Origin of the sequence: Brachybacterium ginsengisoli (assembly GCF_002407065.1) — a bacterium.
Lineage (GTDB): Bacteria > Actinomycetota > Actinomycetes > Actinomycetales > Dermabacteraceae > Brachybacterium > Brachybacterium ginsengisoli.
In genome coordinates, this window is the sequence record NZ_CP023564.1 from 165769 (window position 1) to 223059 (window position 57291).

General features: G+C 72.7%; 44 protein-coding genes and 1 pseudogene (1 of these 45 only partly in view). 26 read left to right on the forward strand and 19 right to left on the reverse strand.

What is annotated here, in order from left to right:
- The 3 genes from CFK41_RS00810 to CFK41_RS00820 all read left to right on the forward strand — a co-directional run.
- On the forward strand, nucleotides 1–1369 hold the 3' portion of the coding sequence (locus CFK41_RS00810) for an APC family permease (RefSeq protein ID WP_096797957.1). The gene continues 86 nt to the left of window position 1, outside the view; only the last 1369 of its 1455 coding nucleotides appear in the window; its start codon lies beyond the left edge, outside the window; it ends in the stop codon at nucleotides 1367–1369.
- Nucleotides 1370–1408: 39 nt separating this feature from the next.
- A complete protein-coding gene (locus CFK41_RS00815) occupies nucleotides 1409–1822 on the forward strand; it encodes a universal stress protein (RefSeq protein ID WP_096797958.1) in 414 nt (137 codons plus the stop codon).
- A gap of 340 nt (nucleotides 1823–2162) precedes the next feature.
- Nucleotides 2163–4208: a PhoX family protein gene (locus tag CFK41_RS00820; RefSeq protein ID WP_096797959.1), complete on the forward strand. Its 2046-nt coding sequence runs from the start codon at nucleotides 2163–2165 to the stop codon at nucleotides 4206–4208.
- A 63-nt stretch (nucleotides 4209–4271) separates the two neighbouring features.
- Here CFK41_RS00820 and nhaA read toward each other — a convergent pair whose 3' ends face one another.
- Both nhaA and CFK41_RS00830 read right to left on the reverse strand, forming a co-directional pair.
- On the reverse strand, nucleotides 4272–5594 hold the full coding sequence (gene nhaA, locus CFK41_RS00825; protein WP_096797960.1) for a Na+/H+ antiporter NhaA: 1323 nt from the start codon (nucleotides 5592–5594) through the stop codon (nucleotides 4272–4274).
- Nucleotides 5595–5652: 58 nt separating this feature from the next.
- Nucleotides 5653–7086 carry a sodium:proton antiporter gene (locus CFK41_RS00830; RefSeq protein ID WP_096797961.1) on the reverse strand — a complete coding sequence of 478 codons (1434 nt, stop codon included), beginning with the start codon at nucleotides 7084–7086 and terminating at the stop codon, nucleotides 5653–5655.
- Between the two features lie 551 nt (nucleotides 7087–7637).
- Here CFK41_RS00830 and CFK41_RS00835 point away from each other — a divergent pair.
- Complete coding sequence (locus CFK41_RS00835) at nucleotides 7638–9077, forward strand: MFS transporter (protein WP_227873151.1); 1440 nt, start codon at nucleotides 7638–7640, stop codon at nucleotides 9075–9077.
- Nucleotides 9078–9197: 120 nt separating this feature from the next.
- On the opposite strand, the gene lysX is transcribed toward CFK41_RS00835, so the two are convergent.
- A complete protein-coding gene (gene lysX, locus CFK41_RS00840) occupies nucleotides 9198–12635 on the reverse strand; it encodes a bifunctional lysylphosphatidylglycerol synthetase/lysine--tRNA ligase LysX (protein ID WP_169928763.1) in 3438 nt (1145 codons plus the stop codon).
- A gap of 92 nt (nucleotides 12636–12727) precedes the next feature.
- Here lysX and CFK41_RS00845 point away from each other — a divergent pair, with 92 nt between their 5' ends.
- From CFK41_RS00845 to CFK41_RS00860, 4 genes are all read left to right on the forward strand, one after another.
- The gene (locus tag CFK41_RS00845) at nucleotides 12728–13405 is read left to right on the forward strand and encodes a DUF998 domain-containing protein (protein ID WP_096797963.1); all 678 of its coding nucleotides are present in this window, start codon (nucleotides 12728–12730) and stop codon (nucleotides 13403–13405) included.
- On the forward strand, nucleotides 13402–14283 hold the full coding sequence (locus CFK41_RS00850; RefSeq protein WP_227873152.1) for a PhzF family phenazine biosynthesis protein: 882 nt from the start codon (nucleotides 13402–13404) through the stop codon (nucleotides 14281–14283). Before CFK41_RS00845 ends, CFK41_RS00850 begins: the two co-directional genes overlap by 4 nt.
- A 57-nt stretch (nucleotides 14284–14340) precedes the next feature.
- Nucleotides 14341–16482 (forward strand): prolyl oligopeptidase family serine peptidase, encoded by a 2142-nt coding sequence (locus tag CFK41_RS00855; protein ID WP_096797965.1) that lies wholly within the window; start codon nucleotides 14341–14343, stop codon nucleotides 16480–16482.
- 217 nt (nucleotides 16483–16699) lie between these two features.
- On the forward strand, nucleotides 16700–18529 hold the full coding sequence (locus CFK41_RS00860; protein WP_096797966.1) for a serine hydrolase: 1830 nt from the start codon (nucleotides 16700–16702) through the stop codon (nucleotides 18527–18529).
- A gap of 88 nt (nucleotides 18530–18617) precedes the next feature.
- Here the strand turns inward: CFK41_RS00860 and CFK41_RS00865 are convergent, their stop codons facing one another.
- Nucleotides 18618–19109, reverse strand: a complete 492-nt coding sequence (locus CFK41_RS00865; RefSeq protein ID WP_151904624.1) for a glutathione peroxidase — start codon at nucleotides 19107–19109, stop codon at nucleotides 18618–18620.
- A gap of 352 nt (nucleotides 19110–19461) precedes the next feature.
- On the opposite strand from CFK41_RS00865, the pseudogene CFK41_RS00870 reads away from it, so the two are divergent.
- Nucleotides 19462–20559, forward strand: a pseudogene (locus CFK41_RS00870) (DUF222 domain-containing protein); the annotation flags it as partial.
- A gap of 205 nt (nucleotides 20560–20764) precedes the next feature.
- Here the strand turns inward: CFK41_RS00870 and CFK41_RS00875 are convergent.
- Both CFK41_RS00875 and CFK41_RS00880 read right to left on the reverse strand, forming a co-directional pair.
- Nucleotides 20765–21733 carry an aminoglycoside phosphotransferase family protein gene (locus tag CFK41_RS00875; protein ID WP_096797968.1) on the reverse strand — a complete coding sequence of 323 codons (969 nt, stop codon included), beginning with the start codon at nucleotides 21731–21733 and terminating at the stop codon, nucleotides 20765–20767.
- Entirely contained in the window at nucleotides 21730–23331 is a 1602-nt protein-coding gene (locus CFK41_RS00880) for a serine hydrolase domain-containing protein (protein WP_096797969.1), read from the reverse strand. The genes CFK41_RS00875 and CFK41_RS00880 overlap by 4 nt, the downstream gene beginning before the upstream one ends.
- A 93-nt stretch (nucleotides 23332–23424) precedes the next feature.
- Here CFK41_RS00880 and CFK41_RS00885 point away from each other — a divergent pair, with 93 nt between their 5' ends.
- The 3 genes from CFK41_RS00885 to aqpZ all read left to right on the forward strand — a co-directional run bounded on the left by CFK41_RS00885 (nucleotide 23425) and on the right by aqpZ (nucleotide 26296).
- Nucleotides 23425–24162, forward strand: coding sequence for a glutamine amidotransferase (locus CFK41_RS00885; protein ID WP_096797970.1), 738 nt, complete (start codon nucleotides 23425–23427; stop codon nucleotides 24160–24162).
- A 115-nt stretch (nucleotides 24163–24277) separates the two neighbouring features.
- Nucleotides 24278–25177 carry a GH25 family lysozyme gene (locus tag CFK41_RS00890; RefSeq protein WP_096797971.1) on the forward strand — a complete coding sequence of 300 codons (900 nt, stop codon included), beginning with the start codon at nucleotides 24278–24280 and terminating at the stop codon, nucleotides 25175–25177.
- 318 nt (nucleotides 25178–25495) lie between these two features.
- Nucleotides 25496–26296 (forward strand): aquaporin Z, encoded by an 801-nt coding sequence (gene aqpZ / locus CFK41_RS00895; protein WP_096797972.1) that lies wholly within the window; start codon nucleotides 25496–25498, stop codon nucleotides 26294–26296.
- Nucleotides 26297–26413: 117 nt separating this feature from the next.
- On the opposite strand, the gene CFK41_RS00900 is transcribed toward aqpZ, so the two are convergent.
- The 3 genes from CFK41_RS00900 to CFK41_RS00915 all read right to left on the reverse strand — a co-directional run bounded on the left by CFK41_RS00900 (nucleotide 26414) and on the right by CFK41_RS00915 (nucleotide 28406).
- On the reverse strand, nucleotides 26414–26875 hold the full coding sequence (locus CFK41_RS00900) for an SRPBCC family protein (RefSeq protein WP_096797973.1): 462 nt from the start codon (nucleotides 26873–26875) through the stop codon (nucleotides 26414–26416).
- Nucleotides 26876–27383: 508 nt separating this feature from the next.
- A complete protein-coding gene (gene pdxH / locus CFK41_RS00910; protein ID WP_096797974.1) occupies nucleotides 27384–28067 on the reverse strand; it encodes a pyridoxamine 5'-phosphate oxidase in 684 nt (227 codons plus the stop codon).
- Between the two features lie 39 nt (nucleotides 28068–28106).
- Nucleotides 28107–28406: a hypothetical protein gene (locus tag CFK41_RS00915; protein ID WP_151904625.1), complete on the reverse strand. Its 300-nt coding sequence runs from the start codon at nucleotides 28404–28406 to the stop codon at nucleotides 28107–28109.
- 271 nt (nucleotides 28407–28677) lie between these two features.
- Between CFK41_RS00915 and CFK41_RS00920 the strand changes: the two genes are divergently transcribed.
- The 6 genes from CFK41_RS00920 (at nucleotide 28678) to CFK41_RS00945 (ending at nucleotide 39915) form a co-directional block, all read left to right on the forward strand.
- On the forward strand, nucleotides 28678–33207 hold the full coding sequence (locus CFK41_RS00920) for a lamin tail domain-containing protein (RefSeq protein WP_227873153.1): 4530 nt from the start codon (nucleotides 28678–28680) through the stop codon (nucleotides 33205–33207).
- A gap of 269 nt (nucleotides 33208–33476) precedes the next feature.
- Nucleotides 33477–35618, forward strand: coding sequence for a glucose PTS transporter subunit IIA (locus CFK41_RS00925; RefSeq protein ID WP_096797975.1), 2142 nt, complete (start codon nucleotides 33477–33479; stop codon nucleotides 35616–35618).
- A gap of 102 nt (nucleotides 35619–35720) precedes the next feature.
- Nucleotides 35721–36599 carry a PRD domain-containing protein gene (locus CFK41_RS00930; RefSeq protein ID WP_096797976.1) on the forward strand — a complete coding sequence of 293 codons (879 nt, stop codon included), beginning with the start codon at nucleotides 35721–35723 and terminating at the stop codon, nucleotides 36597–36599.
- A gap of 57 nt (nucleotides 36600–36656) precedes the next feature.
- Nucleotides 36657–37220 (forward strand): GNAT family N-acetyltransferase, encoded by a 564-nt coding sequence (locus CFK41_RS00935; RefSeq protein ID WP_096800873.1) that lies wholly within the window; start codon nucleotides 36657–36659, stop codon nucleotides 37218–37220.
- Between the two features lie 134 nt (nucleotides 37221–37354).
- Nucleotides 37355–38572 (forward strand): acetyl-CoA C-acetyltransferase, encoded by a 1218-nt coding sequence (locus CFK41_RS00940; protein ID WP_096797977.1) that lies wholly within the window; start codon nucleotides 37355–37357, stop codon nucleotides 38570–38572.
- Nucleotides 38572–39915, forward strand: coding sequence for an acyl-CoA dehydrogenase family protein (locus tag CFK41_RS00945; protein ID WP_227873154.1), 1344 nt, complete (start codon nucleotides 38572–38574; stop codon nucleotides 39913–39915). Before CFK41_RS00940 ends, CFK41_RS00945 begins: the two co-directional genes overlap by 1 nt.
- A 47-nt stretch (nucleotides 39916–39962) precedes the next feature.
- On the opposite strand, the gene CFK41_RS00950 is transcribed toward CFK41_RS00945, so the two are convergent.
- Entirely contained in the window at nucleotides 39963–40727 is a 765-nt protein-coding gene (locus CFK41_RS00950; protein WP_151904626.1) for a CDP-alcohol phosphatidyltransferase family protein, read from the reverse strand.
- A gap of 194 nt (nucleotides 40728–40921) precedes the next feature.
- On the opposite strand from CFK41_RS00950, the gene CFK41_RS00955 reads away from it, so the two are divergent.
- The gene (locus CFK41_RS00955; RefSeq protein WP_096797979.1) at nucleotides 40922–41587 is read left to right on the forward strand and encodes a hypothetical protein; all 666 of its coding nucleotides are present in this window, start codon (nucleotides 40922–40924) and stop codon (nucleotides 41585–41587) included.
- Nucleotides 41588–41641: 54 nt separating this feature from the next.
- On the opposite strand, the gene CFK41_RS00960 is transcribed toward CFK41_RS00955, so the two are convergent.
- A complete protein-coding gene (locus CFK41_RS00960; RefSeq protein ID WP_096797980.1) occupies nucleotides 41642–42757 on the reverse strand; it encodes a PLP-dependent cysteine synthase family protein in 1116 nt (371 codons plus the stop codon).
- A 198-nt stretch (nucleotides 42758–42955) separates the two neighbouring features.
- Here CFK41_RS00960 and CFK41_RS00965 point away from each other — a divergent pair, with 198 nt between their 5' ends.
- A complete protein-coding gene (locus CFK41_RS00965) occupies nucleotides 42956–43939 on the forward strand; it encodes a hypothetical protein (protein WP_096797981.1) in 984 nt (327 codons plus the stop codon).
- Nucleotides 43940–43998: 59 nt separating this feature from the next.
- On the opposite strand, the gene CFK41_RS00970 is transcribed toward CFK41_RS00965, so the two are convergent.
- Both CFK41_RS00970 and CFK41_RS00975 read right to left on the reverse strand, forming a co-directional pair.
- Nucleotides 43999–44322, reverse strand: coding sequence for a hypothetical protein (locus tag CFK41_RS00970; RefSeq protein ID WP_096797982.1), 324 nt, complete (start codon nucleotides 44320–44322; stop codon nucleotides 43999–44001).
- A complete protein-coding gene (locus tag CFK41_RS00975; protein WP_096797983.1) occupies nucleotides 44319–45485 on the reverse strand; it encodes a C2 family cysteine protease in 1167 nt (388 codons plus the stop codon). Before CFK41_RS00975 ends, CFK41_RS00970 begins: the two co-directional genes overlap by 4 nt.
- Nucleotides 45486–45599: 114 nt before the next feature.
- Between CFK41_RS00975 and CFK41_RS00980 the strand changes: the two genes are divergently transcribed.
- The gene (locus CFK41_RS00980; protein ID WP_096797984.1) at nucleotides 45600–46088 is read left to right on the forward strand and encodes a hypothetical protein; all 489 of its coding nucleotides are present in this window, start codon (nucleotides 45600–45602) and stop codon (nucleotides 46086–46088) included.
- Between the two features lie 24 nt (nucleotides 46089–46112).
- Here the strand turns inward: CFK41_RS00980 and CFK41_RS00985 are convergent, their stop codons facing one another.
- The gene (locus CFK41_RS00985) at nucleotides 46113–46967 is read right to left on the reverse strand and encodes a GNAT family N-acetyltransferase (RefSeq protein ID WP_321169382.1); all 855 of its coding nucleotides are present in this window, start codon (nucleotides 46965–46967) and stop codon (nucleotides 46113–46115) included.
- Between the two features lie 185 nt (nucleotides 46968–47152).
- Here CFK41_RS00985 and CFK41_RS17660 point away from each other — a divergent pair, with 185 nt between their 5' ends.
- Entirely contained in the window at nucleotides 47153–47440 is a 288-nt protein-coding gene (locus CFK41_RS17660) for a hypothetical protein (protein ID WP_151904627.1), read from the forward strand.
- 50 nt (nucleotides 47441–47490) lie between these two features.
- Here the strand turns inward: CFK41_RS17660 and CFK41_RS00990 are convergent, their stop codons facing one another.
- Nucleotides 47491–47973, reverse strand: coding sequence for an SRPBCC family protein (locus CFK41_RS00990; protein WP_096797986.1), 483 nt, complete (start codon nucleotides 47971–47973; stop codon nucleotides 47491–47493).
- A gap of 52 nt (nucleotides 47974–48025) precedes the next feature.
- Nucleotides 48026–48358, reverse strand: coding sequence for an ArsR/SmtB family transcription factor (locus tag CFK41_RS00995; protein ID WP_096797987.1), 333 nt, complete (start codon nucleotides 48356–48358; stop codon nucleotides 48026–48028).
- 218 nt (nucleotides 48359–48576) lie between these two features.
- Between CFK41_RS00995 and CFK41_RS01000 the strand changes: the two genes are divergently transcribed.
- Nucleotides 48577–48984, forward strand: coding sequence for a hypothetical protein (locus CFK41_RS01000; RefSeq protein ID WP_151904628.1), 408 nt, complete (start codon nucleotides 48577–48579; stop codon nucleotides 48982–48984).
- Nucleotides 48985–49008: 24 nt separating this feature from the next.
- Here the strand turns inward: CFK41_RS01000 and CFK41_RS01005 are convergent, their stop codons facing one another.
- Entirely contained in the window at nucleotides 49009–50487 is a 1479-nt protein-coding gene (locus CFK41_RS01005) for a hypothetical protein (protein ID WP_096797989.1), read from the reverse strand.
- Nucleotides 50484–51248, reverse strand: coding sequence for a hypothetical protein (locus tag CFK41_RS01010; RefSeq protein ID WP_096797990.1), 765 nt, complete (start codon nucleotides 51246–51248; stop codon nucleotides 50484–50486). Before CFK41_RS01010 ends, CFK41_RS01005 begins: the two co-directional genes overlap by 4 nt.
- Before the next feature lie 195 nt (nucleotides 51249–51443).
- Here CFK41_RS01010 and CFK41_RS01015 point away from each other — a divergent pair, with 195 nt between their 5' ends.
- The 3 genes from CFK41_RS01015 (at nucleotide 51444) to CFK41_RS01025 (ending at nucleotide 55887) form a co-directional block, all read left to right on the forward strand.
- Entirely contained in the window at nucleotides 51444–52334 is an 891-nt protein-coding gene (locus CFK41_RS01015) for a hypothetical protein (protein WP_096797991.1), read from the forward strand.
- Between the two features lie 130 nt (nucleotides 52335–52464).
- Nucleotides 52465–54669: a 3-hydroxyacyl-CoA dehydrogenase NAD-binding domain-containing protein gene (locus CFK41_RS01020; protein WP_096797992.1), complete on the forward strand. Its 2205-nt coding sequence runs from the start codon at nucleotides 52465–52467 to the stop codon at nucleotides 54667–54669.
- Between the two features lie 222 nt (nucleotides 54670–54891).
- A complete protein-coding gene (locus CFK41_RS01025; RefSeq protein WP_096797993.1) occupies nucleotides 54892–55887 on the forward strand; it encodes a hypothetical protein in 996 nt (331 codons plus the stop codon).
- Nucleotides 55888–55996: 109 nt separating this feature from the next.
- Here the strand turns inward: CFK41_RS01025 and CFK41_RS01030 are convergent, their stop codons facing one another.
- Nucleotides 55997–57223, reverse strand: coding sequence for an aminotransferase class I/II-fold pyridoxal phosphate-dependent enzyme (locus CFK41_RS01030; protein WP_096797994.1), 1227 nt, complete (start codon nucleotides 57221–57223; stop codon nucleotides 55997–55999).
- Between the last annotated feature and the right edge of the window lie 68 nt (nucleotides 57224–57291).

A 57291-nucleotide genomic window follows, 5' to 3' on the forward strand; every position in this document is an offset into this window, starting at 1 on the left:
CACGCCCAAGCTCCTGCTGCTGTTCATCGTCGGCGACATCCTCGGCACCGGCGTCTACTCCCTGACCGGCAAGGTCGCCGGAGAGGTGGGCGGCGCCGGCTGGATCCCGATCCTCATCGCCTTCGCCGTCGCGATGGTCTCGGCGCTGTCCTATGTCGAGATGGTTACCAAGTACCCGCAGGCCGCGGGTGCGGCGCTGTACGTCCACAAGGCGTTCGGCATCCACTTCCTGACCTTCATGGTCACCTTCGCGGTGCTCTCCTCAGGCATCACCTCGGCCTCCACCAGCGCGATCTTCCTCTCGGAGAACGTGCTGAAGGCCTTCGGCCTCGAGGAGTCCCTGGGTGATGCCGCCGGCGGCGTGGCGACCACGATCGCGCTGGTCTTCCTGGTGCTGGTGGCTCTCATCAACCTGCGCGGCGTCGCCGAGTCGGTCAAGGCGAACGTGGTGCTCACGTTCATCGAGCTGACCGGCCTCTCGCTCGTGATCGTCGTGGGCTTCATCGCGCTGGGCCGCGGCGAGGCGGACCTCGCCCGCGTGGTCCTCTTCGAGACCCAGGGCGACAAGAGCTTCTTCATGGCGATCATCGGCGCGACCGCGCTGGCGTTCTTCTCCATGGTGGGCTTCGAGGACTCGGTCAACATGGCCGAGGAGACCGTCGACCCGGTGAAGAACTTCCCGAGGGCCCTCATCGCGGGCCTGTCGATCACCGGCGTGATCTACGTGCTGATCTCGATCCTCGCCGTGGCGGTGGTGCCGATCGGCCAGCTCACCGAGTCCACCACCCCGCTGCTCGAGGTGGTCAAGGTCGGGGCGCCGAGCATCCCGATCGACACGATCTTCGCGTTCATCTCGATCTTCGCCGTGGCCAACACGGTGCTGATCAACATGATGATGGCCTCCCGCCTGCTGTACGGCATGGCCAAGCAGGGCGTGCTGCCCGGCTTCCTCAAGGGCGTGCTGCGCAGCCGCCGCACCCCGTGGGCCGGCATCGTCTTCTCCACCGGCCTGGGCATCGCCCTGGTCCTCACGGTGCGCTACGTGCTCGCCGAGCAGACCATCGCCGCGCTCGGCGGCACCACGGCGCTGCTGCTGCTGGCCGTGTTCGGCCTGGTCAACATCTCGGTGCTGGTGCTGCGCAAGGACAAGGTGGGCAACCGCCACTTCCGCACCCCGACCGCTCTGCCGGTGATCGGTGCGATCACGTCCTTCGCGCTGATCACCCCGATCGCGCAGCCCGTGCAGAACTACGTCATCGCCGGCGGTCTGCTGGTGGTGGGCCTGATCCTGTACGTGATCACCTGGTTCTACAACAGCGCGGTCAAGGCTCGCCGCACCCGGTTCCGCCACCCCGACGAGCTGGGCTGACACCGGCCGGTCCCCGCCCCACCACGAGAGGGAGTTTCCATGACCACGATCCTGCTGGCCTATGTCCCCAGCGCCACGAGCGAGGCGGCCTTCGAGTTCGCCGTCCAGGAGGCGACACGGCGCGAGGCCGCGCTGCTGGTGCTCGCCTCCGAGCGCGCCCCCGACCCGCGCAAGGCGCGCGGCGTCACCGACAAGCGTCCGCTCGAGGAGCGCCTGGCCGAGACCGGGCTCGAGTTCGAGCTGCGCACGGTCCCCAAGCGCGATGACCCGGCCGACGACATCCTCGACGCCGTCGAGCACGACGACATCGGCCTGGTGGTCCTCGGCATCCGCAAGCGCACCCCGATCGGGAAGATCCTGCTGGGCTCGACCTCGCAGCGGGTCGCGATCGAGTCGCCGGTGCCGGTGGTGCTGGTCAAGCCCGAGGACTTCGTGGCGCCCTCGCGCTTCTGATCCTCGCGCCGCTGCGACGGCGACGGCCTCCACGGCCTCGGAGGGCCCGACTCCCCACCACGGGGGTCGGCCCCTCGTCGCGTCCGACGGGGGCGAGGCGACCCGACGGCCCGCTCGATCCGCCCGCCCGCTCGATCCTCCTGCCCACTCGATACACCTGCCTGCTCGATCCTCCTACCTGTCCGTCGGCCCCGCGACCTGCGGATCCATCCCTTTGCTCCCGAGTGTTCATCCGCTGGACGCTCGGTGGTGGGCGGGACCTCATCTTTCTGGCGCACCGTCATCACGGTCCTGCGCCGAGCGAGTGCGGGAACTCGACCGACTGCGAAGGAACTCCGCCATGGCACTGATCGACCTCCCCCTGCTCATGAAGGACGCGGCCCGGGGCAAGCGCTCCGCCGTGACCTGCGCCCTCAAGTGCGGCAACCAGTGCGCCTTCGGCCCCTGCAACCACTCCGACAACGCCACCTTCCGTGACATCGCCTCGGCCGCGCTGTCGCGTCGTGCGGTGATCGGCGGGACCACCGGCGCGCTCGCGATCGCCCTGGGCGGCACGCAGGGCGCCCTCGCCGACCCCGGCACGGGGCAGGGCAAGGGCAAGGGCAACGGGAAGTCCGGCGCCCTGGCACCGAACGGCAGCAAGCTCCGCTTCGAGGCGATCGCCCCCGTGGACTACATGGTCGACGAGTTCACCGTCCCCGAGGGCTTCGGCTGGCACCCGATCATCCGCTGGGGCGACCCGCTGTTCGAGGACGCCCCCGACTTCGACTGGAACGCCCAGAGCGCCGAGGCCCAGGCCCTCCAGTTCGGCTACAACAACGACTACACCGAGATCCAGGAGATCCCGGGCAGCAACGGCAAGCGCGCCGTCATGTTCGTCAACCATGAGTACACGAACGAGAACATCATGTTCCCGGCCGAGACCGACCAGGACGACGTCATCGAGATCGGCATGGCCGCCCACGGCCTGACCGTCGTGGAGCTGGAGCGGAAGAACAAGAACTTCCCCTACTCCTACGTGCGCGGCGCCGAGCTGAACCGCCGCATCCTGCTCACCGAGGAGTTCGCCCTCACCGGCGCCGCCGCCGGGGGCGAGCTGCTCCGGACCGTCGAGGACCCCGAGGGCCGCACCGTGCTGGGCACCCTGGGCAACTGCTCCGGCGGACTCACCCCCTGGGGCACGCTGCTCTCCGGCGAGGAGAACTTCAACGGCTACTTCCGCACCCCGGGCACCTCCGCGGAGGATGCGCGCTACGGCCTCGCCGATCGGGCGACGGCCCGCGGCTGGGAGGCCACGCACGAGCGCTTCGACTCCCGCACCGAGGGCTACGAGAACGAGCCGAACCGCTTCGGCTACATCGTCGAGGTCGATCCCTTCGATCCCACCTCCACCCCGCGCAAGCACACGGCGCTGGGCCGCTTCAAGCACGAGGGCGCCAACGTCATCGTCGCCGAGAACGGCAAGGTCGTGGCCTACTCCGGGGACGACGAGAAGTTCGACTACCTGTACAAGTTCGTCTCCCGCGACTCCTACGTCGAGGGCGACCGCGCGCACAACCTGACCCTGCTGGAGAACGGCGACCTGTTCGTCGCGAAGTTCGCCGGCAACTCCCCGGCCTCCGAGATCGACGGCTCCGGCGAGGTCCCGGCCGACGGCTCCTTCGACGGCACCGGCGAGTGGCTGCCGCTGGTCGTGGACGGCGAGTCCGCCGTCCCCGGCTTCACCCTCGAGCAGGTGCTGGTCCACACCCGCCTCGCGGCCGACGCCGTGGGCCCCACCAAGATGGACCGCTGCGAGGACGTCGAGCCCTCGTTGCACTCACGTCGCGTCTACGTGGCCTGCACCAACAACTCCGACCGCGGGACGACGGGCAAGGCCGCGGCCGACGAGGCCAACCCCCGCTCCGAGAACCGCGACGGCCACATCGTCGAGATCGACGAGCAGGGCGATCAGACCTCGACCACCTTCGCCTGGAACCTGCTGATGGTGTGCGGCGACCCGGCGCAGGGCGATCAGACCTACTTCTCCGGCTTCCCGGTGGAGCAGGTCTCGCCGATCTCCTGCCCGGACAACCTGGCCTTCGACGCGGTGGGCAACCTGTGGATCTCCACCGACGGCGCCCCCTCCGGCATCGGCTTTAACGACGGCCTGTTCCGCGTCACCCTGGACGGCGAGGACCGCGGCCGGGTCGAGCAGTTCCTGTCCGTCCCGCGCGACGGCGAGACCTGCGGCCCGATCATCCGCGACACGGACCGCAGCGCCTTCGTCTCCGTCCAGCACCCGGGGGAGGACGGCGCCTGGGGCGAGCAGGTCTCCTTCTTCCCGGACTACGACGGCCAGGGCCCCAAGCCCTCCGTCATCCAGGTCCTGCCGCAGCGCGGCTGACCGAGGATCCTCCGCGGGGTCGGGTCCGGCAGCTCAGCTGCCGGACCCGACCCCGCCGGCGGTTCAGCCGTCGGCGCCCCAGTCGGCCCCGCGGTCGTACGCATCGGGCTCCGCTCCCGCCTCGCGGCGCCGGCGCGCATACATCCGGTTGCGCGGGATGAGGATCGCGGCGGCCACCAGCGCGGCCAGGGCGGACGCGGTGAGCACGCCCACCTTGGCCCAGTCGTGCATCGGGTCGGAGGGGTCGAAGCTCAGCTCCGAGACCAGCAGGGAGACGGTGAAGCCGATCCCGGCCACCGCCGCCATGCCGATCATGTCCGGCCACCGCAGGGCGGGATCGAGCCGGGCGCTGGTGAGCTTCGTGAGCAGGAACGAGGTGCCCACGATGCCCACGATCTTGCCCAGGACGAGACCCACGATGACGCCGAGTGCGACCGTGGACTGCCAGGCGTCCAGCAGTCCGGAGACGCCGCCCACGGCGACGCCTGCGCTGAAGAAGGCGAAGACCGGCACTGCCACGGCGCTCGAGAAGGGGCGCAGGCGGTGCTCGAGGGTGTGGGAGAGCGAGTGCTGCCGGCCGTACTCGGAGAGGCCGCGGACCGGCACCAGGAAGGCCAGCACCACGCCGGCGATTGTGGCGTGCACGCCGGAGTTCAGGAAGAGCACCCAGGTGATCAGGGCGATCGGGGCCAGCAGCGCCCACGCCGTCCAGTAGTGCTTCTTGAACCAGGCCTCGCGCCGGTTGGTCAGCCACCAGAACGCCGCGAGCGGCACGAGCGCGAGGGCGAGGAACCCCAGTCGCAGATCCGCGGTGTAGAAGATCGCGATGATGGTGATCGCGATGAGGTCGTCCACGATCGCGAGGGTCAGCAGGAAGGTGCGCAGCGCGGGCGGCAGGCTCGAGCCGAGCAGGGCCAGGATCGCGACCGCGAAGGCGATGTCGGTCGCCGCCGGGATCGCCCAGCCGACGCCGGACCCGGCCGGACCGCCGAGGTTCACCATCACGTAGATCAGTGCGGGGACGGCCACGCCGCCGACGGCGGCGGCGATCGGCACCAGGGCCTTCGAGGGGGAGCGCAGGTCTCCCACCACGAACTCCTGCTTGAGCTCCAGTCCGGCGAGGAAGAAGAAGATCGCGAGCAGGCCGTCGGCCGCCCAGTGCCCGATCGAGAGGTCCAGATCGATCGGGCCGAGCGTCCCGCCGAGGTGCGCATCGCGCACCGAGAAGTACGTCTCCGAGAGCGAGGTGTTCGCGAAGAGCAGCGCCAGCACGGTGGCCAGCAGCAGCAGGGCACCTCCGGGCACGGCGCGGGTGACCCACTCCTCCAGCGGATGCCGGCGGCGGAAGGTGCCGTGCTCGAGGACGGCGGGCGAGGGGGTGGTCACGAGGGGTTCTCCTGGAGGTCTTGGGCGGTGGATCGGTCGATGGCCCCATGCCCGCAGGTCACTCCTGCGCCGGGGCCTCCGGCTCCGCACGGCGGGCGCCACGTCCCAGCACCTGCGGCGGCGGCGCGGTGGCGAGCCGCACCACGCGCACCAGCAGCAGCACCACGACCAGGGCGCCGAGCACCTTCGCCCACCACGGGTCGGCGATGAACAGGAGCAGCATGGCCAGCAGCACCGGGGCGAGGTACACGAACGCGGAGCGCACGTAGCCCAGGAACGCCGGCATCTTCACGCCGCCGTCCTCCGCCACGGACTTCACCATGAAGTTCGGGCCGTTGCCGATGTAGGTCATGGCCCCGCACAGCACCGCACCCAGCGAGATCGACACCAGCAGGGCCTCGGGAACGTCTCCCACACGGGGCTCGCCGGGCAGCTGGGTGGCCATCTCGAAGAAGGTCACGTAGGTGGGCGCGTTGTCCAGCACGGAGGAGAGCCCGCCGGTGAACAAGAACAGCGTGATCTCGTTCAGGGGCAGGTTCGGGGCGGCGGCGCGCAGCACCTGCAGCGCCGGGACCATGGTGAGGAAGATGCCGATGAACAGCGCACCCACCTCCTTGATGGGCTCCCAGCTGAACTCGTTCTCCTCGAAGCGGATCGCCTTCGAGCCGAGCAGTAAGGAGCCGGCCGCGGCCGCGAGCATCACCAGCTCGCGCCAGGGCACCCAGTTCAGGCCCTCGACGTGGCCGTGCGCCACGGCGTCGATGTCGAGCGAGGGGACCTTGGCCACGGCCAGGACGATCACCGCGAACCACAGCAGGTTCGCGGCCCCCGCGAGGCGCAGCGGCTGGCGCTGGGCGGCGTCGGTCGCGAGCGCCTCGGGCTTCTCGCGGGCGTGGAAGCGACGATCCAGCGCCCAGTAGGTCAGCAGCAGCAGCGCGTTGACGAACAGCCACTCCGGGAGCAGCGAGAAGGTCCAGGTGAAGGGCACCCCGCGCAGCAACCCCAGGAACAGCGGCGGGTCGCCGAGCGGGGTCAGCAGCCCGCCGCAGTTGGCGACCACGAAGATCGTGAACACCACGGTGTGCGCCCGGTAGCGGCGCTGGGCGTTGGTGGCGAGGATCGGCCGGATCAGCAGCATCGCCGCGCCGGTGGTGCCGATGAAGCTGGCCAGCAGCCCGCCGACGGCGAGGAAGGCCGTGTTCGTGCGCGGCGTGGCCGCCAGGTCCCCCCGCAGCGCGATCCCACCGGAGACGGTGAACAGCGCCAGCAGCAGCACGATGAACTGCCCGTACTCGATCAGCGCATGCGCGACGAGCTCGGGATGTGCGGCCAGCAGCAGGCCGATCGCCACCGGCACGCCCAGCACGAGGGCGTAGACGAGCTGGTTGCGGGGACGCTCCCAGAGGTGGGCGAGCTGCGGGACCAGCGGGAAGACCGCGATGCCCAGCAGCATCAGCACGAACGGGATCAGGGTCCAGACGGGGAAGTCCATCGCGGATGACATCACCTTCGGAGCCGGGCCGGTGAGGATCAGTCACGCACCGGCACCGGGGCCGCCGGGGGGAGGGGCCGACCCGCACACCGACGGAGGGGGTGGGGAAGCGGAGAACCATGCTGGTCCCTTCTCGGCATCGCTGACGGGTCAACGGGGGTGTTCACCCGCCGTGCCGACCAGACTTCCCGGCTCTCCGCGGTCAGTGTCTCACGACCCCCGCCCCGTCGCGTCGGCCTGTCCGTGAACAGGCTCGGCGAGCGCGGATCGACCATGCGCTCGGTCGATGTCGAGAATCAGTTTTTCTTCGCGATCACCTGTACGGACAATCCGACGGTGGGGTTCACTGGGTGGCGAGCGGCGTGCTGGCTGTATACCGTGGCGCCGTTTGTCGACGGGATCTGCCGGCCGAGCACCGGGTCCCCGTCCCGTCGGCAGTCCGGTGGCGTCCTGCCATCGGCCGCTTCCCGCAGCTCGGGCGTCCGTCCGAGCAGTCGGGGAGTGCCGACCAGCGTGCTGCGGCACGTGCGCGAAGAACGGACGAGACGTCTGTGACGACATCGACCCCTTCCCCTGATCCGCGACCCTCCGAATCCACCACGACCCCGGCCGAGGGCACCGCGTTCGAGGATCTCCCTCCCCGCCGGACGATCCGCCAGGCCGTCGCGGCCTCGGCGATGGGCAACGCCACCGAGTGGTACGACTACGGCGCCTACGCCGTGGTGGCCACCTACATCGCGGCCCACTTCTTCCCGGCCGGATCCGAGGGCCTCTTCTGGACCTACGCCTTCCTGGCGATCTCCTTCATCGCCCGCCCCTTCGGCGGCTTCGTGTGGGGTCCGCTCGGCGACCGTCTGGGCCGCAAGCACGTCCTCGCCCTGACGATCATCCTGATGTCGGCCGCGACCTTCCTCATCGGCGTGCTGCCGACCTACGAGAAGGTGGGCGTCCTCGCCCCGATCCTGCTCGCCCTGCTGCGCATGATCCAGGGCTTCTCCACCGGCGGCGAGTACGGCGGCGCGGCCACGTTCATGGCCGAGTACGCCCCGGACAAGCGACGCGGCCTCTACGGCAGCTTCCTCGAGTTCGGCACCCTGGGCGGCTTCGCGCTGGGCACCGTGGTGGTGCTGATCCTGCAGCTGATCATCGGCGAGGACGCCATGGCGGCCTGGGGCTGGCGCGTGCCGTTCTTCGTCGCGGGCCCGCTCGGCATCATCGGCCTGTACCTGCGGTCCCGTCTCGACGAGACCCCGGTCTTCCAGGACCTCGAGGAGGCCGGCGAGTCCGAGGAGAGCGCGACGAAGGGTCTGCGCGACCTGATCGTCGAGTACTGGAAGCCGATCCTGGTGATGGCCGGCCTCGTGATCCCGCTGAACATCGCGAACTACACGCTGCTGACCTACATGCCCGGCTATCTCGAGACCAAGATCCACCTGACCGGCAACGAGTCGCTGATGGTGATCCTGATCGGCGAGGTCGCGATGATGGCGGTGATCCCGTTCTGCGGATCCCTGTCGGATCGGATCGGCCGCAAGAAGATGTGGTGGTTCTCGATGGTGGGCCTGTTCGTCATGGCCCTGCCGATGTACATGCTGATGGGGCAGAGCTTCGGCCTGGCGATCGTCGGCTTCGCCGTGCTGGGCCTGCTCTACATCCCGCAGCTGTCCACGATCTCGGCGACCTTCCCGGCGATGTTCCCTGCGCATGTGCGCTTCGCGGGCTTCGCGGTCACCTACAACGTGTTCACCTCGATCTTCGGCGGCACCGCCGCACCGATCAACGAGGCGGTCGTGGAGTCCACCGGGTTCCTGGAGTTCCCGGCGGTCTACGTGATGCTCGGCTGCGTCATCGGCATGATCGCGCTGGTCTTCCTGAAGGAGACCGCGGGCGCGTCCCTGTCGGGCACCGACATCCCCGAGTCCGAGCCCGAGGACTACGGCCTCGAGGCCATGCAGGCCGAGGACCAGGCGCTCGACGAGGCCGGGCGCTGAGCACCCGCTCCTGAGCTCTCCTCGGCAGCACACCGCCGACGGGCGGGCCACGCCTCCGGGCGCGGCCCGCCCGTCGGCCGTCGTGGCGCCGGAGCCCGCCGTCGGCGAGGAGCCCCTCTGTCAGCGGCTCCCGCCGGGGGAGCGCGGCTTGGTGAGCGGGAAGAGGATCGTGTCCCGGATCGACAGCCCGGTGAGGTTCATGACCAGTCGGTCGATGCCCATGCCCATCCCGCCCGTCGGCGGCATGCCGAGCTCGAGGACCCGCAGGAAGTCCTCGTCGACCGCCATCGCCTCCGGGTCCCCGGCGGCGGCCAGCAGCGACTGGGCCACCAGGCGCCGACGCTGGTCCACCGGGTCGTTGAGCTCGGAGTAGGCGGTGCCCTGCTCGGAGCCCTGGATGACCAGGTCCCACTTCTCGGCCAGGCGCGGATCGTCCCGGTCCGGCCGGGCCAGCGGGGCGTTCTCGCGCGGGAAGCCGGTGTAGAAGACCGGGGTGGTGGTGCTGCCCTCGCACAGCGCCCCGTAGAGCTCCTCGAGCACGGCGCCCCCGCCGAGCCGCGGATCCAGCTCGAGCCCGATCCGTCGGGCGTGGGCGTGCAGGTCCGTCGCGGGCGTGCCCACCTCGACCTCTTCGCCGAGAGCCCGGGAGACGGCCGTCGCGAGCGGGACCACGGGCCAGTCGCCGGAGAGGTCGAACTCCTCGAGCCGGCCGTCGGCCCCGGGCCGCAGCCCGATCGGGGCGCCGTGCACGGCGCGGGCCGCGTCCTGGATGATCCGCTGGGTCAGGCGCCGCATGCCGTGCTGGTCGCTGTAGGCCTCGTACACCTCGAGCGAGGTGAACTCGGGGTTGTGGGAGGCATCCGCCCCCTCGTTGCGGAACTGCCGGCCGATCTCGAAGACCTGCTCCATCCCGCCCACCACCAGGCGCTTGAGGTGCAGCTCGGTGGCGATGCGGAGGAAGAGGTCCATGTCGTAGGCGTTGATGTGCGTCTCGAACGGCCGGGCGGAGGCGCCGCCGTGCACGGCCTGCAGCACCGGGGTCTCGACCTCGGTGAAGCCCAGCTCGTGCAGGGTGTCCCGCACGCTGCGCACCACGGTGGCCCGCTGATAGGCGGTGGTGCGGGCGTCGGGCCGCACCACCAGATCCACGGCCCGCTCGCGCACCCGGGCCTCGGGGTCGCTCAGCCCGTGGTGCTTGTCCGGCAGCGGCCGCAGCGACTTCGCCGTGAGCACGAGCCCGGCGGCGTCCACGCTGACCTCCCCGGTGCGGGTGGTGATCAGCTCGCCGCGCACCGCGATCTGGTCGCCGAGGTCGAGGCGGCGCCACACCTCCCACGAGGCGTCATCGGCCGCGTCGGCGATCATGACCTGCAGGTCGCCGCTGCCGTCCCGGAGCGTCGCGAAGCCGATCCGGCCGTGCTCGCGGCGGCGCATCACCCGCCCGGCGATCCGCACCTCGTGCCCGGAGCGGGCGTCGGCCCCGAGCCCGGCGGCCGCCTCGCGCGCTGCGGCGAGGGTGCTGGTGCGCTCGATGCCGACGGGATAGGGGTCGATCCCCTCGGCCCGCAGCGTGGCGAGCTTGGCCAGGCGCACCCGCACCTGCTCCGGCAGGCGCTGCGCGGCGAGGGCCTCCTCGAGCGGGTCCGCCGGCTCCGGCATCAGGGCCCGCACCGCCGCGGCATGCTCGGCGCCGTCCGAGACCAGGGCCTCCGGGCCCGCCTCGACCGCGCCGCGGCGACCGCGTGCGAGCAGCCCCGGGGTGCGCAGGAAGCCCTCGGCGGTCCCGGCGGCGACGCCCACCCTGGGCAGGTCGGAGGCGAGCTCGAAGCACAGGTAGCGCGGCTCCCAGGTGGGGCGGTACTTGGCGTTGGCGCGGTACAGGGACTCGAGCTGCCAGGTGCGGCCGGCGGCGCGCAGGCCGCGCAGCCACAGCCGGTCCAGCGGACCGGCTCCGATCTCGGCGCCCCGCTCGAAGACCTCCCGGAACATGGCGAAGTTCAGCGAGAGCCGGCCCACGCCGTGCCCGGGCGCCTGCTCCGCCATCGTGGTCACCAGCAGCTCCACCACGCCGTTCGCGGCGGAGGGGTCGCGGCGCATGAGATCCAGGGACGCCCCGGTCGCGCCCCAGGGCACGAAGCCGAGCACCGCGCGGAGCCGCCCGTCGGGGTCGTGGGCGAGCGCCAGCAGGCAGTCGCCGTCCAGCGGGTCGCCGAGCCGGCCCAGCGCCATCGAGAAGCCGCGCTCCTCGCCGCCGTCGCCGCGCCACTGCCCGGCGCCGGCCACGATCGCGTCGAGCTCCGCGGCGGTGAGGTCCCTCTGGCGGCGCACGTCCACGCTCCAGCCCTCGTCGTGCAGGCGACGGGTCACCCGGCGCACGGGATGCATCGCCGGGCCGGAGAGGGTGAAGTCCTCGAGCGCGAGCACGGCCTCGTCGCCGATGTCGTAGACCACCAGCCCGGCCTCCGCGTAGGCGCGGCCGCCCTCCTCGCCGGCGCCCATGACGGCGAGGGAGAGGCCCTGCTCGCGGGCGAGGCGCCGCCAGGCCTCGATCGCCCGGTCCCAGTGCTCGGGATCGCCGACGGGGTTGCCGCTGGCGAGGCTGACGGTGCCGACCACGCGGTGGGAGATGCCGGCCCGGGCGGTGGCCGGGTCGCCGGTGTCCCAGACCATGGCCTTGTCGCGACGGGTGGCGAAGTAGCCCAGGGAGTCGTGCTCCCCGTGCTCGGCCAGGAGGGTGCGCACGCGGGCCTCGTCGGCCGCGGGGAGCCGGTGGTCCCCGCGCGGCGGGCGGAAGAGCAGCAGGGCGGAGGTGAGGACCACTGCGGCGCCCAGCAGGTTCAGCAGCAGATGCACCCACCAGGGGGCGCTGACCGTGCCCACCGCCTCCAGGCGGCCGAGGTCGGCGAGCAGACGACCGGCGACGAACCCGGCCGCGGCCGGATAGGACTCCGCGTCGCCGACCTTCTGCACCAGCCAGGCGCCGCCGGTCAGGATCACCGCGCCGCCGGTGAGGAAGAGCGTCAGCGCCGCCCGGAGGCTGCCGGGCACGCGGCGCGCCGTGAACCCCGAGCGGGTCAGGAGCAGCAGCACGATCACCGCGCAGCCCAGCACGAGGCCGATCTCGGCCAGCACCCGGTGGCCGGGCTCCAGCGCCTCGAGGCCCTGCGGTCGGGGGCCGGCGTCACGGTGCCGCGGGGAGTGGATCAGCGCGAGCACACGGCCCGTCTGCGGGACCAGCACCCACCACAGCAGCAGGAACCACCAGGCGGCGCGCAGCCGGCGCCGCAGCGCCACCGCCACCACGATCAGCAGCGCCGGGTAGATGAGGTTGGGGACGATCGGCATGACCAGCAGCGAGACGGGATCCGCCGGTCGGTCGAAGAAGCGGCGCCAGGTCGGGACGATCGTCACCAGGAGGGAGAACAGCCCCGTGGTGAGGACCGCGACGGCCAGACGGTCCGGCCAGCGATCGTCCAGCACGTGCAGGCGGCTGGAGCGGATCGCGCGGCCCACGCTCGTGGGTCGGCGCCGACGGTCCGGAGCGGCGGGGGAGGTCACGCGATCACTGTAGGTGGGCTCTCGCGCTCCCAGGAACGCAGGCGCACAATCGGGGGCGGGCCTCCGGCACGGCCCGCAGGAGAGGGGTCCGGATGACCAGGCGCAGACGGGGGCTCCACCTCGCGATCGGCTGCACGGCCGCGGTGCTGTACTCGAACTTCCTCCTGGACTTGATGATCCCCGGCCCGCACGAGTGGGCGAAGCAGGTCAGCGCCCTCGAGATCCCCGGGCACCGCAGCGCCGGCCTGCTGCGGACCACCGACGTGGTCTCCGCGCTGCTGGTGCTCTCCCAGCTCCCCGCGGTGCGGCGCGCGCTGCCGCGGTCCCGCTGGCGCACGGTGGTGCTCGGCGGCGTCGCGGCCTTCGCGGCGGGCGGCATCCTCGCCGCGATCATCACGCTCCCGGCGCCGGGCACGGAGGAGCTTCACCGCACCCGCCACCTGGTCCACGACCTGTCCAGCATCGTCTCCGTCGGCGGCATGGTGGCCAGCGCCGCCGCGGCGCGGATCCTGCTGCGCGGTCCCCGGGAGCGCCGGCCGCGCTGGCTCACCGCGGCGGTGGTCGTGGTCGCGATCGGCTGCGCGGCCGAGCTCGGCAGCGAGGTGCTGGTGGCCCTGTGGCCGGGCCTGGACCTCGTGGACGGCCTCGCGCAGCGGGCCCAGATGCTCACCCTCAGCGCCTGGATCGTGGGCCTCGCGAGGCTCGCCGGATGGGCGGGGCCGACGGGCTCCGGTCCGGACGCCGCCGCGGGTGGGAGGATCGCCCCGTGACCACCGACTCCGCCGCTTCCGGCCCTGCCGCGCCTGCCCCTGCCGCACCCGTGCGCCGCCGCTTCGCGCAGCTCGACGTCTTCGCCACCCGGCCGCTGCGGGGCAACCCGCTCGCGGTGGTGCTCGAGGCGGAGGGTCTGAGCGCGCAGGAGATGCAGCGCCTGGCCGCCTGGACGAACCTCTCCGAGACCACCTTCCTGCTGCCGCCCACGGTGCCCGGCGCCGACTACCGGGTGCGGATCTTCACCGGCTCCCAGGAGCTGCCCTTCGCCGGCCACCCCACCCTCGGCACGGCCCGGGCCTGGCTGCACGCCGGCGGGGTCCCGGCGGGGGAGCGGATCGTGCAGGAGTGCGCGGCCGGGCTGATCGAGGTGCGCCGCGAGGGTGACCAGCTCGCCTTCGCCGCCCCGCCCCTGCTGCGCAGCGGCCCCCTTGAGGAGGACGAGGTCGACGCGATCGCCGCAGCCCTCGGGGTGGAGCGCTCCGCAGTGCGCGGACACACCTGGGCGGACAACGGCCCGGGATGGCAGGTCGTCGAGCTGGACTCCGCCGAGCAGGTGCTCGCGCTCGAGCCGGACGCCGCCCTGCTCGGATCCCGGAAGGTGGGCGTCATGGGTTGGCACGACGGCACGGACAGCCCCCTCTACGAGGTGCGCGCCTTCGCGCCCGTCGGCGTCGAGGACCCGGTCACCGGCAGCCTCAACGCCGGCATCGCCCAGTGGCTGGTGGACCGCGGCGACGCGCCGGAGCGCTGGACCGTCGCGCAGGGCACGGTCCGCGGCCGGGAGGGTCGGGTGGACGTGCAGGTCGAGGCCGACGGGACGATCTGGGTGGGCGGCGGGACGGTGCTGACCGTCGAGGGCACGATCCTCGCCTGACCAGCCCGATCCATCGTTCCCCTCGTCCCCGCCGCCCGGACTGCCTACTCTGGCCCCATGGTGACGACACTGCCGTACGGGTCCTGGCCCTCGCCCCTGACCGCCGAGCTCCTCGCGACCGGGGGCACCCGGCTGGGCGCGCCGCGCCTGGTGGGGGACGCCGTCTGGTGGACGGAGGGCATCGCGACCGAGGGCGGCCGCCAGGCGATCGTGCGCTCGGCCGGGCCCGTCGGCCTCCCGGAGGCCGGCGCCGATCCCGCCCCCGCGGAGCCCGTCACGGTGCTGCCCGCACCGTTCAACGCCCGCTCGCGCGTGCACGAGTACGGCGGCGCAAGCTGGGCCGTGGCCCCCGGCGCCCGCCCGGAGCCGGGCGTCGCTCCCGAGGAGGAGCTGCCGCCGCTGGTCGTCTTCGTGAACTTCGAGGACCAGCGGGTCTACGCCCTGCGGGAGGGGGAGCAGCCGCGGCCGCTCACCCCCGTCGGCCCCGAGGTGGAGTCCGCGCACGGACCGTCGCTGCGCTGGGCCGATCCCACCGTGGTGGAGATCGCCGGGGCGAGCGAGGTGTGGTGGATCTGCGAGGACCACACCGGCGGGATCGAGGGCCCGCGCACGGGCGAGGACGGCGCTCCCCACATCGAGCGCTACGTGGTGGCGGTGCCGCTGGACGGCTCGGCCGCGGAGGACCCCGAGGCCCTGCGCCGCGTCACCCCGTCGTCCCGGTTCGTGGCCCACGCCCGGATCAGCCCCGACGGCGAGCGCGTGGCCTGGCTGAGCTGGGAGCATCCGCAGATGCCGTGGGACGGCACCCTCCTGCACGTCGCGCCGCTGATGAACGGCAGCGCCGGCGAGGGCGAGATCGTCGCGGGCGCGACCGACGTCTCGGTCATGCAGCCCGAATGGCTCGACGACCAGCGGCTGCTGTTCCTCGAGGACAGCTCCGACTGGTGGAACCCGTGGGTGTGGTCCGCGGCCGACGGGGCGCGCCAGGTGCTCGAGCTGGACCAGGAGTTCGCCGGCCCGATGTGGGCTCTCGGCACCACCTGGTACCAGGTGCTCGCCCAGGACCTCGCCCTCGTGCAGCACGGTCGCGCGGCGACGTCGCTGTCCCTGCTGCGGATCAGCACCGGCGAGCTCACGGCGCTGGACTGCCCGCTGACCCAGATCAGCGCCGCCGAGCTGCGCAGCGACGGCCTCCTGCTGCTCGCCGGCGCCTCGCCCACGCAGTTCCCGGCGATCTACGTCGCCCACCTCGCGGTGGCCGGTCCGTCGGCCGGAACTGACGCAGGCCCGTCGGCCGGATCCTCCGCACCCGCCCTCTCCGCTCTCACCCTGCTGCGCTCCTCCCGCAGCGACGCCCCCGATCCGGGCCTCCTGCCCGAAGGGGAGAGCATCGAGGTGCCGCTGCCCGGCGGCGGGGTGGTCCACGCGATCGTGCACCGGCCGCGCCAGGAGGGCATCGCGGGCAAGGACGGCGAGCTGCCGCCCTTCATCGCCCGGGTCCACGGCGGCCCCACCGGCCACGTCCCGCCGGTGCTGAACCTGACGGCGGCGTACTACACCTCGCGCGGCCTCGGCGTGGTGGACGTGAACTACGGCGGCTCCTCCGGCTACGGCCGCAGCTACCGCAACCGTCTGCGCGGGCAGTGGGGCGTGGTGGACGTCGAGGACACGGTCGCCGTGATGGATCACCTGGTCAGCGAGGGGATCGCCGATGGGAGCCGGCTCGCGATCGAGGGCGGCAGCGCCGGCGGCTGGACCACCCTGGCGTGCCTGACCCGCACCGACACCTTCGCCGCGGGCGTCTCCAGCTTCGGCGTCGCCGAGCTCGAGAAGTTCCGCGAGGACACCCACGACTTCGAGTCCCGCTACATCGACGGGCTCGTGGGCCCCTACCCGGAGCGGCGCGACCTGTACGTCGAGCGGGCCCCGCTCAGCCACGTCGACGAGCTCGAGGTCCCGGTGCTGCTGCTCCAGGGCGACGAGGACCGCATCGTCCCGCCGAGCCAGTCCGAGCTGTTCCGCGACGCGCTCGCCGCCAAGGGCATCCCGCACGCCTACATCCTGTTCGAGGGGGAGCAGCACGGCTTCCGCCAGGCCACCTCGATCATCCGCTCGGTCGAGGCGTCCCTGTCCTTCTACGGGCAGGTGCTCGGCTTCAGCCCGGCCTGCGTGCCGGTCCTCGAGCTCGAACGCGAATGACCGGCCGCACCGGCATGCACCCGCACGATCAGCCGCTCCGGCCGGCGATCGCGCGGCTGGTGGGGATCGTCGGGGTGCGTCGGGCGCGCGCGCAGCTCGGGCCCGACGACCGCGTGTGACGGTTGCCGCAGCGGACCCTCCTGGCTAGGTTGGACGGCGGCGTGGGGGCCGGACCGACCAGGGGACGGCCGGACGCCGCCCCGAGCGAAGGAGCTCCATGGAACCCCGACTGTCCCGCCGGACCGGACTGACCGCCGGCGCACTCGCCGCGGCAGGCGTCGTCGGCCTGCCCGCCGCCGCCCGCGCGATGGGCGATCCCGCCCCGCACAAGGAACGACCCGCCGCCCGCTCGGCGCGCTCCGCCCCCGACTGGAGCCGCGGCGGCCCGCACCGCCACCCCTGGGACCGGCGCGAGTCGGGCAGGACGCTGCGGGACGCCCGGCCGGAGTCCGTCGGCCTCGACCCCGCCGTCCTCGACGAGATCCCCGGGATCCTCCGAGCCGGCCTCGACAACGACCCGCCCCGCTTCTCCGGCGCCTCCGTGCTGGTCGCCTCGCAGGCCGGCATCGCCTACGAGCACGCCGACGGGTACGCGCTGCGCTGGCAGGACGCCACCACCGAGCTGCCCGAGGCCGAGCGGATCCCCGCTCGCACCGACACGATCTACGACCTCGCCTCGATCTCGAAGATCTTCACCGCCACGGCGGTGCTGCAGCATGTCGAGAAGGGTCTGCTGGGCCTGGACGACCGGGTCGCCGACCACCTCCCGCGCTTCGCCGAGAACGGCAAGGGCGAGGTCACCGTGCAGCACCTGCTCACCCACGTCGGCGGGCTGCCCGCCTTCATCAACCTCTACTCCGCCTTCCCGGACATCCCCTCCCGGATCGACGCCGTGCTCACCGTCGCGCCGAAGACGCCGCCGGGCACCGCCTACGTCTACTCGGACCTCGGCCTGATCACGCTCGGGCTGATCGTCGAGAAGCTCTCCGGGCAGCGCCTGGACCAGTACGTCCACGACCACATCACCGCGCCGCTGGGCATGACCGAGACGATGTACACCCCGCCCGCCGAGCTGAAGCCCCGCATCGCCGCGACCGAGTACGTCGACTACTACGGCTATCTCGTGCACGGGCACGTCCACGACGAGAACGCCCACTCGCTCGGCGGAGTCGCCGGGCACGCCGGGGTGTTCTCGACCGCCCGGGACCTCGCGGTCCTCGCCCAGATGTTCCTCGGCGGGGGCCGCTACGGCGACGCCCGGATCCTCGAGGCCGGCACGGTGCAGGACATGTTCACCGACCGGATCGCGGAGGTCACCGGGGTGGGCGGCGCGCGCCGCGGGCTCGGGCCGGAGCTCTCCGCCTGGTTCTACCACGCGGGCCTCACCAGCCCGTACAGCGGGGTGCACACCGGGTTCACCGGCACCTCGCTGGTGATCGACCCGCTCACCGACACGATCGTGGTGATGCTGACCAACTCGGTGCATCCCACCCGCGAATGGTCCACCACCTCGGTGACCCGCCGCGAGGTCTCCACCTGCGTCGCGCAGGCGCTGGGACTGGTGCCGAGGGAGGTCCGCGACGGCTGGCACGCGGGCGGCGACGACGCGAGCGTCGCGACCCTGAGCCTCGCGGTCGAGCTCGAGGAGGGCCCTGCGGAGCTGCGTGCGGACCTGTTCGTCCACCTCGAGACCGCCTATGACGTGCTCACGCTCGAGGCCTCCGCCGACCAGGGACAGACCTGGGCGCCGCTCGCGGGCCGCCTCGAGGCCCGGCACGAGGAGCCGGTCGAGGTGCCGGACGGGCAGCTCACGGGCTGGGGGAGGCGCGCGGTGTGGGACGGCACGTTCGCGCTCGCCGACGACGGGACCCCGTTGGTCGGGGAGATCCAGGTGCGGCTGCGTCTGAGCACCGACGGCTCCACGCGCGGGCTCGGAGCCTGGGTGGGGAGGCTGCGGGTGCTCGCCGACGGCCAGGAGCTGTTCGACACCGACCGGTCCGACGACCGCGCGGAGGTCGTCGCCGACGGGTGGGCGCGCGGGGAGTGACGCCGGGCCGAGGGGCCTGAGGGCGGTGCGCTCCTCGTCGGCCGGCGCTGTCAGCGCCGGTCGGCGGGCTCAGCGACGGTCGGCGGGCTCAGCGCCGGTCGGCGAGGAGGGCCTCGATGTCGTCGGCGAGGTCCGCGGGCTCCACCGGCGGCGCGTAGCGGTGCTGCACCGTGCCGTCGGGGCCGAGGAGGAACTTCCCGAAGTTCCACTCGATCTCGCCGGCGGGGATGTCCTCGCCGTGCGCGCCGGTGAGCCACTGGAACAGCGGATGCGCACCCTCGCCGTTGACCTCGACCTTCGCGAACATCGGGAAGGTGACGCCGTAGTTGACCTGGCAGAACTCGGAGATCTCCGCCTCGGTGCCGGGCTCCTGGTGCATGAACTGGTCGCAGGGGAAGCCCAGCACCGTCAGCCCCTGCTCGCCGAAGCGCTCGTGGAGGTCCTGCAGGCCGGCGTACTGCGGGGTCAGGCCGCACTTGCTGGCGGTGTTCACCACGAGCACCACCGAGCCGAGGTGCTCGGAGAGCGGCTGCTCCGTGCCGGAGATGGTGGTGGCGGTGAAGTCGGCGAGAGTCGTCATGGCATCCATTGTGGTCCCTTCCTGTCGCGCATCGCGACCTCCGACCGTTCCTCCACACCGCCGGCGGATCCACATTCTCCGACAGGCCCTTTCCTGTCCACCCACCTGCGGGAACGATGGAGCCATGACCATCTCGCCGTACGTTCCGGGCTCTGGGGGAGAGCACTCCTCGCAGGCGCTCCTGGACGGCCTGCGCGCGGCGGGACCGGCGGCCCTCGCCGCGGCCCTCGGCGATCTCGCCCTCCTCCTCCAGGAGCTCGCGGGTGATCCCGGCCAGGCTCTCGCGATCGAGGGGAGCGCCCGCCGGGACGTCGCGGAGGTGCTCGCCAACCTCCAGGCCGGCGCCGCCGCGATGGACGCGATCGAGGCGCGCACCGTGATCGCCCTGCGCGACATCACCCGCCGCGACCGCCACGCGGAGGCCCGTGACCGTGCCGGCCACGAGAGCGGCGCCGGCGCCTCTCCCCCCAAGGTGGAGGACGCGGCGGATGCCGCGACCCGGGACGACCTCTCGTTCATCACCCGCCGCTCCCCGCACATGGCCGGTCGCACCCTCGCCTCCGCTCAGCGTCTGGTGGAGATCCTGCCCCGCATGATGGACGCCCTGCGCACCGGCAGGATCAGCAGCGATGCCGCCTACGCCGTGGCCGGCGCCGTCTCCGGGCTCCCGCCGGGGGTCGCCGCCGAAGTGGATCGATGCCTGGGCGAACGGCTTCCCGAGTTCGACGGGGCCGGCACCCGGCGCTGGGCGGACGCGGTCGCGACCATCGCCGGCGAGCTCGATCCGGAGGGCTCGGCACTCCGTCATCGGCGGGCTCTCGCCGAGCGGCACGTGACGATGCGTCCCGGGCGGCACGGCATGGCCACTCTCTCCGCCCGGCTCTCCGCGGTCGATGCGGCCCGGATCCACAAGCGCTTCTCCCTCGAGGCCGAGCGGCGCCGCACCGCGGGGGCGCGGGAGGGCCACGGCGCCGCCATGGCCGACGCCTTCGCCGACGCCCTGCTGGGCCGCGACGAGGGAACGATCGCCCCCGGTCTGCTCGACATCGGCGTGATCATCACCGACCGGGCGCTGTTCCGCCCCGACGTCGGGGACACCGCGCATCTCGAGGGCTACGGGCCGGTCCCCGCCGAGGCGGTCCGCGCCCAGCTGCGCGCCGCCACCGCGGAGCCCGAGGATCCCTCGCAGGATCCCATCGGGGCCGACGGGCCGTCCGTCCGCGCCGAGATACGTCGCCTCTACACCCACCCGCTCTCCGGCGAGCTGATCGCGATGGAGTCGACCGCGCGCGCCTACCCGCCGGCCATGCGACGCTTCCTGACCTGGCGCGACACCAGCTGTCGCGGCCCCCACTGCAATGCCGCGATCCGCCAGAGCGATCACATCGACCCCGCCTCCCGCGGCGGACCCACCAGCCTGGACAACGGGCAGGGCCTGTGCGCGCACTGCAACCAGAAGGAGATCGGGACGTCGAGCGTCCAGCGGATCGAGGAGCCGGACGGGTCCGGTCACCGCGTGGAATGGATCGGGCACTCCGGCGCCCGGAGCGTCACCACGCCGACCCCGCTGGTCTGGCCGCGCCGAAGGGGACCTGAAGACCCGCCGATCGCCGCAGACGGCCCCGAGCGCCCGGAGCCTCCCGAGGCCTCAGGCGTCACTCGACCCCGTCGGCAGCCAGCGCGAGGGCGGCGTCGGCCGCGACCTCGTGGCCCCCGGCCTCCTGGACGCAGCGGGCCAGCAGCCACCGGCGCACCCGAGCCGGGTCCAGACCGGCCAGCTCCGCCATCCTCTCGGCGAAGCGACCGGGCTGAGTCCGCAGACGATCCGGATCGTTGAGCATGTGCTGCAGCACGTCGTAGTGCGGATCGCCCACGTACGGCTTCGGATCGATCAGCACCCATCCGTGCTCGGCGCCGGCATCGAGCCTGGTCTCCGTGCCGCTCCCGGTCGAGGAGAGCACATTGTCAGGATGCAGATCGGTGGCCAGCAGCACCGGCTCTCCGTCCCAGCGCACGGGCAGCTCGCGGAACAGGCCCAGGCCGTGCTCCACCAGGTCCCGCGGAAGGGGCGATCGGTCGGCGTCGGCGCGCTGCTGCGCCTCGTCGGCCCACCCGGCGCACATCTCGGCGAGCGGACGGAAGCCGGCGGCGGACTCCGCCCCGACCAGCTCGGCCGGCGGTCGCCACAGCCGACGAGCGACGGCGGCGACCACCTCGTCGCGCTCCGGCCAGGTCAGCTGCTCGGCCAGCGGGACTCCTGGGCGCACCCGGTCCAGCAGCAGCGCCGCCGTCTCCCCGCGCCGCTCGTGACGGTGCACCCGCGCCGCCCCGTAGCCCTGCCAGGCGGCCATCCCGGCGGCCTCGTCGCGCGACTCGTCGTGCGCCCAGGCCACCTTCAGCACCCGATCCTGCCCCTCGGCCGTGCGCACCGGCGCCACCCACGCGCTGGACCCGCCGGGGAGGAACGGCGCCCCGGTGGTCAGACCCCAGCGGTCCAGGAGCTCCTCGACCAGGCCCGGCAGCCGTTCGCGCCATGCCGTGAGGCCCGGATCCGTCCCCTCGGCGAGCCGCGGAGGGATGGCGTGCCCGGCGATCGACCCGGGCTGGGTGCGATCCCCGGTCATGGCGCGGTGACCCGCTCGGGCATCACGAAGTCCGCGCTCGCGGTCTGCACCTGGCCCGTCACCACCAGCCCCGGGCAGCGCAGAGCGCCCCCGTCACCGCGGACCAGCCGGGCCAGCACCGGCTCCGCCCACGTGCCGTAGCCGGTGTCTCCCCAGGTGTCGAGCTCGATCACCGGGATCTCCGGGTCGATCGGATCGGGCCGCACCGCGCCCACGGAGAGCTCCAGAGCCCCCGCCGCAGGGTCCAGCGCGGACTCGTCCAGCGAGAACAGCCGTCCGCCGAGCGGAGCCAGACGGGTCCGGCCCCACAGCGAGTCGTAGGTGCCGGAGACCAGGTCGGCCAGCTCCTGCGCCGAGAGGGCCGCGCCGTCGTCGGCCCCGACCGCTTCCACCGAGCCCTGCTCGGCAAGCTCCACGGGCCGTGCCCGGCCGTCGGAGCCGCCGCCCTGCGCCCCGGCGCGCTCCCACTCGTCGGCCTTCGGGGCGGGGCGCCCCGCCGCGAGGGCCAGCAGGCCGAGGATGCCGTGGGCGATGTCCGAGCTGGGCGAGTCCACGGAGGTGCCGATGACGCTCACGGCCAGCCGCTCCGCCGGAGCGACCCAGGTGCGGGAGAGCCCCGTGGGGAACCCGCCCGAGTGCCCGATCACGGTGAACCCGTGCAGGCGCCCCTCCTGCAGGCCCAGCCCGTACTGGCCGCCGTCGTGCAGGGACCAGATCCGGCGCCGCATCTCCCGCAGCGAGCCCGGCTCGAGCAGCTCGTCGGAGGCCAGCGCCCGGCCCGCCGTGCTCGCGATCGAGCCGGCGCTCGCCCAGAACCCGGTCGCCGCGGCGAGCGCGCCGGTGCTGACCTGCTCGACCACCCGGCGCGGCCCGTGCAGCAGCGAGGTGTGGCCGAGGGCGAAGCCGTCGGCCTGCTCCGGCCCGGCGGCGTCGGCGGGGAGGTCGGGGCCCACACCCTCGGCGCCGAGCGGATCCAGCACCAGCTCGGCGACCGCCTCGGCGAACCCCCTCCCGGTGATCTCCTCGATCACCAGGCCCAGCAGCCCGTACCCGATGTTGGAGTACTGCAGGTGGAGGCCGGGATCGGTCCGCACCGCGTCGTGGCGGGCGATCTCGAGCAGCCGCGCCCGGTCGGCGAAGGGGGCGCTGAGCCGCCACCAGCGCGAGTCCTCCGAGTCCCGGGTCAGGCCCGCCGAGTGCGAGAGCAGGTCGCGCAGGGTGCGGTCGGCGACGGGGGAGGAGACGAGCTCGGCGACGTGATCGCCGACGGTGTCGTCCAGCCGGAGCCTGCCCTGCTCCTTCAGTCGCATCAGGGTCAGCGCCGTGAACATCTTCGAGTGGGAGGCGATCCGCAGCCGGTGCGTGGTGAGCAGGGGGATTCCCGCGGGCTCGTCGGCGAAGCCGGAGGCGACCTCGGCGACCAGCTCGCCGTCATGCCAGATCGCCGCCTGGAACCCGGACTGCCGGCGCAGGTGGCGCACGGTCTCGAGCCACTCGGGCAGGATCGCGGCGACGTCCTCGACGGCGGCGCGGGACGGCGCGGGCCCCCGATCGCTGCTGCGGGTGTCTGCCGAGGGGGCGGCGGTGGGGACGGGCATGGCATCTCCTTCGAGGTCAGCGGGCGCTCCAGCAGACTACGGCCAGGACCCTCCGCGCAGGACCACCCCCACGCGCCCGCTAGCATCACCCTCGTGAAACCGTTCGTGCAGATCGCCACCCGCCCCGAGGACGACGTCGCCCTCACCGAACGCACCGCGGTGCTCGAGTTCACCGGACTGGCAGAGGACGAGCTGATCTGGGCACGCCTGGACCGCGACCCCTTCCCGGACCTCCGCCCCGAGGACATCTCCGGGATCATCCTGTGCGGCAGCCCCTTCACGGTCTCCGACCCCGCCGAGGAGAAGTCCGACGCGCAGGTCCGGGCTGAGCGGGAGATCTTCCGCGTCCTGGACGAGGTCATCGCTCACGACGTCCCCTTCCTCGGCGCCTGCTACGGGATCGGCACCCTCGGCACCCACCAGGGCGCCCTCATCGATCGCACGTACGGTGAGCCGCTCTCCGCCGTCGAGGTCACGCTCACCGTCGACGGCGCGGAGGATCCCCTGATCCGCGCGGCCGACCTCCCGGAGACCTTCACCGGGCTCGTGGGCCACAAGGAGGCCGTGCACACCCTGCCGGACCACGCCACCCTGCTCGCCAGCGGCTCCGGATCGCCGGTGCAGATGTTCCGCGTGGGCACCCGGCAGTACGCCACGCAGTTCCACCCCGAGCTGGACATCCCCTCGATCATCGAGCGGGCCCGCGCCTACCGCGACCACGGCTACTTCTCCCCGGACGAGATGGAGGACGTCTTCGACGCCCTGCGCGACCGCAGCGCCGACCTCCCGCCCCGTCTGCTCCGCGCCTTCGCGACCCTGTTCGCCCGCTGAGCCCGCAGGGACCGCCTGCTGAGCCGGACCGCACGACGCCCGACGTGTCGGCCTGATCGCCCGTGACCGGCACGGCGTCCCTCGTCGGCGCCGGTCCCTCGGGTACCGTCCCAGCGTGCCCCGATTCACACCCGAGCAGGTCCGCCGACGCCAGATCATCGCCGGCGCCCTCGCGCTGGTGCTGCTGCTCGTGGTCGGCGGCTGCACCGCCTCCGTGATCGGGGCGCTGCGCGGCGACGGCGAGGACGAGGAGAAGAGCCTCAGCGAGTCGGCGCCCTTCGAAGCCGACGACGAGGCGATGGCCGTGGCCGCCACCCCGGAGGATGCCCCGGTGCTGTCGAACCTGCCGGGGGAGTCCGTGCTCGAGCCCGGCGAGGTGATGGGCATCGATGTCTCCAGCTATCAGGGCGAGATCGACTGGCCGGCGGTCGGGAGCACCGGTGTGGGCTTCGCGTACATCAAGGCGACGGAGGGCACCGGCTTCACCGACACCCACTTCCGCCGCAACTGGGACGGCGCGAAGGCCGCCGGCGTCACCCCGGGCGCGTATCACTACTTCACGCTGTGCTCCTCCGGCGAGGAGCAGGCCGCCGACTTCCTGGCGGCCGCCCCACCGGACGACTCGGCGCTGCCCCCGGCGCTCGACCTCGAGTTCGACGGCGCCTGCGAGGAGAAGCCCGAGGCGGCGGCCGTCCAGGCCGAGATCGACGCCTTCACCGCCGTCGTCGAGGAGGCCTGGGGGCGACGCCTGGTCATCTATTCCTCCTCTGACTGGCGCAGCCACTACGGCCTGCCGGTCACCGATGCCCGCCCCGACTGGCTCTTCGCCGCCGCGAAGCGCCCGGGCCAGGAGGACTGGGCGCTGTGGCAGCTGCGCTTCGACGGCTCCGTCGCCGGGATCACGGGCCCGGTGGACATCGACGTGGCCCGCACCGAGCTGCTGCGGGAGCACGCCACGATCCCCGAGGGCGAGGGCGCGCTCGAGCATCCCATCGAGGTGACGGGGGAGGGGTGAGCCCCGGGCGGGGTTCGGCTGCTCCGTGGATAATGCCAGAATTGTCGGAATCGCTGCGATAACCGTGACAGCCCCGCCGAACGTCTCCTCGGTCTCGGGGAATCGCTGAAGAATGGAACTCCCTGTATTGCTCGGTGCTGCTCGGTATTGCTCGGGAGCGGCATCGACGCAGCAGCAACTGGCGAACGAGGGAACACGGTGCTCGATCTATGGTCTGTCTTCCCCCATCGCTATAGGGTTGAGAGTGATTCACCCCCAGGCCGGCGTAATGACAGTACGGCTTATCGGAAATCCCATCCCACCCCCTGATGAGGCATCATGAACTCCCGTCACGATGGTCCCGCCACTCCGATTCCCACCGATCTCTCCCCCTCCCAGGACAGCAGGGAGCCGTCGGCGGTCGCCGCGTTCGTCGCCGAGGTCCTCGGAACCTTCCTCCTCGTGTTCGGCGGTGTGGGGACCGCCCTGTTCGCCGCCGACTTCGGCACCGGTGACAACGGCTCCTCGCTCGGGGTCGGCTTCGTGGGCGTCGCGCTCGCCTTCGGTCTGACCGTCGTCGCCGGGGCCTATGCCTTCGGCCCGATCTCCGGCGGTCACTTCAACCCGGCCGTCACCGTCGGCCTCGCCACCGCGGGCAGCTTCGAGTGGAGCAAGGTCCCCGGCTACATCGGCGCACAGGTCATCGGCGGTGTCCTCGGCACCGCGCTGCTGGCCCTGATCGGCGTCTTCGGGCCCGAGGGATGGCTCTCGGCGGCGCGCGCCGGCGGCTTCGCCAGCAACGGCTTCGGAGAGAGCTCCCCGGGCGGATTCGGCCTCGGAGCGGCGATCCTGGTCGAGGTCATCCTGACCGCGGTCTTCCTGCTCGTGATCCTCGGCGTGACGCATCCGGAGCGCGGCACGAAGTTCGCCGGCCTGGCCATCGGCCTGACGCTGACCCTGATCCACCTGATCTCGATCCCGGTCGACAACACCTCCGTGAACCCCGCCCGGTCGATCGCGGCGGCGATCTTCGGCGGCGGCGGCCCGCTCCTCCAGCTGTGGGTGTTCATCGTCTTCCCGATCGTCGGCGGTGTGATCGCCGGCCTCCTCCACAAGCACGTCCTGGCCGCCCAGCGGTAAGCACCGCTCGCGGCAGCCGGAGCAGTCGCGCGACGCTGCACGAGAAGGGGCCCGCATCTGCGGGCCCCTTCTCTCGTGGGTGCGTGGGGTCAGGTGACGGTTCCCGCTGGCGGCCCCTCAGCCGGGCAGGTCCTGGCTGCCGGCGGTCTCGAGCGCGTAGGCGACGACCAGCTCGTCCAGCACGGCGGTCCAGTGCGCGAGCAGCGTCTGGCGCTCGGCCGGACCCAGCAGGCGCTCCTGATGGATCTCGATCACGGTGCCCACCACCCCGGGGTCGAGGGGCTCCTGCACCGTGACCTGGAAGATCGTCTCGTGGTCGAGGGTCGCGGGGGTCCATCGCAGCCGCACCCGCCGGCCCATGTGACAGCCGCTCACGCGCCCGCGGATCGCTCCGTCCTGGCGCAGGGGAGCGCCCACCATCTGCGGCACGGAGTCCACGCCGAGCCACTGCGGAAGCCACTCGGTGTGCAGACGCCGCCAGATGTCCTCCGGGGGAGCGGGAAGGGTGCGGCGCACATCCAGCGCCCATCCGGCGTCCGGGGTGAGGCCGACGGGGGCGTGCCTGGTCGCGGTGCGCATGCGGCCACGGTAGAGCCGGCGCGCGGGCCGACGGAACCGGTGCTCCCCACTCTTCCCCAGGTGTTCGCCGCCGCGCCGCCCGGTGGTCACGGGAAGCCCCGGGCTGCCGCGCGGTCGCCTGAGCAGGCACGCCGGGATCATGACGAAGCCCGCCGATGCCCCGGCCCGCTGGTCCGCCCGCCCCGAAGGCCCGCAGGATGCTCCGGCGATCCGCGAGGTGCTGGTCTCCGCCGTCCCCACCGCGGAGGAGGCGGAGCTCGTCGAGGCGCTCCGCGCCGATGCGGGCGTGTGGATCGACGGCCTGTCCCTGGTCGCGCTCGAGGGGGACCGCATCGTCGCCCAGGCCCTGCTGACCAGGGCGAGCGTCGGCGGCGAGTCGGTGCTCGCGCTGGCGCCGCCCTCGACCCGGCGGCGTCGACGCCGCGGGGCGAGATCGTCCACCCGCCCGCCTTCGGGGTGTGAGCCCCGCGGGCTGGGGCGCGTCGAGCGCCGCCCTCAGGATCGGCGCTCAGGGCTGCAGCCGGTGGCGCTCCCAGCCGCCGTCCGACAGCGCGGAGTAGAGGATCCGGTCGTGGACCCGGTGCGCCCGGCCCTGCCAGAACTCGAGGGACTCCGGCCGCACCCGCAGCCCGCCCCAGAACTCCGGCCGCGGCACGTCGGCGCCCGCGAAACGGGCCTCGGCCTCGGCGTACTGCGCCTCGAGGGCGTCGCGCGAGGCGATCGTGCGGGACTGATGGGAGGCCCAGGCCCCCAGCTGCGAGCCGCGCGGGCGATGGGCCCAGTAGGCGTCGGAGTCGGGGTCGGCGATGTGCTCCACCGTGCCCTCGATCCGCACCTGGCGCTGCAGCGCGAACCAGGGCATGAGCAGCGCGGCCCGCGACGTCGCGGCGATCTCGCGTCCCTTGTCCGAGCCGAGGTTCGTGAAGACCACGAAGCCCTCCGCGTCGTGCCCCTTCAGCAGGACGGTGCGCGAGCGGGGCCGGGGAGCGCCGTCGGCTGCGAGCGCGACGGTGGAGAGCACCGCGGCGCTCGGCTCGGTGAGGTCGCCCTGCTCCTCGCGGCGGGCGAAGGCCTCGGCGAGCCAGATGTCGAACAGCGCCAGCGGGTCCGCCGGGGCGTCGTCCGGCAGCGAGCCGGCGAGATAGTCGGTGCGCTCACCGGCCAGGCGGGAGGGGGCGGGGCGGTCGGTCATGGCCGTGATCCTAGGGGAGACGGCGCGGCACCGAGCACCTCAGGAGTGGGCCGGCGATGTCGTCCGGTGGATGCCAGGGGCTCGCAGCAGGGACGCGAGCGAGGCGTGCTTCCGCGGGCGGGTGGTCCGCGTCCTGGCCGGGCGAGGCGTCCTGTCGTCCTGGAGGGCGGGGAGCTGCAGCGTGCTGGTGTCGAGGCCGCGCGCGGCGGCTGCGGAGCGGCGCGCCCGCAGGGCGTGCAGCGCCTCGACGTCGCCCCATTCCGCGGGGAGCGGGCGGTAGTCGATGAGGTGGTCGGTGGTGGCTCGGGTCCGGCTGGTGGCGATGGTCGCGTCTCTCATGACTCCACTGTGCTTCTGCGGGGGTGCGCGGGGCGTCCGCCGACAGGGGCGAGAGCCTCCACCCGTGGGTGGATCCTCGGTCAGGAAGGGTCAGCCCGTGGCCGCGTGAGGGGTGGCCACCTGCGCGTCGTCGCTGGTCGTCGGCGCCGACCGGCGACCTGGGAATCGTTATCGGACCGAGTCGAGGTCGCCACCTTCCGGCCATCGGACCGACGCCCGGGGTGACTACTACTGAGGTCGCTCCCCGCCCGCCTCCTCCGGAACGGACCCCATGCCTCCCCACCCCACCGCGCGCCCGCGCGCCTGTCGCGCCGCTGTCACCCTCCTGGCGGGCGCGGCCCTCGCCCTCGGACCCGTGATGCTCCCGCTCTCCGGCTCTGGCGCGCTCGCCGGTCTCGGTGCGCCGGCCGCGCAGGCCGCCCCCGCCCCGGCCGCGCCGTCGGCCGCCTCTGCGGCATCGCCGCTGCTGATCACGGAGATCGCGCCCGACTCCGTCGGCGTCGACGAGTACGAGTTCTTCGAGGTCACGAACACCTCGGCGGAGCCGGTCCTCGTGGGCGGGGCGGAGGGGCACGGGTTCGCCTACGCCTACGTCGACGGGGAGGACACCGCCAGGGACGTCCCCCTGCAGCTCGAGGAGCAGGTCGAGCTCGTCGCGGGGGCCTCCCTCGTGGTGTGGCTCAGCTACGAGGCGAGCGGCATCGACTCCTTCGCGCGCACGGTCGAGGACTTCCGCGCGTCCTGGTCGGCCGGCGAGGAGGCCCAGGTGGTCCGGGCGACCGGGCAGCCGGGCATGGCCAACGGCGGGAACCGCGGCGTGCGCGTGCTGGACCCCTCGGGCGCCGAGATCGCCCGGAGCTTCTACCCGGCCGGCTCCGTCGCCGCCGGTCAGAGCGCCCACTTCCAGCCGGCGGCGGGCGAGGGCGAGCTCTCGGCCGCGCTGTTCGCCGGCCCGTCTGCCGCGACGGCGGGTGCGGTCGATCCCGCGCAGCTCGTCGCCGCGGCCGGGAAGGAGGAGCCTGAGGAGCCCGCCGTGCCGACGGAGCCCGTTGAACCCACGGAACCTGCGGAGCCGACGGAGCCGACGGAGCCCACGGAACCTGCGGAACCGACGGAGCCCACGGACCCTGCGGAACCGGCGGAGCCGGAGGAGCCCGCCGATCCCGGCGCCCCGGCCGCACCGCCCGCCGACTCCCTGGTCGGCCTCCTCCGGATCACCGAGGTCGTGCCGGACTCCGCCAACGTCGGCGGCTCCGACGGCTACGAGTTTATCGAGGTGTACAACGCGACCGACGCACCGATCTCGCTCGCGGACCACGAGCTGCGCTACCTCTACACCTCCGACGGCGAGACCATCTCGAGCACCGCCGACTGGCCGCTCGATCCGGCCGACGCCGTGGTCGCGCCGGGCGGCGCCCTCGTGATCTGGGTGAAGAACGGCGCCAACGACGCGCTGACCGTCGCGGACTTCGCCGCCCACTACGGCGTGGATGCCGCCGCCCTGACCGTTGCGGAGTCCCACGTGGCCGGCATGGCCAACGGCAGCGGGCGCGGCCTCGAGCTGGTCACCCGCACCGGGGACAGCGTGCACCGGGTGTTCTACAACCTCGACGGCGCGGACGACACGGTCGCCGACCAGGGCATCCAGTACCGCACCGGCGCGTCGGCCGACGGCGGCGAGCCCGACTTCTCCCGTGGCGCCCTCACCGGCCTCGCGACCGCCACGCCCGGCTCCGTCGACCCCTCCCAGGTGCCCGCCGAGCTGGTGACCGTTCCCGCCGACCAGCAGGCGCCCGCCGTCACGGACCTCACCGCGGCGGAGCTCGACCCGTCGGCCGATGCCGTCATCAGCCACGAGGTGACCGATGACGTGCAGGCCCGCTCCGTCACCCTCCACCTGCGCTCGAGCGCCGCGGAGGACTTCGCCGCGATCCCGCTGCGCCGCACGGAGGGCGACCGCTTCGACCATCGGATCGCCGCGCCCGACCTCACCGGCAAGCGCTGGTTCGAGTACTACGTGGTCGCCTCCGACGGAACCCACGAGACCCGCACCGAGACCACGCGGGTGGGCCTGACCGGCGTGGACGACTCCCGGCTGCGGATGAACCTCACCGAGGGGCAGTTCGTCTCCGGCACCACCGCCATCTCGGTCGCCGGGGACGAGCATCCGCCCACGGCGACCCTCGCGATCGACGGGGAGGCGCGCACCGACACGACTCCGGCGCTCGAGGCCGCGCCCGTGTTCGCGATGGAGGCCAGCCAGACCGACGTCTACTTCCGGAACGGCATCCTGGTGGGCGACGAGGTCATCGAGATCTTCGACGAGGGCTTCTACGGGAACTGGGTGACCGTCGACGCGGCGGTGCCGCTGCAGCACGTGATCCAGGGCGACCAGCTCACCGTGACCGTCGCCGCGGGCACCAAGGCCTACCCCGGCATCGACGAGAACGAGAACAACGACGACTTCACCATCCGCAACCTGCGGCTGGTGCTGCCCGACGGCCGCACCCTGCGCCCCACCGGCTACGAGGACGCCGCCGAGATCATCCCGATGGGCGACTCCGCCGGCAAGCACGACCTGCTGGATGCGGTCTTCACCCTGCCCGAGGACGCCTTCACCGCACGCGCCGTCGCCTGGGACACTACCGCCGTCGCCGACGGGGAGCACCACCTCACCGCCACCGACGACTCCGGCAGCACCCTCGATCGCACCGTGGTGGTCGACAACACCGCCCCGGAGATCACCCTCCCGCTCGAGGACGGCACCACCTACCAGGGCGAGTTCGTCCTCGACGCGGACGCCACGGACGCCGGCAGCGGCGTCGCCTCGGTGACCGCCACCCTGGACGGCAGGGTCACGGAGCTCCCGCGCACCCTCTCCTCGCTGACCCTCGAGCCCGGCGAGCACACCGTCGAGGTGATCGCCGAGGACGAGCTGGGCAACCGGCGCACCGAGACGCTGACCTTCACCACACCGGAGGAGAACCCGACGGTCGAGGCGCTCACGGCGGACGGCACCACCGTCCCCGTCTGCCGTGACCAGACGGTCGAGGTGAAGGTCACCGACCCCTCCGGCGACCTGATGGACGTGTCCTTCCGCGCCGGGACCAGCGCGTCCCTCAGCGAGGGGACCGTGCAGGGCATCGCCGGCGAGGTGCGCGACGCGGACGCTGCCGAGCGCACCGGCCAGGTGCTCTCCGCCGGGGCCACCACCGGCTCGGAGGATGCGCTGCCCTTCCACGAGTTCGCCGTGGACGTCCCGGAGTCGGCCGACGAGGGCTCCGAGGTGCGCCTGGTCTGGACCGGCGCCGCCGATCCGGGAGCCCGTGTGCGGCTGCTGCTCGAGGACGCATCCACCGGCGAACTGGTGGAGGTCGCCCACGCCTTCGCCGCCGAGGACGGCACCGTCGGCTTCGACGAGGTCGTCCCGACCGCGGGGCACGTGGTGGACGGCCAGGTCCGCGCCGTGGTGCAGCACTCCGTCGGCTGGGCCGGGGCGGATCTCTCCTCGCGCAGCAGCGCCGTGGATCCGCACCACCCCGAGGCGACCGCACGCTCGGAGTTCGACTTCACCCTCGCCTGGGAGTCGGACACCCAGTACTACAACGAGTCGTTCTACGAGCACCAGCTGAAGATCCACGAGTTCCTGCTCTCAGAGCGCGAGGACCTCAACCTCCAGTACATGTTCCACACCGGCGACATCGTGGACGACTACGACGACCCGGCGCAGTGGGCGAACGCCGACCCCGCCTACGCCCTGCTCGACGAGGCCGGGCTGCCGTACAACGTCCTCGCCGGGAACCATGACGTGGGCAGCATGAGCAACGACTACACCCAGTACAAGGCCTTCTTCGGCCAGCAGCGCTACCAGGACAACCCCTGGTACGGCGGCTTCTACGAGGACAACCGCGGCAGCTACACGCTGTTCAGCAGCGGCGGTGTCGACTTCCTGGTGGTCTCCCAGGGCTGGGGCCCCGGGGACGAGGAGATCGCGTGGATGAACGAGATCCTCGCGCAGTACCCGGAGCGCACCGCGATCCTCAACCTGCACGAGTACATGCTCACCACCGGCGGTCTCGGCCCCGTCCCGCAGCGGATCCAGGACGAGGTCGTGGCCACCAACCCGAACGTCTCGATGGTGATGAGCGGTCACTACCACGACGCCGACACGAGGGTGGACTCCTTCGACGACGACGGCGACGGCACCCCGGACCGCGAGGTCACCCAGATGCTGTTCGACTACCAGGGCCTGCCGGAGGGCGGGCAGGGCTTCCTGCGCCTGCTCCACTTCGACGCCGAGGGCGGACGCATGCTGGTGCGCACCTACTCGCCCTCGCTCGAGCAGTACTCGAGCGATGATCCGACCCTCACCCCCGAGGACCAGGACTTCGAGGTCTCGTACGCGCAGCTCGGCATCACCCCGCAGGAGAAGGAGCTGAGCACCACCGAGTTCACGGCCGACGTGCTGGGCGAGCAGCAGTTCGCCCACGTCGAGGGCGCCGCCTCCGGCAGCACCGTCTCCGTGGACGTCTCCGGGCTCGGCTTCGGCACCCACTCCTGGTACGCGCTGGTCACCGACCCGCACGGCGGGGTGGCCCGCACCGCGGTGCGGGGGCTGACGCTCACGCCGGGCGGGCCCGAGTGCGCGCAGAACGGCGGCGGGAAGCCGGGGAAGCCGGGGACACCGGGGAAGCCGGACCATGCCGGCGGCCCGGGGATGCCGGCCCAGCCCGGCAAGCCCGGCAAGCCCGGCGAGCCCGGCAGGCCCGGAACGGCGGCATCGGGCTCGGCACCCGTCTGAGGGGCCGACGGGCCAGGGCGGAGCAGGTCGTGGGCTGACCTGCTCCGCCCGGGTCGGGCTTGCGCTCCGGCGGAAGCCTGCTAAGGTTCCTCCCCGAACCTCAGAGTTCATCGACCACCGGATTGTCATCCCCTGCCTCGGCGGGGGAGCAAGACCTGGGACCCGTTCCGTGCGCCCTCGCGCACTCGGCGGGACCCGGGTCTTTTTTGTTGCCCGGAACCCGCCAGCGGCGGGTCCGGCCCGCTTCAGGAAGGATGCGAGGACGCATCATGAGCAGCTCAGCCCCAGGGAGCACGTCGACCGCCGAGGAGATCCTCCGCGGCGTCGGCGGTCCCGAGAACATCGAGAGCCTCACCCACTGCGCCACCCGGCTGCGGTTCCAGCTCCACGACGGAGGGAAGGTGGACCGGGAGGGTCTGGACGCCCTGCCCGAGGTCATGGGCACGGTGCCGCAGTCCGGTGACCGCTTCCAGGTGGTCATCGGCGGCGCCGTCGCCGGGGTCCACTCCCAGATCATGAACCTGCCCTCGATGGCCGCCGGCGGCGCTCCCCGTCCGCAGTCGGACGCCGAGGTCAAGGCCGCGATCCGGTCCCGCGCCCGCGGGAAGTGGTCCTGGCTGGACAGCTTCTTCGAGTACCTCTCGGACTCCTTCCGCCCGCTGATGGGCGTGCTGCTGGGCGCCTCGCTGATCATCGCGATCGCCTCGGTGCTCGACGCCCTCGGCGTCATCGACTTCCGCGCCGAGGACAAGTCCGCGACCTGGGTCTTCGTCGACGCGATGTGGCGCTCGGTGCTGTACTTCCTGCCGATCATGGTGGCCTTCAACGCCGCGAAGAAGCTCCAGATCGACGGCTGGGTCGGCGCGGCCGTGATGGCGGCGGTGATGACCCCGGACTACATGGGCATGATCGGCGGGGGCACCCCCGGCGTCACCTGCTCCACCAACGAGCTGCTCGGCACCGAGCAGTGCATCGCGACGGTGTTCGGCCTGCCGATGCAGCTGAACGACTACGGCGGCCAGGTCTTCGTGCCGCTGCTGATGGTCGCCCTGCTGGCGCTGGTCTACAAGGGCCTGCAGCGCATCTTCCCCGCGAACGTGCAGCTGGTGTTCGTCCCCTTCCTCTCCATGCTGGTGATGATCCCGGTGACCGCCTTCCTCATCGGCCCGCTCGGGATCTGGGCCGGGAACGGCCTGGGCTCGGGCCTCGCCTGGCTGAACGGGAACGCGCCGATCGTCTTCGCGATCCTCATCCCGCTGCTGTACCCGTTCCTGGTGCCGCTGGGCCTGCACTGGCCGCTGAACGCGCTCATGCTGCAGAACATCAACGCGCTCGGCTACGACTTCATCCAGGGCCCCATGGGCGCCTGGAACTTCGCCTGCTTCGGCGCGACCGCCGGCGTGCTGCTGCTCTCGATCCGCCACCGCGAGGCCGAGATGCGCCAGACCGCCACGGGTGCGCTCGCCGCCGGCCTCTTCGGCGGCATCTCCGAGCCGTCCCTCTACGGAATCCACCTGCGCTTCAAGCGCATCTACCCGCGGATGCTCGTGGGCTGCCTCGTGGGCGGCCTGATCGTGGGCCTGCTGGGCGGGGTGAACACCTCCGTGTTCGCCTTCACCTCGCTGCTGACCATCCCGGTCTTCGATCCGATGCTCACCTATGTCATCGCGATCACGGCGGCCTTCGTGGTCTCCATGGTGCTGGTCTACGTCTCCGACTACCGCACCGCCGAGCAGCGCGCCGAGGCCAACGCCTCCCGTGACGCCGCCGAGGCGGCGGCCGCCCCGGTCGTCGCAGCGCAGCCTGCCGCAGCGCAGACCGCCGAGCAGCCTGCCGCCGAGCGCGAGCTCGCGACCGTCGGCGCCTCCTCCGCCGGTGCGTCGGCCGGTGCCGCGACCGGATCGGCTGCTGCCTCCGGTGCGAGCGCCATGCCCGCCGCCGGGGGCGCCGCCTCCGACTCGGTGGTCATCGCCGCGCCGGTCGCGGGCCGCGTGGTCCCGCTGGGCGAGGTCCCGGACCCCGTGTTCGCCTCGCGCGCTCTCGGCGAGGGCGTGGGCATCATCCCGGCCGACGGGCGGATCCTCGCCCCGGCCGACGGACTGCTCGCCACCGTCGCGGGCACCGGGCACGCCTTCGGCCTGCTGGCCGACGGCGGCGCGGAGGTGCTGGTCCACGTCGGCATCGACACCGTGAAGATGGACGGCAGGGGCTTCGACGTCCGCGTCGAGCAGGGCCAGAAGGTCGCGGCCGGGGATCTCCTGGCCGTCGTGGACCTCGAGGCGATCCGCGAGGCCGGGTACGACCCGATCACCCTGCTGACGATCCCCAACACCACCACCTTCGCCGCGGTCGAGGCGGTGGGTGCGACCGACGTCGTCGCCGGGGAGACGGTGGTCACCGCTCGACGCTGAGCGGGAACCCGGTGCGCGTACCCTCCGATCCAGAGGGTGCGCGCACCCGGCCGATGCCGGGGACTGCGCCGGGGCCGAGGAGACGGGAGAGGTGATGCGCCGATGAAGGTGCTGAGGGTCCTGAACAACAACGTCGTGCTCTCGCGCGACGAGTCCGGTCAGGGCGTCATCCTCACCGGCCGCGGCATCGGCTTCCGCGCCGCGCCCGGCCAGGAGGTCGACCCGGAGAAGATCGTGCAGGTCTTCGTCCCGGCCGACGGTCGCGATCCCGACCACCTCGCCGAGGCCTTCGCGATGATCGATCAGGAGATCCTGCGGGCCGTGGTCATCGCCCTGCGCGGGACCGGGATCGAGGACCGCGAGTCGCGCCGGCCCACCCTCGCGATCGCCGTGGCCGACCACGTCTCCGGCGCCCTGGATCGGCTGCGCCAGGGGATCGAGATCGAGTACCCGCTGGAGACCGAGGTGCGGACCCTCTACGCCGAGGAGCACGAACGGGCCCGTCGGCTGCTGGTCGCGATCAACGAGCAGGTCGATCCCGCGCTGCCCGAGCACGAGGCGACCGCGCTCGCCCTGCACCTGGTCAACGCGGGCTTCGCGACGGGGGACCTCTCCTTCACGTACACGATGACCGGGGTCATCCAGCAGATGCTCGCGATCGTGGGGGAGCGGTTCGGCATCGAGGTGGACCGCCACTCGATGGCCGCCGCCCGCTTCATCACCCACGTGCGCTACATGTTCGTGCGGATCCAGCAGCACCGGCAGCTCGACGGCGAGCAGTCGCTGATCAGTCGCACCATCCGCGAGAGCTACCCCGAGGCCTCCCGCGTCGCCGAGCAGCTCGCGGTGATCGTGCGGCTGCGGATGGGGGACGACCTCTCCTACGACGAGATCGCCTACCTCGCCCTGCACGTGGCCCGCATGACCACGGAGGTCGAGGCCGCCGCGGCGAGGCGACCGGGCGGCGCCGCGGAGGGGTGACCCCTTCCCGGGGAGGAGCGTCTTGTGCAGGGGCTGAGCATCGCCTTGACTGAGCAGATGGACTCCGCCGCCGCCGCCGCCCCCGGACCGGTCCTCGTGACCGAGCGCCTCCACCTCCGGCCGTGGAGGGTCGAGGAGGCCGCGATCCACCGTCGGCTCTGGACCGAACGGGATCCCCGGGTGCCCGCCCACCGCCGGATCGACGCCGAGGGCCGCCCGAGCATCGGCGATCTCGAGGACTGGATCCGCCGCAGCACCCGGGAGATGGGACCGGGGCTCGGCCTGCTGGCGCTCGAGCGCATCACGGACGGCGCGGTCCTCGGGTACTGCGGGCTGGTCGACGGCGGCCCGGGCTCCGCGGCGCTGGAGGGCGAGCCCCCTGGCCCGGAGATCGCGTTCGAGCTGCTGCGCGGGGCCCAGGGGCACGGCTATGCGACCGAGGCCGGGCGGGCCGTGATCCGGTGGGCGCGAGAAGCGGGCCTCGAGCGGGTGCACGCCACCGTCTGGGCCTGGAACACGGCATCCCTCCGAGTCCTGGACCGGCTCGGGTTCGCGGCGAGGAGCCGTCGAGCGGCCCGCCCGACGGACGGAGAGCTGCTGGTGCTCACGACGGTCCTCTGACCGGGCGGCTCCGAGGGGTGCACGACTTCCCCCGAGGTACCTGCAACCCGTAGTATCAGGAACGCCGGGTATCGTGCATCGCGCCGACCTCGGCCGGCAACCGCCCCAGACATCGCCGTCGAAGGAGAACCCTCGTGCCCGAGGCCGTCATCGTCGCCACCGCCCGCTCGCCCATCGGCCGCGCCCGCAAGGGATCGCTCAAGGACATCCGCCCCGACGACCTCGTCGCCCAGATGATCCGCGCGGCGCTCGACCAGGTCCCGCAGCTCGACCCCACCACGATCGACGACCTCCAGCTGGGCTGCGCGATCCCCGAGGGGCAGCAGGGCGGGAACCTCGCCCGCACCGTCGCGGTCCGCCTGGGCCTGGATGCCGTGCCCGGCGCGACCGTCACCCGCTTCTGCGCCTCCTCGATCCAGACCACCCGTGCAGCCTTCCACGCGATCGTCTCCGGCGAGGCCCGCGCCGTGATCTCCGCCGGCGTCGAGTCGATCTCCTCGAGCACCGGCAAGCTCATGGAGGAGGACGCCCGTGACCCGCTGTTCCAGCAGGCCTGGGAGCGCACCGAGCAGCGCGCCGCCCGGGAGGTCCCCGCCCCCTGGCACGACCCGCGCGAGGACGGCGAGCTGCCCGACGCCTACATCGCCATGGGCCAGACCGCCGAGAACGTCGCCGAGCTGCGCGGCGTGAGCCGGCAGGCGCAGGACGAGTACGCCGTCCGCTCCCAGAACCGTGCCGAGGCCGCGATCGCCTCGGGCTTCTTCGCGCGCGACATCACCCCCGTCACGCTGCCGGATGGCACCGTGGTCAGCGCCGACGACTCCCCGCGCGCCGGCGTCACCGCCGAGGCCGTGGCCGGGCTCGACCCCGTCTTCCGCCCCGAGGGGACCGTCACCGCCGGCAACTGCTGCCCCCTGAACGATGGCGCCGCGGCGCTCGTGATCATGGAGCGCGGATACGCCGAGGAGCTGGGCATCACCCCGCTCGCCCGCATCGTCGCCACCGGCGTCTCCGGCCTCAGCCCCGAGATCATGGGCCTCGGCCCCATCGAGGCGACCCGGAAGGCGCTCGCGCTCGCCGAGCTCACCATCGAGGACATCGACCTCGTCGAGTTCAACGAGGCCTTCGCCGCCCAGGTGCTGCCCGCCGCGGAGGACCTCGGCATCGACCACGACACGCTCAACGTCCACGGCGGAGCGATCGCGCTCGGCCACCCCTGGGGCTCCACCGGCGCCCGCATGACCACCACCCTGCTGCACGGCCTCCAGGAGCGCGAGGGCCGCTACGGCCTGACCACCCTGTGCGTCGGCGGCGGCCAGGGCATGGCCCTGATCATCGAGAGGATGAACTGATGACCGGCACCGACACCAGCTCCTGGGGTGCCTCGGCGCCCGGGCACATCTCCCTCGGCGGCAACCCCGGCGGGGCCGACGAGGACCGGCGCGACTCGGTCGTCACCGAGCGCGCCGTCGTCTCCTCGCCCGACGCGTCGGCCGCGACCCCGGCCGAGCTGCTCCCCGCCGCCGCCGACCACTTCGCCCTGTTCCAGGACGTCGACGGCGAGGACCTGACGGCCTGGGCCGACGCTCGCTCGCTCGCCGCCGAGGTGCTGCCGCGGATCAACGACTGGTGGGACCGCGGCGAATACCCGATCGAGCTCATCGCCCGCCTCGGCGAGCTCGACCTGCTCACCGACGGGCTCGACGTGCCCGGCCACCGCACCCTCTCCCCGCTCGCGACGGGCCTGGTGAACATGGAGCTCTCCCGGATCGACGGGTCCGTGGGCACGATGGTGGGCGTCCAGGGCGGGCTCGCCCTGCGCTCGATCATGCTGCTCGGCTCCGAGAAGCAGAAGCAGCGCTGGGCCGAGCCGCTCGCCACCGGCGCCGAGCATGCCGCCTTCGCCCTCACCGAGCCCGACCACGGCTCGGACTCCGTCTCGCTCGAGACCGTCGCCCGCCGCGACGGCGAGGAGTGGGTGCTCTCCGGCGAGAAGCGCTGGATCGGCAACGGCGCCGGCTGCCACCTCTCGGTGGTGTGGGCACGAGTGGACGACGAGTCCCAGCCGGAGTTGAACGGCCAGGTCAGCGGCTTCCTCGTGGATCAGTCCCTGCCCGGGTACGAGGCGGAGGTGATCCGCGGGAAGGTCGCCCTGCGCGCCATCCACCAGGCGCAGATCACCCTCACCGACGTGCGGATCCCGCTGGAGGCGCGGCTGCCCGGCGCCCGCTCCTTCAAGGACACCTCGACGGTCCTCTTCGCCACCCGCGCGGGCGTCGCCTGGGGCGCGCTCGGCCACGCCACCGCCTGCTACGAGGCCGCCCTCGAGCACGCTCAGCAGCGGATCCAGTTCGGTCGCCCGCTCGCCAAGGCCCAGCACGTCCAGGTGCGGCTCGCGGACATGCTCCAGACCCTCACCTCGATGCAGCTGCACTGCGTGCGGCTCGCCGAGCTCGAGGCCGCAGGGACCATCCGTCCGGAGCAGGCATCGCTCGCGAAGGTGCACAACACCCGCGCCGCCCGCGAGATCGCCTCGAACGCCCGCGACCTGCTGGGCGGCTCCGGCATCCTGCTCGAGAACCGCGTGGTGCGCCACCGCAGCGACATCGAGGCCCTCCACACCTACGAGGGCACCGACACCATGCAGTCGCTCATCGTGGGCCGGGCGATCACGGGGGTGAGTGCGTTCGCGTGAGGCGGGTCCGGGTCGTCGTGGTGGCCGCGAGGTCGCCACCGTCCGGGTCAGTCGCGGGGAACACGCCGTCGCTCCCGTCGTTCCGCCCGCTCCTGCCCGACGATGTCCCGCCCGAAGGACACCACCAGCAGCCCCAGGGCGGTCGCGACGATCCCGGTGGACAGCGTCACCGGCACCGCTGGCACCACGGCGGTGAGCAAGGCGAGGCCCTGCGCACCGCCGATCACCCGTCGTGCCTGGCTGAAGCCGAGCGGTCGGCGCAGGGCGGGACGGATCCAGGACGCCGCCACGTACGCGTAGCGCATCAGGCCGATCGCGAGCGCCCACGGCCCCACCACGAGGGCCGCGAGGACCGAGACCACCAGCGCCAGGACGGCGTCGGCCTCCATGTCGAGACGGGCCCCGACGGGGCCCGCGGTGCCGGTGCGCCGGGCGACGGGGCCGTCGAGCAGATCCGTCGCCAGGGCGGCACCGAGGAGGAGCGCGAGCGGCCACGACCGTGCGGTCAGGGCCCCGTCGACGGCGAGGACGGCCGCGGTGGCGAGCGTCCCTGCCGCCAGGTGCCTCAGCAGGGTCAGCAGATCGGCATCGGTCACCTCGCCGGGGGCGCGCGGCCGCAGGGTCCGCACGGCCACGAGGCCCGGAGCAGCGGCGCTCACCAGCGCGGCCGCGGCGAGCGGGGCCGCGACGGGTGCGCTGAGCTGGAGGACCACGAGCCCGGCGCCCAGCTGGCTGAGCCCGAGCATCGTCAGAGCAGCCCCCACCCGGCGCAGGCGTCGGGGCGGGGGCGCGCCGGGTCCGGTCCGCGTCATGCCCAGAGAGTAGCGGGACGCCCATGGGCCGCCCGGCGGGACGGGGCGACCCTGCTGGTCACGAAGTGGGCACGGCGACCCTGCCGGGGCGGCAGAGCCTGCTACATTCCCCTCACCGATGCCGCACGGGCCCCCCGGAAGCACGGCCTACTGGTCCCTTCTGCACCCCTTTGCGGTCATCGATGCCTCACGAGATGCTCCTCCCTCCGGCACCCGCACCCCGGGTCGGCACCTCGCCAGGCGTGATCGTCGCGATCATCCTCGCCTCGGCGGCTCTCGCGCTCTCCCTGCTGGTGGCACTGGTCAGCGTGGGCACCCTCGCGTACCTGGCCCTCAGGCCCGACCCGGCCGGGGGCTGGGTCGGGGGCGGTGACCTCGTCGACGTGTCCCCGGGCACGGTGAAGGCCGCTGACGGGAGCCCGGTCGAGGGGGTGGGCACCGTCGATCGCCCGGCTCACCTCGGCGAGCACACCCTCTCCTGGCCCACGTTCGAGGGCGGTGTCCTCGACGTCACGGTCACTGAGGTCGACTGGGATGCTGCGGAGGTCCTGACCGATGCCTCCGCGCCGGAGCCCGGCATGGCCTACGTGCTGGCCACGATGGACCTGGCATACACCGGTCCGGGCGCCATCGCGCCGGCCGTGGACCTGTGGGTCTCCCTCGAGACGTGGTCCTGGTTCTGCTCCGCTGACGAGCTGCGCGTCGAGTCCGAGAACTCGCTGTGGGACGTCGGCGTGCTCTCCGACGGGGAGGCGGCGGAGGTGACCGTTGTCCTGGAAATGTTGGAGGAAGAGCGCTCCTCTGCGCTCCTGATCGTCGAGACGGCGGATGGCGAGCCGCTCTTCCTCGCCGAGGGCTGACCCGAGGTCGAGGTCCCCCACCCGAGGGTCACGCGTCGATCGGACGCGGCGGAGTCAGCGGCGCCCGAGTGGCAGCATCCGGGCGAGGGCGTCGCGCCACGGCCCGAGCTCCCACCCCTGCGCGGCGACCCAGTCGTCGTCGAAGTAGGTGTCCTGGTAGCGGTCCCCGGGGTCGCACAGCAAGGTGAGCACAGAGCCGGTCTCGCCGTGCTCGCGCATCTGCGTGATCAGGCGCGCGGCGGCGACGAGATTGGTGCCCGTCGAGGCGCCGACGCGTCGGCCCAGATGTTCGGAGAGGTATCGGGCCGCGGCGACCGAGGCCGCGTCGGGCACCCGGATCATCCGGTCCACCACCCCGGGCACGAAGCTCGGCTCGACCTGCGGCCGGCCGATCCCCTCGATGCGGGAGCCGCGCTCCGAGGTGACCGTGGGATCCTGCTGCGCCCATCCCTCGAAGAAGGCGGAGCCCTCCACGTCGGCGACGCACAGCGCGGTGGGCAGGCTGCGGTAGCGCAGCAGGCGCCCGAAGGTCGCGCTGGTCCCGCCGGTCCCCGCTCCCACCACGATCCAGCGCGGCACCGGGTGCGGCTCGAGCTCGAGCTGCGCGAACGCGCTGACGGCGATCGAGTTGTTGCCCCGCCAGTCCGTGGCCCGCTCGGCGTGCGTGAACTGATCCATGAACAGCCCGCCCTGCTCGTCCGCCAGGCGCTGCGCCTCGCGGCTCATCGATCCCGCGCCCTCGACCACATGGCAGCTGCCGCCCGCCGCCTCGATCAGGGCGATCTTGCGACTGCTGGTGCCCCGCGGGATGACGGCCACGAAGGGGATGTCGAGCATCCGCGCCACATGCGCCTCGCTGACCGCGGTGGAGCCCGAGGACGCCTCGATGACGGGCATGCCGGGTCGCAGCTGGCCGTTCACCAGGGCGAACAGGAACAGGGAGCGGGCCAGGCGGTGCTTCAGGCTGCCCGAGGCGTGAGTCGACTCGTCCTTGAGGTAGAGCTGGATGTCCCAGCTCGCCGGCAGGTCCAGGTGCACCAGGTGGGTGTCGGCGCTGCGGCGGCCGTCGGCCTCCAGGCGATGGATCCGCTCGGCGACCCAGGCCCGCAGCGCGTCGTCGCTGCGATCGATGTCCTGCAGGGGCTGCGGCCAGGCCGCGGTCTCGTCCATGGGTCGACCGTAGCGGTGCGGCGCCCCCGGTGACGCCCGGAGACCTGCTGGCGGGGCGTGGTTGAGGAGATTATGCAAAGAGGGGTGGCCATTAAGGTCAAGAGATCGTAAAGTCCCCTCCGTGGCCGCCGAACGACGGCCACGAAGCAGGCCGACGGCACCGCCGCTGGCCGCCTTCACGGGGGAAGGGGATTCATCATGGATGTCACCACCAGGATCACTCGTCACGGGGCTCAGCTGTTCGCCCTCGGGGCCATCGCGGCGCTCGCCGCCGGCTGCAGCGCCGGGCCGTCGGCTCGCGACTCCGCCGAGAGCGGCGCGCAGGGCGTCTCCGGCGTCCAGTCCGACGTGCAGGGCGCACCGGCCGCGGCCGACGGGAACGATGCACAGACCAGGGGAGCGGAGTCGGGGGACTCCGCGAAGGGTGCGGGAGCAGGGCAGGGGAAGGGCCAAGGTCAGGGTCAGGGTGCGGGCAACGGGAACGGCCAGGGCCAGGGGAAGGGTCACGGCAACGGCCACGGCAACGGCTCCGGGGGTGGCGACTCCTCCGACGTGGTGATCCCGGAGGGCTGGGCCGGAACCGTCTCGCAGGAGCGGTTCGCCCCGGAGGACCCCGCCGCCTACCTGGCGCTCGGGAACCTCAACGGCTCGCAGGCCGTCACCGAGATGAGCGCCGAAGGCATCGCCGGCAGCGAGTTCTTCGGTGGCTCCGACGCCCGGTGCGAGGGGGACGCCGTGCTCGGCGGAACCTCCGCGACCTGCACCTTCACCGACACCGACTCCGGGGAGCAGCGCTTCGCGGACGTCCACATGGTGGGGGCAGGATTCGGCAGCACCGCCCTGCTCTACGCCGTCAGCTCGACGGAAGGTGTCGACGCCTCGGTCGTGTCCGACGCCCCGTTCGCCCTGCAGACCCTGGGGCAGACGGAGCCCGCGAACGCGACTGCGGCGGACCTCGAGGAGGCAGTGATCAGCGGCGTCATGATGGGGTACAGCGAGGACGGCGAGCTGCCGGCAGAGCTCGACGCCACCTGCGAGGTGACCGACGGCGGCGAGCACGCGCTGTGCGAGGTGACCGGCACCCCGGACGGCGGCGGCGACGGCACCTGGTACGCCACCGCCCAGCGCGGCTACAGCGGCGACACCGACGCCTACGTGTTCACCCGGCTGCCCCAGGAGTGAGCCGGACTCTCGGAGCCGGGTCCGTCGTGAGGCGGGCCCGGCTCCCGTCGTGCTCGCGATCAGTTCGTCGTCGCGGCGGCGTCGACATCGTGAGCGCGGGGGACCCAGGTCAGGGAGACCCCTGCGGGGTGCGGCGGATCCCATGGGTGGATCTGGTCGACGACCAGCAGGCCGGAGCGCAGGGGGATCTCCTCGCCGGCGACGACCTCCAGCAGCTGCCGGGAGCCGTCGCCATCGGTGATGGCGAGTGCGGCATGGGGGTCGTCGGTCTCCGGGTCGATCTTCGCGCCGGTGCACCCCACCAGACAGTCGCCGATCGGCGCCCGGGCGGTGAGTCGCACCCGATGCTGCGTGGGAGACGGGAACGGGGGCTGCTCGGTCATGAGGGACCCTTTCCGAAGTCCTCGGGCCGCGCGCCGACCCCGGTCATCACGATGCTGTTGTCGTAGAAGAAGTTCAGGGGGACCCGTACCTCGCCGGGCATGTCCGACCCATCTCCCCAGGGATTGCTGAGGATGACCTCGCCCGACTCTCTGTCGACCCCGGTCACCTGATAGACGTGCGCGCTGGAGAGATCGCGGTTGAAGGGCATGATCGGGTCCGTCATCACCGTGATGGGCCGTTTCTGCGACAGTGCGGTCTCGAGCTGCTCCATCGACGGCTGGCCGTTCCAGGAGAGGATGTCCGAACCGTCGGCGTCGGCACCGGTGATCAGCTCGAGGCCGGCGGAGGGGGTGTCGGCGATGACCGACTCGTAGTCCGGGCCGAGGTGGTTGATGGCGGCCTGCTCATAGATCGACATGTACCCGATCTCGTCGTTCTCCCACGTGTTCCCGCCGTCCTCCTCCTCGCCGGCGCCCCTCACCTCCGCCCGGGCGCCGTCCCGGGCGATCTGGTCCGGCTCGACGGTGACCACGACGGGCTCGCCGTCCTCGTACAGGGTGACGTCCCAGGTTCCGTCCTCGCGCAGCGTGATGTTGTCGGCGAGGAACTGCGGGTCGGACTGCGCCGCCGCCATCAGCGCGGCGAGCAGCCAGCAGTCGCCGAGGCTTCCCTGGCGCATCCGTTGGTCGGCGATCGCCTCGGGAGAGAGGTCGACGTCAGCCGGGTCGAAATCCTTTCCTTCGGGGCTGTCCGTATAGCGACCTCCGAGTTCTTCGAGGGTGAGCGGATCATCGAAGGGGGTCGCCGCCCACGCATCCTGAGCCGTGTCGATGATGTCCGACCAGGACTCGCCGCCGAGCAGCTCGGCGTAGCGAGCGCTGTCGCCGCGGCCGTCGACGCTGGAGGCGGCATCCTGCTGGGCGGCGTGGCGGTAGAGGGCGCGTCCGCAGTTCTCCAGGCGGATGGACTCGTCCGAGAGCGCGGTGGCGACCCGTGCGGAGATCTCCTCGCGCAGCGAGTCCGCATCGGGGCCCGTCCAGCTCACGCTCCGCGCCGCCGTGCTGAGCTCCTCGCCGAGCGCCTGCAGTCGCGTCCCGTGCCGCTCCATCGCCTGCCCCTGCGCGATCAGCTGCTCGGGATCCGCCCCGAGGAATCCCGTCATGTGCTTCCTTCCCCCTCGTCACCACCCCCGGTGACCCATGTCATGGACAATACCGAGGAACGAGCTCGTGCGGCGGTCCGCGCGAGGACTGGGGACGACGGGGGAGCGGGGAGCATGGAGCGGGGACGCGAGAGGTGGGGGTCGGCGGCGGCTTTCGGCGCAGCCGCGCTGCTCCTGTCGGGCTGCGGGGCGAGCGCGGAGCCGGTGCCGGCCGAGGACGCCGTCGCCCGGTATGACGCCGTGGCCGAGGCCGTCACCGGTGCTCTGCCCGAGCAGGGCTGGACCCTGCAGGAGAACCAGCGCTCCGTCCAGGAAGAGGATGGTCAGTGCGTGTATTCGCCTGGTGTGTGGAATGGAGACGGCACCCTCGTGGGCGTCGTCGCCGATCCGGGGTGGGAGGAGATCGCCGAGCGCCTCGACCCGGTGCTGGCCGAGCACGGCTTCGAGAGCCTCGGCTCCCCGTCACGATCGGGGGCGAGCCTCCGGGTCGGCACGCAAGATGAGCACGGCGCCGAGCTGGTGATCGACGATCAGGGCACCCTGTCGCTCAGGGGAGCGCTCGTCGACGCCACCACCTGCACCGAGAGCGCGCTCGGGCTCTGAGCCTCTTCCGTCGGGCCCCGACGGTCACGGAGTGCGGACGGCCCCGAACTCGAGCCGACGCCGCAGGGCGAAGCCGAGCTTCTCGTAGCCGGCGATCGCCGAGGTGTTGGCGGCAGAGGCGTGCATCAGCGCCCGGTCGCCGCGCTGCTGGATGTGGAAGGCGACGTCGAGCACGAGGCGCGAGGCGAGACCCTGACGGCGGTGGCGCTCGTCGACCGCGACCGCGCTGATCTCGGTCCAGCCCGCCGGATGCAGGCGCTCCCCGGCCATCGCGATCAGCTCGCCGTCGCGCCGGATGCCCACGTAGCGGCCCAGCTCGTGGGTGCGGGAACGGAACGGGCCGGGCTTGGTTCGCTCCACCAGGGCGTTCATTGCGGCGCTGTCGGCGGCGCCCAGCTCCACCGCCTCCTCGTCCGGTCGTGGCACGAGGCGGGAGGTCTGGACCAGCTGCACGCCGGGGACGGAGAACACCGGGGTCCAGCCCTCCGGCAGCAGCGGATCCGCGTGGGAGACGCTCACCTCCGCGCCGTGCCCGAACACCTCCAGGATCGCGTCCCACACGTCCGGGTGGCCCCAGTCCCGCACGCCGACGAAGGGGGAGACGTCCTCTGGATAGCGCAGCACGTGCTCGTTGCCCTCGGCGAGCGAGCGGTGGTGCCCGCTCAGGGAGGACCAGGCGGGGTTGTCCAGCACGGCGTCGCCCGCATCGACGGCGCTCTCGGTCCCGGTGTCCGCCTCGGTGCCGGACGGAGCGGCCGACGGAGCGGTGGTGAGGTTCTCCGGATCCCGTGCGCGGACGTGCAGGGCGGCGGCGGGGGAGGTGTCCGGGAGCGGCATGGAGAGGTCCTCGTCAGGTGGTTCGTCAGGAGGTGCGGTCACGCTACTCCCGTCGGCCCGGCCCGGACCACGGACCGTGACCGGGGAGACGCCCGTGCTGGTCGGCGTGCGGGTGGGGCGGCCGACGGGTGGGCCGCGGTCCGATAGCGTGGGACCCTCCGTCCCGGTGCGCGACGGAGCCAGCCCTTCGTGCGAAAGGATCGTGGCCCCTCCCGGCCGGAGCCTCCATGACCCAGCCTCCTGCGACCTCGTCGCCCTCCGATCCCCCGGACCGTCGGCCCCCCGAGGGCGGGGCCCCCGGGCCGCGACGGAGGCCGTCCCCGGCGCTCGTCGTCGGCGTCCTGATGGTCCTGATCCTCGTGCTCGCCCTGGTCGGCTTCTTCGGAGCGCGGGCGCTGATGGGCGACGACGAGCGCGGCGCGCAGTCGGCGACGTCTCCGCAGCAGGTGCTCGCCGCGGTCCCTGCCGCGGTCGCGGGCACCGACGCGGGCACCGGCGCGGGCGCCGACGCCTGAGCACCGTCGCCCGCGGGTGACCGTGCGCGCTCGCGCGTGCAGGGTCCTCGTCAGGCCACGAGGCCGTCGATCTGGTCGATCGCCGTGCGCGAGCCCTCCTCGACACCCATGTCCAGCACCGTCTGCAGACCCTCGCGGCTCGCGAACGTGGTCACGTACACCGCCCGGGTCCCGCCGTCCTGCGCGGTGAAGGTGCTGACGCTGGTCGAGACGGGCAGATCGGTGTTCGGGCTGAAGTCCTCATGCGCGAAGCCGTCCTCGTAGGAGAACGACCTCGGCTGGTCGACCTCGAGCACCGACCAGTACCCGTAGTGGCGATCGCCCTCGGGGCCGGTCATGTAATAGGTGACGCGGCCGCCCGGGGTGAGGCTGTGGTCGACCACCGTGGCCGGGTACTCCGGCGGGCCCCACACCTTCTCGAGCTGGCGCGGGTCGGCGTAGATGTCCCAGATCCTCTCCACGGGAGCGGCGAACTGCGCGGTGATCGTGAGGGTGAGCGTCTCGAGGTCGTGGGTGATGTCGGTGACGGGCATGGTCGCTCCTCGGTCGTCCCGGCGAGCCGGGGTGGTGCACGACGACGGGTGCTCACTCCCGCTCGGAGTGGAGCATCTCGTCGATGCGGTCGATGTGCTCGCGGCCCCTCCGCTCGATCTCCTCGAGCAGTCGGGCGGCGGCGCGGAGTCCGTCGACGTCGGCACGGGCGAGGGTCTCGCGCCCGCTGCGTCGACGGCGGAGGAGCCCGGCCCGCTCGAGCGCCGCGACGTGCTTCTGCACGGCCGTGAGGCTCATCGGGTAGTTCCGGGCCAGCGCGGAGACCGACTGCTCCTCCGCGAGCGCCCGGCGCAGGATGTCGCGCCGGGTGCGGTCCGAGAGGGCGCGGAACCAGGCGTCGGCCCGGTCCTCCTCGCCCTCCTGCATGTCTGAAACCTACAACCGCGGAGTTGTTTCTGCAAGGGTGCTGCGTCCGTGGCGAGACATCGAGGTGGCGCGGCGTCCGCTCGAGGATCATGGGATCGAGACGTCGCATGCGGGGGCGAGGGCGTCCCCGGAGGACTCGGCGGCCTCGGCCTGGCATGCTGGGGGCATCACGGCGGCGGGACCGGGAGAGGCGGATGCGGATGCGGAGGCGAAGGCTGATGGCCGGAGGACTGGCGGGCATGGTGGCCGCGCTGGCGGGCTGCGGACGTCTGCTGCCGTCGCAGACGGACTCGCTCAACGACCCGGTGGAGGAGTTCGAGCATGTGACCTCCTCCGAGATGGAGACCAGCGGCGGCGGGACCATGCGCACCAGCCTGCGCGGAGACATCCGCTTCGACGTGGACGAGGACCAGCTCCTGGACGCCCTGGATCCCGTGTGGCGACAGGTGACCGAGTACGTCTTCGAGCTCGACGACGGGTTCGAGATGCGCAGCGTTCTGGTGATCGCCCACGGGGCTGATGGATCCACGGTCGCGCCGGAGGAGCTGCTGGGCCCCGAATATGCTGCAGATCAGGACGCGACCGTGTACTTCGGAGACTTCTTCGAGCACTACGGTCTGATCTGAGCGCTCCGAGGGGATCAGATCGCGTCAGATCCGGCGGGCATCGATGACCACGTCCTCGGTGAGGGTGACGCCCTCGCCGATGTACCGGCCGTCCATGCGATCCGCCTTGTCTGCCAAGGCCGGATGGTCGGGATGCTGAGTGAGAGTGCCGTAGTAGCCGGAGGTCTCCGAGTAGGAACCGTCGCGACGGCGGTGCACCGAGTCATGCGCGTTGTGGGCGGCGTCCGGCTGCGGGAAGTCCGGGTTCTGGGGCGGGGTCCGCATGGGCACGTCCTGCACGTTCTCGGCCGGGTTGCCGCCGGGATGGCGGAAGGAGCGCCCCTCGAGGTCGAGCGTGGGGACGAAATCTCCGTCGGTCCCCTCGTTCTGGACATGCTGCACGTTGACCACATCGGTCGTGCTCTGCGCCGGGGTGTAGGTCTGCACCGGGGAGCCGACGGAGAAGATGTCGGTGACGTTGTAGGAGCCGTTCGCGCCGGAGGAGCTGTTGAAGGCGGGATCGTCGGCCAGCTGCGCGGCGACCAGACCTCCCTGGGAATGCGCCACGAAGGCGACGTCCGAGCCGGGCGGGATGCCGGCCTCGGCCATCGCGGCTGTCACCGCGTTCGCCCCGGCGTTCTCCCGTCCCGCCATGGCGTAGATGTTGTTCGCCCAGCCGAAGGGCTGGCCCTGCCCGTTCCATCCCTCGAGGGTCGCCGGGAGTCCGCCCTCGCTCGACCACAGGTCCGCGCCCTGGGTGGGCGGCACGTGCACGATGTACCTCTCGGCGCCGTCGGTGCCCTGGATGGTCTGTATGCGGATCTGCGCGGAGTCCTGCGCGTCGTACTCCCCGCCCGGCGGGACGGTCCTGATGTCACCACGGGTCTCGTCGTTGTCGAGCACCAGGTCTGCGAGATCCCGCGGGGCCTCGCTGTCCTGGACGTGGCGGGGCTCCTCGCCGAGCTCGATCTCGGAGCGCTCGTCGAGGATCTCGATGTCCCCGTCGGGCAGGCCGTCGAAGAGGTCGCCGAGCGGGCCGGGGAGGCCCTTCAGGCCGTCGCGACCCCCTTCGAGGAGACTCTCCGCCCCCTCCGCGAGGTCCACGACACCGCCCGCGATCATCTCCGCCCAGGGAGTGTCCGGGATGAGCCGCTGGATCCCCTCGGGCAGGCCGCGGAGGCCCTCGTCGAGCCGGTCGAGGAAGTCGGTGACTCCGTCCGGCAGCAGGCTCTCGGGATCGCCGCCGCCGTCACCGTCGGGCTCCGAGGCGGCGTCCTGCTGATCCGCCTCCGCCCCGAGGTCGAAGCCCAGATGCTGAAGACGTTCGCCCAGCGTGCTGACCTGCGGTCCGATCCGGCCGCTCCAGTCCTGGACGAAGCTCTCCCGGTCCGGTCCCGCCCAGTCGACGCCGTGCACGTGCGCGGTGATCTCGGCGTGGAGGTCGATGATCCGCCGGGACCCGGTGAGCAGCAGCTCGGCATGCCCGCGAGCATCCTCCGGGTCCATGCCCTGGAACCCGCTCATGCCGCACCCTCCGTTCGTGCGATCGTCGCGCCCTCGCGCAGCAGAGGGATCACGGTCCCGAAGAAGTCCCCGTCCTCGACCCGGTGCATCCCGGCCAGAGGTCCGGCCGGCCCGTCGGCGCTGTAGAGCCCGAGGACCCCGCACGTCCACCGTCGCAGCAACGTCACGCTCTGCTCGGGGGCGGGCGGGATGAGGTGGATCGCGAGGTCCGCGCGATCGCCCGTGCCGGCCAGCGCATCACGCAGCTCGGCATCGAGCCCCGGGAGCGTCGCGATCGCGCTCCGGGCCGGCTCCCCCTCGTCCGCCCGGCTGCGGATCTGCTGGACCTGCGCGCTGCTGAGCTGCAGGCGGGTGGCCTCCGAGCGGGTGGTCATCGTGGCTGGGGCCGACAGCCGTGATCCCGCGGGCACCGACGCCATGATGATCTCCGGGAGCATCTCCACCTCCACCAGGGACCAGCCGACCTCTCCGGCACCGCGTCGGGCGCAAACGACGGCTCCCCGGGCATCCACCGAGATCTCCAGCTCGATGCGTGGGCCGACGGCGGGCGTCACGCCGACTGCTGCCACGCAGGGCGCGAGCAGTGCGCGTCGGATGATCGCCTCGTGCTCGGGGTCGTGCAGGGGCGCCTCGGGCGACGGGGCGTCCGGCACGGTGATCATGGTCCGCCACAGCGGGTTCAGGCTCGCGCCGTCCTGGAGAGCCCGTGCGGCGGCATCGCGCACCGGTGCGCTCTCGAACGGGGCGGTGAACTCGACCATCGGGCCCTCCTCCACAGGATGCCGGTCTGTGCCTCCTGAGCCTAGGGAGGCGATGGCGCGACGACCATGGGTACTTGTCCCCATCCCGGAGAGGCCTGGCGGTCCGCCGCGCCGGAGGCGCCCGCGGGCGGGGAGCGGGGGCGGGCCGCCTCCCTCCTCGCCTCCGTCCTCGTTTCCGTCCTCTAGGCTCGGAGCATGACCACGGGACAGGGGACTCCTCCCGAGTACGACTGGGAGGACGGCGCCGGCCCGCAAGAGCCGGAGCGCCCCGCCCTGCCCGCCGCCACCCCGTCGGACCCCGACCTCGCGGACGAGGCGCCGATCAGCGAGGCGCCCCGCGACTTCTCGCCCTGGGCCGCCCCGACCGTGGAGGCCGGCACCCCCGACGCCCCCGATGCCGGGCAGAGCTCCGGCCGCGACGGCCGACTCCCCGCCTGGGCGATCCTCGGGATCGTCGCGGTCCAGGGCGTGGTCGCCGTCTCCGTGGTCGCCCTCGTGCTCGGCGCCGCGCAGACCCTCTACGGGGGGCCCGATGTGGACCCGTCGGCCGCCCCGACCTCGGCGCCCGCGACCCGATCCGGCCCGCCGGCCACGTCCGAGCCGGCGCGTGAGCCCGGCACCGTCACCGATTCCTCGGGGCGCGAGGTGACCGACGGGACCGGCGGCTTCGACGACCCGGGCACGATCGGCGAGCACACCGTGAGCTGGACCGTCTGGACCCGCGGGACCCTCTTCGTGACGCCCCTCGAGGTCGAGGTCTCGGCGACCCTCCCGGGCACGAGCGCGACGGGCGTCGTCCAGGACGGCTACCGTGCGGTCCTGGCGACCTACGAGGTGCGCTACGAGGGCGCCGGACAGCTCGCGCCCTCCGAGGAGCTCTGGCTGACCGGCGAGACCGAGCTGACCTATTTCCCGGACATCGCCCAGGGCCTGGTCGGTGATCCGATGAAGCAGGTGGGGCCGCTCGAGGACGGCGAGACCGCGCGTTTCCGCAGCGTGTTCCTCGTCCCGGAGGACGAGGTCGACAGCTTCCGCCTGGGTCTGGAGACCTTCACCGGGGAGGTCCTGTACTTCCGGGCGACCTGAGGGGCGCGAGGCGCCGGGGCGCGGTGGACACCCGGCCGCGGTCTGAGGCATCATCTATCTGAAACCCGCAGTATCAGGCAACCTGCGGAGCGCCGCCTGCCCTCGACGAAGAGATCGCGAAAGGTCACTGATGAGCAGCTACACCGAGCACGTCACCCGAGTCCTCACAGAGGATCGCGAGCACGCGGGTCTGGGGACCGTGGCCGTGCTGACCTTCGCGCCGCCCGCGGGCGAGGAGCGCCGCCCCGCCACCCTCGGTCCCCGCTCGATCGAGGCCGTCACCGGCGCGATCGGCACCGCCCTGGACCGCGCCGAGGCTGGGGAGATCCAGGCCATCGCCCTGACCGGCACCGGGAAGGTCTTCCTCGCCGGCGCCGACCTGTCGATGTTCGCCGACCCCACTGCGGTCTCGAACGTCGAGGGCATGACCCGCGCCGCGCATGAGCTGCAGATCCGGGTGCGCACCAGCCCCGTCCCCGTCCTCGCCCATCTCAACGGGGTCGCCCTCGGCGGCGGCCTCGAGGTCGCGCTCCTGGCCGACGTGCGCACCGCCGCCCCCGGCGTGAAGGGCCTCGGCCTGCCGGAGACCAGCCTCGGGATCCTGCCCGGCTGGGGCGGCACCACGCTGCTGCAGTCCGTCGTCGGCGCCGAGACCGCCGTGCGGATGATCCTCGAGGACCCGGCGCGCGACGCCCAGCTGAGCGCCGAGCAGGCCCTCGAGAACGGCCTGGTCGACGAGCTGGCCGAGGGGCTCGACGAGGCGCTGGACCAGTTCGCCGCCCTGGTCGCCGCGCATGTGGACCTCGACGTGAGCGACGCCGACGTGGTGGACCCAGCACTCGCCGCGACCGCGGCCGACGCCCCCGCCGACGCCCCCGGCGCCTGGGCCGGCCGCGAGGCGCCGCTGCCCGCCGCCGACACCCCCGAGGCCGAGGCGCTGCTGGACGCCCTGGACGCCCCGCACGGGAGTGCGGAGACTCGCCGCACCTGGGCCGGTCGGCTCGAGGCGCAGGGCGCCCCCGCCGTCGCCCGGGCTCTCCGCCTGCTCCAGGAGCTGCCCGGCTCCACCCTCGCCGACGCCCTCGAGCGCGAGGCCACTGCGCTCGGCGAGCTGGTGCGCAGCGATGCGGCCGCCGCCTCGATGTACTCCGCCGAGATGCTGCGTCACGGCAAGCCCGGCCGCGCCCCTGTGGAGGGGGCGCGCGAGATCCGCCGCGTCGGTGTGGCCGGCGCCGGTCTCATGGCGTCCCAGATCGCCGCCCAGCTGGCCCTGGGCCTCCGGGTCCCCGTCGTTATGCGCGACCTCGACACGGCCACGGCCTCCAAGGGCCTCGCCGCCGCCCGCGAGGTGATCGCCCGGACCGCGGCCCGCGGGTCGCTCGACGCCGCCGCCGCGACCGCCCTCGCCGACAGCCTCTCCGCCACCACGGACCTCCAGGACCTCGCCGGCTGCGACCTCGTGCTCGAGGCCGTCCCCGAGGTGCTCGCGATCAAGAAGTCCGTCTTCGCCGAGCTCGAGAGCGTCCTGGCGGAGGACGCCCTGCTGGTCACCAACACCTCCTCGCTGTCGGTGGCGCGGATGGCGGAGGACCTCACCCACCGAGGGCGCGTCGTGGGCCTGCACTTCTTCAACCCCGTCGCCAAGATGCCCCTGGTCGAGGTGATCCACACCGAGGACACCGACGAGGCGGCCCTCGCCACCGGCCTCGAGGTGGTGCGGCGGATGCGCAAGTTCGCCGTGCGGAGCGCGGACGCGCCGGGCTTCATCGTCAACCGGCTCCTGTTCCGCGTGCTCGGAGCGGTGCTCGCCTCCGTAGACGCCGGCGCGGACCCGGCCGAGGTCGACGCCTCCCTCGACGCCCTCGGCATGCCCATGCGCCCCTTCGAGCTGCTGGATCTGGTGGGCCTCGCGGTCGCGGACCACGTGGGGACCGTGCTCCTCGAGGAGCTCGGCGACCGCTTCCACGCCTCCCCGGGCCTGGGCGCGATGGCCGAGAAGAAGGCCCGCTTCACCGAGCCGAGCAGGACCGCCGTGCACCCGCCGGTCTCCCCGACCGTCGCCGAGGTGTTCGGCACGGACCCGTCCGTCGCTGCCGCGGCACCCGTGGGCGACGCCCTGCTCGAGGCGGTCCAGGACGGCCTCGCCGAGGAGATCGCGCTGATGCTCGATGCCGGTGTGGTCGAACGGCCGGAGCAGGTGGACCTGGCCCTGATCCTGGGCGCCGGCTTCCCCCGGCACCGCGGCGGGGTCACGCCCTACCTCGACGCCTCGGGCGCCTCGCAGCGCGCCGTGGGCCGCACCTTCCACGGCGAGCTGTTCACCGGGCGGGGCTGAACGGCGCTCCTGCCTCCGGGACTCCCGCCCCGGGACAGGTCACCGCGCCGCCCCGTTCGCCCTGGGAGCGGGGCGGTGCGTTTCGTGACCGGATAGCGATCTGATGATCCTGGGCGAACCCTGGGTGCGCCGTACTATGTGGCGATCGGGCCCAGGGGTTCGACCAGAGCAGGTCGTGTCAGGAGAGAGGGGACGGCGCCGCATCCGGCGCCGGAGCAGAACATGTCGCAGCCACCGCAGAACGGATGGGGCCAGCCGCCGTCCGAGGATCCCTACGGCCAGTCGTCGGCGAACGGCGGCTACGACGCCGCCGGTCAGTCGCAGCCGGAGTACGGCCAGTCCTACGGCAGCCAGTCCCCGGCCGACGGCTCGTACGGGCAGGACGGCGCGTACGGGCAGGCTTCGCCGGGCGGCGGGTACGGCCAGGACGCCTCCTTCGCGCCGAGCTTCGGCGACACCGGCGGCCAGGCCTTCGCACCCCAGGGCGCGGCGCCGAAGAAGTCCAACAAGCTCCCGATCATCCTCTGCGCCGGATGCGCGCTGCTGGTGGTGCTCCTGGTCGTCGTCGGCGGCGGGATCTTCCTGTTCACCCGCGGCGACGGCGAGCCCACCGGCGGCGGCGACCCCACGGCGACCGAGACGACGGACGAGCCGACCGCCGAGCCGACGGACGAGCCCACCGAGGACCCGACCGACGAGCCCACCGAGGACTCGACGGACGAGCCCACCGAGGACCCGACCGAGAAGACCACTGCAGCCCCTGCGGCCGGCGACGGCGACGGTAGCAAGGACAAGCCGTACGCGACCGGCCAGATGTTCACCCTCGAGGACGGCGAGGGCGGCACGCTCGACGTCACCGTCGGGGCGGTGAACTGGGACGGCACCGCAGCGGTGATGGAGGCCAACCAGTTCAACGAAGAGCCCGGCGCCGACGAGACCTACATCGTCGTCCCGGTCACGATGACCTACCACGGCGACGGAACGGCGGAGCCCTTCCTCGCCGTGACCATCGACTACGTGTCCGGCGGCAACACCTACTCGGACGAGGGCACGGTCACGGAGAAGAGCGCCTACGACGTGGGGACCCTCCATGACGGCGGCACCGCCGAGTTCGAGATCGGCATCATCGTGCCGAAGGACAAGGTCAAGGACGGCCTGCTGACGGCGGACGTGCTGTTCAACTTCGACGCCCAGCCCGTCTGGGTCGCCGCCGGCTGACGTCCCCGCACCCACTGCTCGACAGCCCGCCCGTCCCCGGCATCCCGGGGAGGGGCGGGCTGATCGCTGTTCCGAGGGTGTGCGCCGCCACCAGCGTCGACCGGCGAGGTCAGCGGCGCGGCGCCGCCCAGGCGTCGAGCTGCTCGAGCGCCCGCTCGATCGTCTCGCGGCTCTTGCAGAAGGCCAGACGCAGGTAGGCGCTCGCCTCGCCGGCCCGCCCGTCGCGGTAGAAGGCGGACAGCGGGATCGCGACCACACCGGCCTCCGTCGGCAGCCGCTCCGCGAGCGCGTCGGCGTCGGGCTCCCCGAGCGGGCCCGCGTCGGCGACCGTGAAGTACCCGGCGTCGGCGAGGCTCACGCGGAAGCCGATCTCCCGCAGTCCGTCGGTGAGCAGGTCGCGGCGGCCGCGCAGGTCCGCGGCGAGCTCCTCGAAGGCCGACGCCGGCAGCGCCAGGCCCGCCGCGACCGCGGGCTGGAACGGTGCCCCCGAGGAGTAGGTCAGCCACTGCTTCGCCCCGGTGATCGCGGTGACCAGCTCCGGGCTGGCGGTGACCCAGCCGATCTTCCATCCGGTCACCGAGAAGGTCTTGCCCGCGGAGGAGATCGAGATGGTGCGGTCCTGCGCCCCGGGCAGGGCGGCGATCGGCCGGTGCGGGGCGCCGAAGGTGAGGTGCTCGTAGACCTCGTCGGTCGCGATCAGGGCGTCGTGGCGCTCCGCCTCCTCGACGATCGCGGCGAGGACCTCCGGCGAGAGCATCCTCCCGGTGGGGTTGTGCGGGGTGTTCACGAGAACCAGCCGGGTGCGCTCGGAGAAGGCCTCGCGCAGCGCGCCCGCGGAGACGTCCAGCACCAGGTCGCCGGTGTCGGGGTCCGTGCTCGAGGTGAGCGGCACGGTGCGGTGCACCCCGCCGGCGAGGGCGATGATCGCGGCGTACTGGTCGTAGAACGGCTCGAGGGTGATCACCTCGTCGCCCGGCTCGACCAGGGCCAGCACCGTCGCCGCGAGCGCCTCGGTCGCGCCCGTCGTCACCAGCACCTCGCTCGCGGGATCCCACTGCAGGCCGTACCACTGCGCCTGATGAGCGGCGATCGCCTCGCGCAGCACGGCGTCCCCCGGGCCGGGCGGGTACTGGTTGCGGCCCTGGCGGATCGCCGCGATCGCGGCCTCGGCGACGGCATCGGGCGGGGCGTCGTCGGGGAACCCCTGGCCGAGGTTCAGCGCATCGTGCTCGAGAGCGCGCGCGGACATGCGGGCGAACACGGTGGGGAGGGCCTGCCCGTCCTGCAGCAGGCCGGCCGCGTCGGCGGCACGGGTCCAGGGGCCGGTGGTGATCATGTCCTCGAGTCTCGCAGAGTCGGGCGGTCCACCGTGGCGGGCCGAGCCACGTGGTCGCGAGGCGCCGC

Excerpts from the sequence above, each read along its gene's own strand:
- CFK41_RS00815 (WP_096797958.1), top strand. The coding sequence starts at position 1,409 with ATGACCACGATCCTGCTGGCCTATGTCCCCAGCGCCACGAGCGAGGCG.
- CFK41_RS00820 (WP_096797959.1), top strand. The coding sequence starts at position 2,163 with ATGGCACTGATCGACCTCCCCCTGCTCATGAAGGACGCGGCCCGGGGC.
- CFK41_RS00830 (WP_096797961.1), bottom strand. The coding sequence starts at position 7,086 with ATGGACTTCCCCGTCTGGACCCTGATCCCGTTCGTGCTGATGCTGCTG.
- CFK41_RS00845 (WP_096797963.1), top strand. The coding sequence starts at position 12,728 with ATGACCAGGCGCAGACGGGGGCTCCACCTCGCGATCGGCTGCACGGCC.
- CFK41_RS00855 (WP_096797965.1), top strand. The coding sequence starts at position 14,341 with ATGGTGACGACACTGCCGTACGGGTCCTGGCCCTCGCCCCTGACCGCC.
- CFK41_RS00860 (WP_096797966.1), top strand. The coding sequence starts at position 16,700 with ATGGAACCCCGACTGTCCCGCCGGACCGGACTGACCGCCGGCGCACTC.
- CFK41_RS00865 (WP_151904624.1), bottom strand. The coding sequence starts at position 19,109 with ATGACGACTCTCGCCGACTTCACCGCCACCACCATCTCCGGCACGGAG.
- CFK41_RS00875 (WP_096797968.1), bottom strand. The coding sequence starts at position 21,733 with ATGACCGGGGATCGCACCCAGCCCGGGTCGATCGCCGGGCACGCCATC.
- CFK41_RS00880 (WP_096797969.1), bottom strand. The coding sequence starts at position 23,331 with ATGCCCGTCCCCACCGCCGCCCCCTCGGCAGACACCCGCAGCAGCGAT.
- aqpZ (WP_096797972.1), top strand. The coding sequence starts at position 25,496 with ATGAACTCCCGTCACGATGGTCCCGCCACTCCGATTCCCACCGATCTC.
- CFK41_RS00900 (WP_096797973.1), bottom strand. The coding sequence starts at position 26,875 with ATGCGCACCGCGACCAGGCACGCCCCCGTCGGCCTCACCCCGGACGCC.
- pdxH (WP_096797974.1), bottom strand. The coding sequence starts at position 28,067 with ATGACCGACCGCCCCGCCCCCTCCCGCCTGGCCGGTGAGCGCACCGAC.
- CFK41_RS00915 (WP_151904625.1), bottom strand. The coding sequence starts at position 28,406 with ATGAGAGACGCGACCATCGCCACCAGCCGGACCCGAGCCACCACCGAC.
- CFK41_RS00920 (WP_227873153.1), top strand. The coding sequence starts at position 28,678 with ATGCCTCCCCACCCCACCGCGCGCCCGCGCGCCTGTCGCGCCGCTGTC.
- CFK41_RS00925 (WP_096797975.1), top strand. The coding sequence starts at position 33,477 with ATGAGCAGCTCAGCCCCAGGGAGCACGTCGACCGCCGAGGAGATCCTC.
- CFK41_RS00930 (WP_096797976.1), top strand. The coding sequence starts at position 35,721 with ATGAAGGTGCTGAGGGTCCTGAACAACAACGTCGTGCTCTCGCGCGAC.
- CFK41_RS00935 (WP_096800873.1), top strand. The coding sequence starts at position 36,657 with ATGGACTCCGCCGCCGCCGCCGCCCCCGGACCGGTCCTCGTGACCGAG.
- CFK41_RS00945 (WP_227873154.1), top strand. The coding sequence starts at position 38,572 with ATGACCGGCACCGACACCAGCTCCTGGGGTGCCTCGGCGCCCGGGCAC.
- CFK41_RS00950 (WP_151904626.1), bottom strand. The coding sequence starts at position 40,727 with ATGACGCGGACCGGACCCGGCGCGCCCCCGCCCCGACGCCTGCGCCGG.
- CFK41_RS00955 (WP_096797979.1), top strand. The coding sequence starts at position 40,922 with ATGCTCCTCCCTCCGGCACCCGCACCCCGGGTCGGCACCTCGCCAGGC.
- CFK41_RS00960 (WP_096797980.1), bottom strand. The coding sequence starts at position 42,757 with ATGGACGAGACCGCGGCCTGGCCGCAGCCCCTGCAGGACATCGATCGC.
- CFK41_RS00965 (WP_096797981.1), top strand. The coding sequence starts at position 42,956 with ATGGATGTCACCACCAGGATCACTCGTCACGGGGCTCAGCTGTTCGCC.
- CFK41_RS00970 (WP_096797982.1), bottom strand. The coding sequence starts at position 44,322 with ATGACCGAGCAGCCCCCGTTCCCGTCTCCCACGCAGCATCGGGTGCGA.
- CFK41_RS00975 (WP_096797983.1), bottom strand. The coding sequence starts at position 45,485 with ATGACGGGATTCCTCGGGGCGGATCCCGAGCAGCTGATCGCGCAGGGG.
- CFK41_RS00980 (WP_096797984.1), top strand. The coding sequence starts at position 45,600 with ATGGAGCGGGGACGCGAGAGGTGGGGGTCGGCGGCGGCTTTCGGCGCA.
- CFK41_RS17660 (WP_151904627.1), top strand. The coding sequence starts at position 47,153 with ATGACCCAGCCTCCTGCGACCTCGTCGCCCTCCGATCCCCCGGACCGT.
- CFK41_RS00990 (WP_096797986.1), bottom strand. The coding sequence starts at position 47,973 with ATGCCCGTCACCGACATCACCCACGACCTCGAGACGCTCACCCTCACG.
- CFK41_RS00995 (WP_096797987.1), bottom strand. The coding sequence starts at position 48,358 with ATGCAGGAGGGCGAGGAGGACCGGGCCGACGCCTGGTTCCGCGCCCTC.
- CFK41_RS01000 (WP_151904628.1), top strand. The coding sequence starts at position 48,577 with ATGGCCGGAGGACTGGCGGGCATGGTGGCCGCGCTGGCGGGCTGCGGA.
- CFK41_RS01005 (WP_096797989.1), bottom strand. The coding sequence starts at position 50,487 with ATGAGCGGGTTCCAGGGCATGGACCCGGAGGATGCTCGCGGGCATGCC.
- CFK41_RS01010 (WP_096797990.1), bottom strand. The coding sequence starts at position 51,248 with ATGGTCGAGTTCACCGCCCCGTTCGAGAGCGCACCGGTGCGCGATGCC.
- CFK41_RS01015 (WP_096797991.1), top strand. The coding sequence starts at position 51,444 with ATGACCACGGGACAGGGGACTCCTCCCGAGTACGACTGGGAGGACGGC.
- CFK41_RS01020 (WP_096797992.1), top strand. The coding sequence starts at position 52,465 with ATGAGCAGCTACACCGAGCACGTCACCCGAGTCCTCACAGAGGATCGC.
- CFK41_RS01025 (WP_096797993.1), top strand. The coding sequence starts at position 54,892 with ATGTCGCAGCCACCGCAGAACGGATGGGGCCAGCCGCCGTCCGAGGAT.
- CFK41_RS01030 (WP_096797994.1), bottom strand. The coding sequence starts at position 57,223 with ATGATCACCACCGGCCCCTGGACCCGTGCCGCCGACGCGGCCGGCCTG.